Source organism: Streptomyces sp. NPDC002698 (genome assembly GCF_042888945.1).
GTDB lineage: Bacteria > Actinomycetota > Actinomycetes > Streptomycetales > Streptomycetaceae > Streptomyces.
Genome location: NZ_JBIAQM010000030.1, coordinates 57,672 through 98,257 on the forward strand (window position 1 = coordinate 57,672; position 40,586 = coordinate 98,257).

At 71.9% G+C, this 40,586-nt stretch carries 35 protein-coding genes, 5 tRNA genes and 1 other RNA gene; 25 read left to right on the plus strand and 16 right to left on the minus strand.

The genetic code is table 11. The features are described 5' to 3' along the window. Positions 1 to 75: 75 nt before the first annotated feature. Genes purL through purS form a run of 3 tightly spaced genes read right to left on the minus strand, consistent with a single transcriptional unit; the run spans position 76 to position 3,289 of the window. Positions 76 to 2,352, minus strand: coding sequence for a phosphoribosylformylglycinamidine synthase subunit PurL (gene purL / locus ACFYW9_RS31115; protein ID WP_389157326.1), 2,277 nt, complete (start codon positions 2,350 to 2,352; stop codon positions 76 to 78). Continuing rightward, entirely contained in the window at positions 2,349 to 3,029 is a 681-nt protein-coding gene (gene purQ / locus ACFYW9_RS31120; protein ID WP_389157328.1) for a phosphoribosylformylglycinamidine synthase subunit PurQ, read from the minus strand. The genes purL and purQ overlap by 4 nt, the downstream gene beginning before the upstream one ends. Next, complete coding sequence (gene purS, locus ACFYW9_RS31125; protein ID WP_005482678.1) at positions 3,026 to 3,289, minus strand: phosphoribosylformylglycinamidine synthase subunit PurS; 264 nt, start codon at positions 3,287 to 3,289, stop codon at positions 3,026 to 3,028. The genes purQ and purS overlap by 4 nt, the downstream gene beginning before the upstream one ends. A gap of 361 nt (positions 3,290 to 3,650) precedes the next feature. Between purS and ACFYW9_RS31130 the strand changes: the two genes are divergently transcribed. The 8 genes from ACFYW9_RS31130 (at position 3,651) to ACFYW9_RS31165 (ending at position 8,420) form a co-directional block, all read left to right on the plus strand. Continuing rightward, entirely contained in the window at positions 3,651 to 3,968 is a 318-nt protein-coding gene (locus ACFYW9_RS31130) for an Lsr2 family protein (RefSeq protein ID WP_351872720.1), read from the plus strand. Positions 3,969 to 4,129: 161 nt separating this feature from the next. Further along, positions 4,130 to 4,201 (plus strand) — tRNA-Gly (locus tag ACFYW9_RS31135). Positions 4,202 to 4,278: 77 nt separating this feature from the next. Further along, positions 4,279 to 4,351: transfer RNA gene (locus tag ACFYW9_RS31140), tRNA-Gly, on the plus strand. A 161-nt stretch (positions 4,352 to 4,512) separates the two neighbouring features. After that, positions 4,513 to 5,517: an ABC transporter ATP-binding protein gene (locus ACFYW9_RS31145; protein WP_389157333.1), complete on the plus strand. Its 1,005-nt coding sequence runs from the start codon at positions 4,513 to 4,515 to the stop codon at positions 5,515 to 5,517. Next, a complete protein-coding gene (locus tag ACFYW9_RS31150; RefSeq protein ID WP_389157337.1) occupies positions 5,514 to 6,317 on the plus strand; it encodes an ABC transporter permease in 804 nt (267 codons plus the stop codon). The genes ACFYW9_RS31145 and ACFYW9_RS31150 overlap by 4 nt, the downstream gene beginning before the upstream one ends. 20 nt (positions 6,318 to 6,337) lie before the next feature. After that, positions 6,338 to 7,684 (plus strand): sensor histidine kinase, encoded by a 1,347-nt coding sequence (locus ACFYW9_RS31155; RefSeq protein ID WP_389157386.1) that lies wholly within the window; start codon positions 6,338 to 6,340, stop codon positions 7,682 to 7,684. Beyond that, entirely contained in the window at positions 7,681 to 8,325 is a 645-nt protein-coding gene (locus ACFYW9_RS31160) for a response regulator (protein ID WP_389157340.1), read from the plus strand. Before ACFYW9_RS31155 ends, ACFYW9_RS31160 begins: the two co-directional genes overlap by 4 nt. 22 nt (positions 8,326 to 8,347) lie before the next feature. Beyond that, positions 8,348 to 8,420, plus strand: a tRNA-Gly gene (locus ACFYW9_RS31165). Positions 8,421 to 8,616: 196 nt separating this feature from the next. Here ACFYW9_RS31165 and ACFYW9_RS31170 read toward each other — a convergent pair. From ACFYW9_RS31170 to ffs, 6 genes are all read right to left on the minus strand, one after another. Next, positions 8,617 to 9,516 (minus strand): phosphoribosylaminoimidazolesuccinocarboxamide synthase, encoded by a 900-nt coding sequence (locus tag ACFYW9_RS31170; protein WP_326786878.1) that lies wholly within the window; start codon positions 9,514 to 9,516, stop codon positions 8,617 to 8,619. 133 nt (positions 9,517 to 9,649) lie between these two features. Beyond that, complete coding sequence (locus tag ACFYW9_RS31175; protein ID WP_389157343.1) at positions 9,650 to 11,176, minus strand: N,N-dimethylformamidase beta subunit family domain-containing protein; 1,527 nt, start codon at positions 11,174 to 11,176, stop codon at positions 9,650 to 9,652. 221 nt (positions 11,177 to 11,397) lie between these two features. Further along, positions 11,398 to 13,236 carry a hypothetical protein gene (locus ACFYW9_RS31180; RefSeq protein ID WP_389157389.1) on the minus strand — a complete coding sequence of 613 codons (1,839 nt, stop codon included), beginning with the start codon at positions 13,234 to 13,236 and terminating at the stop codon, positions 11,398 to 11,400. A gap of 366 nt (positions 13,237 to 13,602) precedes the next feature. Beyond that, positions 13,603 to 14,856: a phosphoribosylamine--glycine ligase gene (purD, locus tag ACFYW9_RS31185; RefSeq protein ID WP_389157347.1), complete on the minus strand. Its 1,254-nt coding sequence runs from the start codon at positions 14,854 to 14,856 to the stop codon at positions 13,603 to 13,605. Between the two features lie 491 nt (positions 14,857 to 15,347). Then, on the minus strand, positions 15,348 to 17,624 hold the full coding sequence (locus ACFYW9_RS31190; protein ID WP_389157350.1) for a DNA polymerase III subunit gamma and tau: 2,277 nt from the start codon (positions 17,622 to 17,624) through the stop codon (positions 15,348 to 15,350). A 129-nt stretch (positions 17,625 to 17,753) separates the two neighbouring features. Beyond that, an RNA gene (ffs, locus tag ACFYW9_RS31195) (signal recognition particle sRNA small type) lies at positions 17,754 to 17,852 on the minus strand. Positions 17,853 to 17,924: 72 nt separating this feature from the next. Here ffs and ACFYW9_RS31200 point away from each other — a divergent pair. After that, positions 17,925 to 18,012: transfer RNA gene (locus ACFYW9_RS31200), tRNA-Ser, on the plus strand. A gap of 93 nt (positions 18,013 to 18,105) precedes the next feature. Here the strand turns inward: ACFYW9_RS31200 and ACFYW9_RS31205 are convergent. The 4 genes from ACFYW9_RS31205 to ACFYW9_RS31220 all read right to left on the minus strand — a co-directional run bounded on the left by ACFYW9_RS31205 (position 18,106) and on the right by ACFYW9_RS31220 (position 24,809). Beyond that, complete coding sequence (locus ACFYW9_RS31205; RefSeq protein ID WP_389157353.1) at positions 18,106 to 20,022, minus strand: copper resistance protein CopC; 1,917 nt, start codon at positions 20,020 to 20,022, stop codon at positions 18,106 to 18,108. Positions 20,023 to 20,085: 63 nt separating this feature from the next. Further along, positions 20,086 to 20,718, minus strand: a complete 633-nt coding sequence (locus ACFYW9_RS31210) for a GNAT family N-acetyltransferase (protein WP_389157357.1) — start codon at positions 20,716 to 20,718, stop codon at positions 20,086 to 20,088. Next, a complete protein-coding gene (locus ACFYW9_RS31215; protein WP_389157360.1) occupies positions 20,708 to 22,783 on the minus strand; it encodes a penicillin acylase family protein in 2,076 nt (691 codons plus the stop codon). The genes ACFYW9_RS31210 and ACFYW9_RS31215 overlap by 11 nt, the downstream gene beginning before the upstream one ends. Before the next feature lie 385 nt (positions 22,784 to 23,168). Continuing rightward, complete coding sequence (locus ACFYW9_RS31220) at positions 23,169 to 24,809, minus strand: helicase HerA-like domain-containing protein (protein WP_389157363.1); 1,641 nt, start codon at positions 24,807 to 24,809, stop codon at positions 23,169 to 23,171. Between the two features lie 105 nt (positions 24,810 to 24,914). On the opposite strand from ACFYW9_RS31220, the gene ACFYW9_RS31225 reads away from it, so the two are divergent. Then, positions 24,915 to 25,211: a type II toxin-antitoxin system VapB family antitoxin gene (locus tag ACFYW9_RS31225; RefSeq protein ID WP_003999914.1), complete on the plus strand. Its 297-nt coding sequence runs from the start codon at positions 24,915 to 24,917 to the stop codon at positions 25,209 to 25,211. Positions 25,212 to 25,325: 114 nt separating this feature from the next. After that, a complete protein-coding gene (locus ACFYW9_RS31230; RefSeq protein ID WP_389157392.1) occupies positions 25,326 to 25,952 on the plus strand; it encodes a LytR C-terminal domain-containing protein in 627 nt (208 codons plus the stop codon). Between the two features lie 155 nt (positions 25,953 to 26,107). On the opposite strand, the gene upp is transcribed toward ACFYW9_RS31230, so the two are convergent. Continuing rightward, positions 26,108 to 26,743, minus strand: coding sequence for a uracil phosphoribosyltransferase (gene upp / locus ACFYW9_RS31235; RefSeq protein WP_389157366.1), 636 nt, complete (start codon positions 26,741 to 26,743; stop codon positions 26,108 to 26,110). A 138-nt stretch (positions 26,744 to 26,881) separates the two neighbouring features. On the opposite strand from upp, the gene ACFYW9_RS31240 reads away from it, so the two are divergent. The 10 genes from ACFYW9_RS31240 (at position 26,882) to ACFYW9_RS31285 (ending at position 34,340) form a co-directional block, all read left to right on the plus strand. Next, positions 26,882 to 27,064: a hypothetical protein gene (locus ACFYW9_RS31240; RefSeq protein WP_326786866.1), complete on the plus strand. Its 183-nt coding sequence runs from the start codon at positions 26,882 to 26,884 to the stop codon at positions 27,062 to 27,064. 756 nt (positions 27,065 to 27,820) lie between these two features. Then, positions 27,821 to 28,357, plus strand: coding sequence for a hypothetical protein (locus ACFYW9_RS31245; RefSeq protein WP_351875559.1), 537 nt, complete (start codon positions 27,821 to 27,823; stop codon positions 28,355 to 28,357). 279 nt (positions 28,358 to 28,636) lie between these two features. Continuing rightward, a complete protein-coding gene (gene tadA / locus ACFYW9_RS31250; protein ID WP_389157395.1) occupies positions 28,637 to 29,068 on the plus strand; it encodes a tRNA adenosine(34) deaminase TadA in 432 nt (143 codons plus the stop codon). 56 nt (positions 29,069 to 29,124) lie between these two features. Beyond that, positions 29,125 to 29,209, plus strand: a tRNA-Ser gene (locus ACFYW9_RS31255). 221 nt (positions 29,210 to 29,430) lie between these two features. Then, entirely contained in the window at positions 29,431 to 29,910 is a 480-nt protein-coding gene (locus ACFYW9_RS31260) for a hypothetical protein (RefSeq protein ID WP_351875528.1), read from the plus strand. A gap of 613 nt (positions 29,911 to 30,523) precedes the next feature. Next, positions 30,524 to 30,703: a hypothetical protein gene (locus ACFYW9_RS31265; RefSeq protein ID WP_103554760.1), complete on the plus strand. Its 180-nt coding sequence runs from the start codon at positions 30,524 to 30,526 to the stop codon at positions 30,701 to 30,703. Positions 30,704 to 30,830: 127 nt separating this feature from the next. Continuing rightward, positions 30,831 to 31,124: a Dabb family protein gene (locus ACFYW9_RS31270; protein WP_351875534.1), complete on the plus strand. Its 294-nt coding sequence runs from the start codon at positions 30,831 to 30,833 to the stop codon at positions 31,122 to 31,124. 210 nt (positions 31,125 to 31,334) lie between these two features. Further along, positions 31,335 to 32,282, plus strand: coding sequence for a SigB/SigF/SigG family RNA polymerase sigma factor (locus tag ACFYW9_RS31275; protein ID WP_389157398.1), 948 nt, complete (start codon positions 31,335 to 31,337; stop codon positions 32,280 to 32,282). Between the two features lie 244 nt (positions 32,283 to 32,526). Beyond that, a complete protein-coding gene (locus ACFYW9_RS31280; protein WP_351875540.1) occupies positions 32,527 to 33,423 on the plus strand; it encodes an RNA polymerase sigma factor SigF in 897 nt (298 codons plus the stop codon). A 626-nt stretch (positions 33,424 to 34,049) separates the two neighbouring features. Continuing rightward, on the plus strand, positions 34,050 to 34,340 hold the full coding sequence (locus tag ACFYW9_RS31285) for a hypothetical protein (protein ID WP_351875543.1): 291 nt from the start codon (positions 34,050 to 34,052) through the stop codon (positions 34,338 to 34,340). 166 nt (positions 34,341 to 34,506) lie between these two features. On the opposite strand, the gene ACFYW9_RS31290 is transcribed toward ACFYW9_RS31285, so the two are convergent. Further along, positions 34,507 to 34,704, minus strand: coding sequence for a hypothetical protein (locus ACFYW9_RS31290; RefSeq protein ID WP_037615166.1), 198 nt, complete (start codon positions 34,702 to 34,704; stop codon positions 34,507 to 34,509). A gap of 341 nt (positions 34,705 to 35,045) precedes the next feature. On the opposite strand from ACFYW9_RS31290, the gene ACFYW9_RS31295 reads away from it, so the two are divergent. From ACFYW9_RS31295 to ACFYW9_RS31305, 3 genes are all read left to right on the plus strand, one after another. Then, positions 35,046 to 35,552 (plus strand): MarR family winged helix-turn-helix transcriptional regulator, encoded by a 507-nt coding sequence (locus ACFYW9_RS31295; RefSeq protein ID WP_389157374.1) that lies wholly within the window; start codon positions 35,046 to 35,048, stop codon positions 35,550 to 35,552. A 21-nt stretch (positions 35,553 to 35,573) separates the two neighbouring features. Continuing rightward, complete coding sequence (locus ACFYW9_RS31300; protein ID WP_389157377.1) at positions 35,574 to 38,108, plus strand: MFS transporter; 2,535 nt, start codon at positions 35,574 to 35,576, stop codon at positions 38,106 to 38,108. A 94-nt stretch (positions 38,109 to 38,202) separates the two neighbouring features. Next, positions 38,203 to 39,024: a YceI family protein gene (locus tag ACFYW9_RS31305; RefSeq protein WP_389157380.1), complete on the plus strand. Its 822-nt coding sequence runs from the start codon at positions 38,203 to 38,205 to the stop codon at positions 39,022 to 39,024. A 7-nt stretch (positions 39,025 to 39,031) separates the two neighbouring features. Here ACFYW9_RS31305 and ACFYW9_RS31310 read toward each other — a convergent pair whose 3' ends face one another. After that, positions 39,032 to 39,754, minus strand: a complete 723-nt coding sequence (locus ACFYW9_RS31310; protein ID WP_389157401.1) for an ANTAR domain-containing protein — start codon at positions 39,752 to 39,754, stop codon at positions 39,032 to 39,034. 154 nt (positions 39,755 to 39,908) lie between these two features. Between ACFYW9_RS31310 and ACFYW9_RS31315 the strand changes: the two genes are divergently transcribed. Next, on the plus strand, positions 39,909 to 40,379 hold the full coding sequence (locus ACFYW9_RS31315; protein ID WP_389157383.1) for a PPOX class F420-dependent oxidoreductase: 471 nt from the start codon (positions 39,909 to 39,911) through the stop codon (positions 40,377 to 40,379). Positions 40,380 to 40,586 lie beyond the last annotated feature (207 nt).

Here is a 40,586-nt window from a genome sequence, read left to right on the forward strand (position 1 = left end):
CCGATCCGGTCCCGGTGTGACGAAGGCCCCGCCCGTCGGAACGGGCGGGGCCTTCGCGGCTCGGCGGGCGGGGTGTTACGCCAGCAGCGCCGGGATCGTCCCCTCGTGGGCCGTGCGCAGCTCGGCCAGGGAGAGCGTGAACTCGCCCTGGACCTCGACGACGGCCGTCGCGTCGGACTCGTCGCCGTCGACGACACCGATGCGGGTGACGGGCAGACCCCGGGCACCGCACATGTCGTTGAAGCGGAGCTCCTCCGAGCGCGGGACGGCGACGACCGCGCGGCCGGCCGACTCCGAGAACAGGAAGGTGAACGCGTCGAGACCGTCGGGCACGATCAGCCGCGCGCCCTTGCCGCCCTGCAGCGCCGACTCGACCACGGCCTGGATCAGACCGCCGTCGGACAGGTCGTGCGCGGAGTCCACCATGCCGTCGCGGGAGGCCGAGATGAGGATCTCGGCGAGCAGCCGCTCGCGCTCCAGGTCGACCTTCGGCGGCAGACCGCCCAGGTGGTCGTGGACGACCTGCGACCAGGCCGAACCGCCGAACTCCTCGTGGGTGTCCCCGAGCAGGTAGAGGAGCTGGCCCTCTTCCCGGAAGGCGACCGGCGTGCGGCGGGCGACGTCGTCGATGACGCCCAGCACGGCCACGACCGGGGTCGGGTGGATGGCCACCTCGCCGGTCTGGTTGTAGAGCGAGACGTTGCCGCCGGTCACCGGGGTGCCGAGCTGCTGGCAGGCGTCGGCCAGACCGCGGATCGCCTCGGCGAACTGCCACATGACGGCCGGGTCCTCGGGCGAGCCGAAGTTCAGGCAGTCGGACACGGCGAGCGGCTTGGCGCCGGTCGTCGCGACGTTGCGGTAGGCCTCGGCGAGCGCCAGCTGCGCGCCCGTGTACGGGTCGAGCTTGGCGTAGCGGCCGTTGCCGTCGGTCGCGATGGCGACGCCGAGCCCGGTCTCCTCGTCGATGCGGATCATGCCCGAGTCCTCGGGCTGCGCCAGCACCGTGTTGCCCTGCACGAAGTGGTCGTACTGGGAGGTGATCCAGGACTTGGAGGCCTGGTTCGGGGAGGAGACCAGCCTCAGGACCTGGTCCTTCAGCTCGTCGCCGTTCTCCGGGCGGGGCAGCTTGCCCGCGTCGTCGGCCTGGAGCGCGTCCTGCCACGACGGGCGGGCGTAGGGGCGCTCGTAGACCGGGCCGTCGTGGGCGACCGTGCGCGGGTCGACGTCGACGATCTTGCCGCCGTGCCAGAAGATCTCCAGCCGGTCGCCGTCGGTGACCTCACCGATGACGGTGGCGATGACGTCCCACTTGTCGCAGATCTCCAGGAACCGGTCGACCTTCTCCGGCTCGACGACCGCGCACATGCGTTCCTGCGACTCGCTCATGAGGATTTCCTCGGGAGACAGAGTCGAGTCGCGCAGGGGTACGTCGTCCAGCGTCACGCGCATACCGCCGGAGCCGTTGGACGCCAGCTCGCTGGTGGCGCAGGACAGTCCGGCCGCGCCGAGGTCCTGGATGCCGACGACCAGCTTCTCGGCGAAGGCCTCCAGGGTGCACTCGATGAGGAGCTTCTCCTGGAAGGGGTCGCCGACCTGGACGGCCGGACGCTTCGACGGCTTGGCGTCGTCGAAGGTCTCCGAGGCGAGGATCGACGCGCCGCCGATGCCGTCGCCGCCCGTGCGGGCCCCGTACAGGATGACCTTGTTGCCCGTGCCGGACGCCTTCGCGAGGTGGATGTCCTCGTGCCGCATGACGCCGATGGCACCGGCGTTGACCAGCGGGTTGCCCTGGTAGCAGGCGTCGAAGACGACCTCGCCGCCGATGTTCGGCAGACCCAGGCAGTTGCCGTAGCCGCCGATGCCCGCGACGACGCCCGGCAGGACGCGCTTGGTGTCGGGGTGGTCGGCCGCGCCGAAGCGCAGCGGGTCCACGACCGCGACCGGGCGGGCGCCCATGGCGATGATGTCGCGCACGATGCCGCCGACGCCGGTGGCCGCGCCCTGGTAGGGCTCGACGTACGACGGGTGGTTGTGCGACTCGACCTTGAAGGTGACCGCGTAGCCCTGGCCGACGTCGACGACACCGGCGTTCTCGCCGATGCCGACGAGCAGCGCGTCGGACTGCGGGGCCTTCTCGCCGAACTGGCGGAGGTGGACCTTCGAGGACTTGTAGGAGCAGTGCTCGGACCACATGACGGAGTACATGGCGAGCTCGGCGCCGGTCGGGCGGCGGCCGAGGATCTCGACGACGCGCTCGTACTCGTCCTTCTTCAGGCCCAGTTCGGCCCAGGGCAGCTCGACGTCGGGGGTCGCGGCCGCGTGCTCGACCGTGTCCAGAGGCGTGCGGCTCATGCGTTGACCAGCTTCTTGAGGATCGAGGTGAAGAAGGGGAGGCCGTCGGTGCGGCCGGAGCCGACGAGGGGCTCGACGGCGTGCTCCGGGTGCGGCATCAGACCGACGACGTTGCCCGCCGCGTTCGTGATGCCGGCGATGTCGCGCAGCGATCCGTTCGGGTTGACGTCCATGTAGCGGAACGCGACCCGGCCTTCGGCCTCCAGCATGTCGAGCGTGTGCTCGTCGGCGACGTACCGCCCGTCCATGTTCTTCAGCGGGATGTGGATCTCCTGGCCGGCCTCGTAGTCGGCGGTCCAGGCGGTCCCCGCGTTCTCCACCCGCAGCTTCTGGTCGCGGCAGATGAAGTGGAGGTGGTTGTTGCCGAGCATCGCGCCGGGAAGAAGGTGCGCCTCGGTGAGGACCTGGAAGCCGTTGCAGATGCCGAGAACCGGCATTCCGGACTTCGCCTGCTCGATGACGGTCTCCATCACCGGCGAGAAGCGCGAGATGGCGCCCGCCCGCAGATAGTCGCCGTACGAGAAACCGCCGGGCAGCACGACGGCGTCGACCTGCTTGAGGTCCTTGTCCTTGTGCCAGAGGGCTACGGGCTCGGCGCCGGCCAGCCTGATCGCGCGCTGCGTGTCGCGGTCGTCGAGGCTGCCCGGAAAGGTGACGACTCCAATACGAGCGGTCACTTTCCGGCCTCCGCGACTTCCTCGACCTTGACGGTGAAGTCCTCGATCACGGTGTTGGCGAGGAAGGATTCCGCCAGTTCATGGATGCGTGCGAGCGCGGCGTCGTCCACCGGCCCGTCCACTTCGAGTTCGAATCGCTTTCCCTGACGGACGTCGGAGACACCTTCGAAACCGAGGCGCGGCAGTGCACGCTGCACCGCCTGGCCCTGGGGGTCGAGGATCTCCGGCTTGAGCATGACGTCGACTACGACGCGTGCCACTGGCACTCCCGGTGTGTGGTGCTGAGCAGGTCCCTTCAGACTACCCGTACAAAATTTCTACTCGCGTAGATTCGTAGAATCCTACGTGACCCCGATCACGATCACGCATCAGCCCGGGGGCATGCACGGAAAATCCTGGGAAAAACCGCAGAAGAACGGCAGGGGCCCATTGCCATCGGACACGCGGAGGGATTTAGTCGGGCTTCACAATGCAATGCCGGGCACTGTACAAATGAATTGGCAATAGCCGATACTTTGCTCGATAACAGCCGGACAGCCGACATCTCCCCGACAACTCCGTGACGTCAGCGCACGTCATGACCGTTGATCGCGAAGGTGTCGCACGAAGGGACCGATATTCGTGGCGCAGCGTGTCGTGGTCACTCTCTTTGACGACATCGACGGCTCGGAAGCGGCGGAGACGATCGCCTTCGGACTCGACGGCAAGTCGTACGAGATCGACCTCAATCCAGCCAACGCCGAGGAACTGCGCAAGGCTCTCGAGCCGTACGTCGAGGCCGGCCGCAAGCGGTCGAAGTCCGGGAAGGCGTACACGCACACCGCGTTGACGCCCGACCCCGCGGCGGTCCGCGCCTGGGCCCGTTCCAACAAGATGGACGTGCCGCCGCGCGGCCGGATCCCCAAGAAGGTCTACGAGGCGTTCGCCGAGTCGCACTGAGCCGGCACCCGGCCGCGGACCGGGCCGGGCACCCCGCCGGGGTGCCCCCGGACCCCTCCGCCGGACCCCCGGGGAACCGACTTGCGCTGACCCCCGCCCGATCGGCTAGAGTCTGGAACACGCCGAGGGGCAAGGCCGAAAAGCCGGAACCCGAAGGTCGTGCGGGTGTAGTTCAGTAGCAGAACATCCCCCTTCCAGGGGGAAGGCGCAGTGTGCAATTCCTGTCACCCGCTCTGCATCGTTCACTGATCGCTTGTCGATCAGGTAGGGTGGTGCTCGCGCCGATCGGTGAAAGCCGGTCGGAGGCAATGCGGACGTAGCTCAGTTGGTAGAGCGCAACCTTGCCAAGGTTGAGGTCGCCAGTTCGAACCTGGTCGTCCGCTCGTCGCAGCAAAGGCCCCGGTCATCGACCGGGGCCTTTCTCGTATCCCCGTGCGTACCGGCGCCCTCGCGACGGAATGCCGTCCGGCCGTCTGACATTTGTCATGCCGAGTGATGACAACGCGCACTGCTGCCGGGCCCCGTCCGCGCCGACGCTGATTCCATGAACACGAGCGAACACGACGACGTGATCGAGGTCACTGATCTGCGGCGTGTGTACGGGGACGGCACAGGAGATTTCGAGGCGGTGCGCGGAGTCACCTTCTCCGTGGGCCGCGGTGAGATCTTCGCGCTCCTCGGCACCAACGGCGCTGGCAAGACCTCCACCGTCGAACTGATCGAGGGCCTGGCTCCCCCGGCCGCCGGGCGCGTGCGCGTCCTCGGGCACGATCCGTACGCGGACCGGGCTGCCGTACGGCCCCGTATCGGCGTGATGCTTCAGGAAGGGGGCTTCCCGTCGGAGCTGACGGCCGCCGAGACCGCACGGATGTGGGCGGCGTGCACCAGCGGCGCCCGGCCCGCCGAAGAGGCCCTGGACAGGGTCGGACTCGGGCACCGCTCGGACGTCCGTGTGAAGCAGTTGTCCGGCGGCGAGAAGCGGCGGCTGGACCTGGCGCTCGCGCTCCTCGGCGACCCCGAGGTCCTCTTCCTCGACGAGCCCACGACCGGGCTCGACGTGGAAGGCCGCCGGAACACCTGGGAATTGGTCCGCGAACTGCGCGACGACGGGACCACGGTCCTGCTGACCACCCACTATCTGGAAGAGGCGGAGGCACTCGCCGACCGGCTGGCGATCCTGCACGAAGGACGCGTCGCGGCCGTCGGCACCCCGGCCGAGGTGACCGCCTCCCAGCCGTCGCACGTCTCCTTCGAGTTGCCCGACGGCTACCTCCCCGGCGACCTGCCCCCGCTGCCGGAACTCGGGGTGAGCGGCCACGAGGCGGCGGGCCGGACGATCCGGCTGCGGACCGGCGAACTCCAGCGGACGGCCACGGCCCTGCTGGTGTGGGCCGAGCGGGCCCGCGTCGAGCTGCGGGGGCTCGACGTGCGCTCGGCCTCCCTGGAGGAGGCGTTCCTGCGGATCTCGCGGGAGGCGGCGCACGGCGTGGACGGGACGAGGACGACCGCGGACACGCGGAAGGCGCGCGGGAAGGGAACGGCGGCATGAGCGGAACAGCGGTCACCACCGGCGCCGGCACGGCCGGGACCACGGCCGCCGGCCGGATCGGAGCACTGGCACGCGCCGAACTGACGCTGCTGGGCCGCACCAGGGCGACCCTCGCCGCGGCGCTGTTCGTCCCTCTGGTCATGCCGTTCACGCTCCGCTCGACCCTGGACACGATGCGTCTGAAGGACGCCGGACTCACGGTCGGCTCGGTCCTGCTCCCCTCCTCCATCGGCTTCGTGCTCCTGTTCGCCGTCTACGGCTCCCTGGCGAGCGTGTACACGGCACGCCGGGAGGAACTCGTCCTCAAGCGGCTGCGCACCGGGGAACTGCGGGACCTGGAGATCCTCGCGGGCGCCGCGCTGCCCTCGGTCGCGATCGGTATCGCCCAGTGCCTCGTCCTGACCGTCGCCTGCCGGGCGGCACTCGGCATCGGGATGCCCGAGAAACCCCAACTCGTCCTGCTCGGGCTGCTGTCCGCGTTCGTCACCTGGCCGGCGCTCGCGGCCGTCACCGCGAGCCTCAGCAGGAGCGTGGAGGGCGCCCAGGTCGCGGCCACCCCCCTGACCCTGCTGTCACTGGCCGGCTCGGGGACCTTCGTCCCCCTCGAACTGCTGCCGGACGGCATGGCCCGGTTCTGCGAACTGCTGCCTCTCACCCCGGTGATCACCCTGATCCGCGGCGGCTGGACCGGGCACCTCTCCGCCCACGACACCCTCGGCGCCCTCGCCACGGCGGTGGCCTGGACCCTGATCGCGGTGTTTGCTGTACGACGGTGGTTCCGCTGGGAGCCGCGGCGGTGACCACGGACACGGGGGTGGGCATGGGCAGGCCGTCCGGCTGGTGGCGGGGCAAGAGCACACCGGCGAAGGTCGAGACGTACACCCGGTGGTCGTTCCACTTCTTCGCCCTGCTCGAAGCGATCTCGATCGGACTGCCCGTCTTCGGGAACATGCCCGCGGCCCGGTCCTGGGCGGTGTTCCTGCTGGTGTGCGGGCACTCGGTGTGCTGCGCGGTGACCGCCTCGCGGGCACTGGACTGGACGCGCGGCACCCGGGAACAGCCCCGCGGGACCCTGCTCGCACTGACCGCGAGCACCTGTGTGACGGCCGTCGTGGGAGCCGTCCTCTCGGGCACCCCCTGGCGCCCGGCGAGCGACGGCGAGTTCCTCGTCGCCTCCTCGCTGCTCGTCGGCGTCACGGCGTTCGGCACGGGCACGGTCGCGCTCGGGACCCGCGACAGACGCCGGATGACGTACGTCGTGCTCGGCGCGGCCGCGGGCGCCGGCGCGCTCTCCCTGCCCCTCGGCTTCCCCGGCCCCGCCGCGCCGGTCACCGCCCTCCTCGTCCTGCTGACCGCCGGTTTCCTCACCTTCACCGCGGCGTTCTCCGTCTGGCTGCTCAACGCCGTCTACGAACTCGACGCGGCCCGCGAGACCCGCGCCCGGCTCGCCGTCGCCGAGGAACGGCTGCGCTTCGGCCGCGATCTGCACGACGTGATGGGCCGCAACCTCGCGGTGATCGCCCTCAAGAGCGAACTCGCCGTGCAGCTGGCCCGGCGCGGGCGGTCCGAGGCCATGGACCAGATGACCGAGGTGCAGCGGATCGCGCGGGAGTCCCAGCGGGAGGTGCGCGAGGTGGTACGCGGCTATCGCGACGCCGATCTCGCCAACGAACTGGCGGGCTCGCAGGGCGTGTTGACGGCCGCCGGCATCGACTGCGCCATCACCGGCACGGCCGCGGAACTGCCGGCGCAGATCCAGTCGGCGCTCGGCTGGGTCGTACGGGAGGCGACCACCAATGTGCTGCGGCACGGGAACGCCAGGAAGTGCGCGCTGTCCCTGCGGGTGACGCGGGAGCGGGTGACGCTCACCGTCGAGAACGACGGGGTGCCGCAGGAGGCGGGACCGGGACCCGGGCCGGACGGCGGATCCGGGCCGGGGAGAGGCAGCGGGCTCGTGGGACTGCGGGAGCGGCTGGAGGAGGTGGACGGGGTGCTGCGGGCAGGCGCGAGCAAAGGAGTGTTCCGGCTGACGGCGGAAGTACCGCTGCGGCCCTCCCCGGACACCCGCGCGGACACTCCCGGGAAACCGGCCCCGGGAAGCGACGGGGCGCCACGGGAGTCGTCGGTCCCGCCGGTTCCGCACCCGATGAGAGAGGCCACCCCATGATCCCCGTGCCGCCCGGCGCGTCGGCGCCCGGTGCTCCCGTACGGCTGCTGCTCGCCGACGACGAACACCTGATCCGGGGAGCGCTGGCCGCGCTGCTCGGGCTGGAGGACGACCTGGTCGTGGTGGCCGAGGCGGCGACCGGACCGGAGGCACTGGCGATGGCGCGGGCGCACGGGCCCGATGTCGCCGTCCTGGACCTCCAGATGCCGGGAGCCGACGGTGTGAGCGTGGCCACATCCCTGCGGGCCGAACTGCCCGGCTGCCAGGTGCTGATCGTGACGAGTCACGGACGGCCGGGGCATCTGAAGCGGGCGCTCGCGGCGGGTGTGCGCGGGTTCGTCCCGAAGACGGTCAGCGCGCGGCGGCTCGCGGAGATCATCCGTACCGTTCACGCGGGAAACCGTTATGTGGACCCGGAGTTGGCCGCCGACGCGATCTCCGCGGGGGACTCGCCGCTGACCGCGCGCGAGGCCGAGGTGCTCGAATTCGCCGCCGACGGGGCGCCCGTGGCGGAGATCGCGGAGCGGGCCGCGCTGTCCCAGGGGACGGTGCGGAACTATCTGTCGTCGGCCGTGTCCAAACTGGGCGCGGAGAACCGACATGCTGCGGTGCGTCTCGCACGGGAGCGAGGTTGGGTATAGTGGCTGTCGCACCACGGCGCACGCGGACGTAGCTCAGTTGGTAGAGCGCAACCTTGCCAAGGTTGAGGTCGCCAGTTCGAACCTGGTCGTCCGCTCAAGAAAGAAGCCCCCGACTTCGGTCGGGGGCTTCTTCGTGTGCGCGGGCCCTTTTCGCGTGCGGGTCTCTTCGCGTGCGGGCCTCTTCGTGTGCGCGGGGGTTTCTTCGGGTCCGCCGCCCTGGGCGGGAGGGCCACGCGCCGTCCGGCCCGGGTGGCCGACGGGCCCGGCCGGCGGCCGGGCCCGTGGACGGGGTCAGGACCAGCTGACGCCCGTCAGACGCTCGTACGCCTCGATGTACTTGGCGCGGGTGGCCTCCACGACGTGCTCGGGCAGAGCGGGCGGCGGCTGCTCGCTCCTGCGGTCCCAGCCCGACTCCGCGGAGGTCAGCCAGTCGCGGACGTACTGCTTGTCGAAGGACGGCTGCGCGTGGCCCGGCTCCCACGCGTCGGCGGGCCAGAAGCGCGAGGAGTCCGGGGTCAGCACCTCGTCGGCGAGGACGAGCGTCTCGCCCTCGTAGCCGAACTCGAACTTGGTGTCCGCGAGGATGATGCCCCGGTCGCGGGCGATGTCGCGGGCGCGGCCGTAGATGGCGAGGGTCGCCTGGCGCAGCTCGGCGGCGGTGTCGGCGCCGACCTGACGCGCGACCTCCTCGTACGAGACGTTCTCGTCGTGCTCGCCGACCGCGGCCTTGGTGGCCGGGGTGAAGATCGGCGCGGGGAGCTCCGAGCCGTCGACGAGGCCCTCGGGGAGCGCGAGACCGCAGACCGTGCGGGTCTCGTTGTACTCGACGAGGCCCGAGCCGGTCAGATAGCCGCGGGCCACGCATTCGACCGGAGCCATCCGCAGGGACTTGCAGATCAGGGTGCGGCCGGCCCAGTCGGCCGGGGCGCCCGGCGGGAGTTCGGTGCTCAGCACGTGGTTGGGCGCCAGTTCGGAGAGCTGGTCGAACCACCACAGGGAGAGCCGGGTGAGGGTGCGTCCCTTGTCGGGGATCTCGGTGGGCAGCACCCAGTCGTAGGCGGAGATGCGGTCGCTGGCGACCATCACGAGGTCGCCCGCCTCGTTCTGGTACAGATCGCGCACCTTGCCGGTGTGCAGATGTACCAGACCCGGCACCTGAAGGGGCTCGGGCTTTTCGACGAATCCGGACACGGTTCCTCCCCGTGGTTCTGTACAAGTGACTCGATTCTCCCGTACGGGACGAGCGGCCGCGGACGGGGGGCGGGCCGGGCGGGTGCGGGCGCCCGTGGCAGGGGGTGCGTCACGGCCGCCCCGCGGGGCTTTCTCAGTCGTGTTTGCAGATGCGGTCGAGGAGATTGGCGGTCGCCCGCTGGATACGGGGGTCCACGTGGCCGGGGCGGTCGAGGGCCGGGGACCACGCGAACGTCCCGGACGCGAAGACCAGGGCGCCGGAGGGGGCGCGGTAGAGCGAGGTCTCCTGATGGCGCAGGACGCCCTCGCTGTCCGGGTACGGGGAGTGCGCCAGCAGGATCCGGTCCTGGTGCTCCGGCAGTGCGGTGCGCGGGAAGTAACGGTCCGCCTCGCCCGCGACCATGCCCTCCACCCCGTCGCCGTCGTGCGCCCCGGTCGCCTCCCACAGCCAGTGGTCGGCGTTGCGGACGATCAGGGGGGACGGCTCGGGGACGCGCCCCGCGTACTGGATGCCGATGAGCTGCTGCTCCGGGCGGTCGATCTCGCGCCACAGGACGGGCTTGCCGGGGCCCCGGCGTTTCCGGCAGGTCAGCAGCCGGTCGGCGACACCCGACGGGGACCGCCCCAGCTCCACCTGCCAGTACATGGTGTTGGCGGAGAGGAAGACGAGCGAGGTGCCGTGCTCGCGGGCGAGTTCCGTGGTCCGGCGCATCTGCGGCGACCAGTACTCGTCGTGGCCCGGGAAGACCAGGCCCCGGTAGCGGGTGGGGTCGACGCGGCCGGCGTGCAGGTCGCGGGCGTCGGCGTAGGCGAGGTCGTAGCCGTAGCGCTCGGCCCAGCGGATGAAGTCGTAGGCGTGGCCGACGTGGAGGGGCAGGCCCGCGCCCGCGTACGGGCGGTCGAAGGAGACGGTCGTCGCGGCGTCGGCCTCGCCGAGGAGCCGGCCGCTCTCGTCCCACGCGTGGTACAGGCTGGCGCCGGTGTGCCCGTCCTCCGGGTACAGGTTGTACGCCTGCCAGGTGATGTCCGGGAGCAGGAGGAGCAGGTCGGCCGTCTGGTGGTTGCGGACGGTGAAGGGGACGTGCGAGCGGTAGCCGTCGAGGGTGGTCAGGACGGCGACGTAGGCGCCGACGTTCCAGTAGGACGGGATCTGCAGGCGCCAGGACAGCCACCAGTGGTGGCAGGAGACCGTGCGGTCGGCGGTGAGCGGCGGCGGCTGGACGATCCCGGAGAGCCGGGGGCTCGTGGTGATCTTGCTGGCGCCGTCGCCGCCGTAGTGGCCGATGCGGTAGATGTCGACGCTGAACTCCTGCGGCGGGTCGACCGTCACGTGGAAGTCGATGGACTCGCCGGGAGCGGTGGCGCCCGTGCTGGTGAAGCCCTTGATCTGACGGTGGACGTCGTCGGCGGAGCGCGGGCCTCCGGGACCGGTGCGCGCACGGGTGCGGGAGGTGGACCGCGGCGCCGGGATCCGGGAGGCGGCCGTCTGCTGCGACGGCTGGGGCGCGTCGGTGTCCACGTACCAGGGGACGACGTGGCCGGTGTCGTCGAAATAGGTCTCGCTGCCGCGGAGCCAGGGAACGGGTCCCAGGCCGAAGGGATCCGTGACGGCGTGCGCGAGTGCTCCCGACTCCCAGCGGCGGATCTGCTCCGATCCCATGCCCGCACCCCTCCTTCGTGCCCCCGTCGTACTGGCAAGCCCTTGCGCCGTGCTCGATCGGTCCCAGCACATCACATTACGCACGCAGTCCGTCACCGTTCGTCGCGAATTGGCGTGAGTGGAACGGGCCGCTCCGGCTGGGCCGGGGCGCCTGCGAACGGTGGGGTGTGTACACGGCCGGGGACACGAACAGTGGGGGGCGGCCGCCGGAGGGGCCGTCGTCAGACCAGCCGGACCGGTTTCTCGGGACGGACGCCCAGATGGCGCAGCCAGTCCCGCAGGGGCGTGGGGTCCCCCGTCTCTATGAGGGTGAGGACGCGGGGGCCGATGTCGGCCGCCCGTTCACCGCCGACGAGCAGGGACGGGCCGTCCAGCCAGTCGAGTCCGGGAACCGCCCCGGCGGTGTCCATCGCGGCGCAGCAGACCATCGCCGTGACATGGTCGGCCAGCAGCTCGCGACCGGTCCTGGGCGGCTGGAGGGGGAACAGCGGAAGCATCCGGTCGTCCCACAGGTCGTGGTCGGAGCCCTGCTGCCCGGCGCTCCCGGCGGGCCGGTGCTTCGCCGGGGCGGACGCCTCCTCACGGGCCAGTTCGGCGGTGAGCCGGGCCGCGAGGGCCGCCGAGCGCTCGTTCCCCACGGCGAGGTCGGGGTCGTCGCTCTCGGCGATGCCCATCTCCCCGTACGCCTCCGTCCGGTGCTCGGCGAGGACGGCCGCGGGAGCCGCGTCCGGCGCGGGCGTGGCCCCCGCCGCCACGGACAGGTGGTCGAGCACGCGGGCCAGGGTCGGTCCGTCCGCCTCGGGCAGCGCGGGGTCGGCGGGGTGGCGGACACCGAGCGCGTCCAGGACCCGGTGGAGCCGGGCCGCGTCGGTGCGCCACGCGCGGTCGACGACCTCGTCCGGGTAGTCCTGCCAGTCGACCGGCGCCCAGTCGGGGCCGGCCTCGGCGGGACCGCCGTGGAAGAGCCGGGCGGCGAGCAGCGAAGCGGCCTCGTCCACCGTGCCGGGCTCTTCGAGCAGGTCGCAGGCGGGACGCTCGCCGAGACGGGAGGTGAAGCCCTCGGCGAGGCGGTCGCGGCGGGACAGCTCGGTCAGGGCCGCGACGACGCCCACGTCCAGCCGGGAGGGCCAGCGGCCCATCCGCCAGGCGGGCAGCGCGACCCGGGTCAGCAGACGGTCCCAGCCCGCGTACGCCAGGCCCACCTGTTCCTGGGCGACGATCCGCACGCCGTAGTCCACAGCCTGTGCGCGCTCGGCCGACGCGGCCGCCACGGCCCGCTCCATCTCGGCCGCGTGCCCCCGACAGCCGCGCAGCAGGAGCCGGGTGACCCAGCCGACTCCGGCCAGGACCGTGCGGGACAGCGGACCGCGGCCGGGCGCCGAGGCCACGGCCACCGCCGCGTCCAGGCCTCGGACGAAGCGGCGGGCCGCGGCTATGTCCGGGTGCGCCGAGGGGCCCGTACCGGCGACCACGGGGGCGAGGACCGCCCGCAGCTCGCCGACCCGCATCCACCACAGGAACGGGGAGCCGATGACGAGGACGGGGGCGGCGGTGACCCGGGCGGCGCGGGCCGTCAGCGTGGTCACCGGGCCGTTTCCGGCCGGGCCGCGGCGCGGGCCGTCCGGCTCGTCCCCTCCGCCCGGGAAGAACCGGCCGAGGGCCCGGTGGGTGCGGTCCTCCAGCCAGCTGTCGCAGTCCGGGGTGAGCGCTATCGCCGAGGGGGCCGGGACGTCGAGACGGTCGGCCAGGTCACGGACCATGCGGTAGAGGTCGGGGGCCGATTCCTCGGAGATCGGGACCGTGGGGCTCGTCGCGGGCCGGGCACGGGCCACGACGAGCGCGATGCCCGCCGCCGCGAGAAGGACGAGAGCGGCGAACACCGTCACGATCCCTCCCGCGATCCCCCAGGGCTTGCCGGTGATGCGGCCGGTGTATCCACCGGCCAGCAGCACGACGGCCACGGCCGCGGGCAGCAGGGCGACGGCCAGCGCCCTGCTGCGGATGCGCAGCACAGCGAGAGCCCGGGAGCGCGCTGCCTGCGCGCCCGCCTCCACACCCATACCGGTCACGACCGGACGTCACCCCCTCTTGTCCGCCGGGCCCCGGCCCTGTCGCTGCCGGTGCCGACGGATGCCCTGGCGTTGGTCACTCCCCCACTGTGGCACCCGCCGCCGACATCGCAATGCCGGTGGGCCAAGTGCCGGAATGCCTTCGCCGCACCCTAGTTGGGGCCCCGGCCCTCGTCAGCCGGATACGGCATCGGTCACCCGATGGAATGGCTCTGGGGAAAGGTGGATGACGGCAGACCCCGGACGGGCTTCCGGTTCCGTACAGAAACCCGCAGGTGGAAGGGCCTGGACGCAACAAGACAAAGCCCCGGATTCCGTACGGAGTCCGGGGCCCGGTGCTGCTATGGGGACCGTGGGCTATGCCTCGGCGGCCGCCTTGGCCGCGATGTCCGTGCGGTGCTGCGAACCGTCCAGACCGATGCGGGCGACAGCCGTGTAGGCGCGCTCGCGGGCCTCGGTGAGGCCGGATCCGATCGCTGTGACGGACAGCACACGGCCGCCCGCGCTCACCACCGCGCCGCCCTCGTGCCGGGTGCCGGCGTGCAGGACGTACGCGTGCGGGGCGTCCTCGGCGGCCACCTCGTCGAGTCCGGTGACCGGGTCGCCGGTGCGCGGGGTGTCGGGGTAGTTGTACGAGGCCACGACCACGGTGACCGCGGCCTGGTCGCTCCAGCGCAGCGGTTCCAGATCGGCGAGGGTGCCGTTCGCGGACGCCAGCAGGACACCGGCGAGCGGGGTCCGCAGCCGGGCGAGGACCACCTGGGTCTCGGGGTCGCCGAAGCGGGCGTTGAACTCGATGACCCGCACACCACGGCTGGTGATCGCCAGACCGGCGTACAGGAGTCCGGAGAACGGGGTGCCGCGGCGGCGCATCTCGTCGACGGTCGGCTGGAGGACGGTCTCCATGACCTCCTCGACGAGCTTCGGGTCCGCCCAGGGCAGCGGCGAGTACGCGCCCATGCCGCCGGTGTTCGGGCCCTCGTCGCCGTCCAGGGCGCGCTTGAAGTCCTGGGCGGGCTGGAGCGGGACGACGGTCGTGCCGTCGGTGATCGCGAAGAGGGAGACCTCGGGACCGTCGAGGAACTCCTCGATCACGACACGGTCGCAGGCGTCGGCGTGCGCCCGCGCCGCTTCGAGGTCGTCGGTCACGACGACGCCCTTGCCGGCCGCCAGTCCGTCGTCCTTCACGACGTAGGGCGCTCCGAACGCGTCGAGCGCCTCCTCGACCTCCTCGGGCGTCACGCAGACGTAGGAGCGTGCCGTGGGGACGCCGGCACCCGCCATCACGTCCTTCGCGAACGCCTTGGAGCCCTCCAGCTGCGCGGCCTCCCCGGAGGGGCCGAAGCAGGGGATGCCCGCCGCGCGCACGGCGTCGGCGACACCGGCGACGAGCGGGGCCTCCGGGCCCACGACCACCAGTTCGGCGCCGAGCCGTGTGGCCAGCGCGGCCACGGCCGCGCCGTCGAGGGCGTCGACCGCGTGCAGTTCCGCCACCTCCGCGATCCCGGCGTTCCCGGGAGCGCAGTACAGGGCGGTGACGTCGGGGTCGAGGGACAGGGAGCGGCACAGGGCGTGTTCGCGGGCGCCACCACCGATGACAAGGACCTTCACGGGGTCAGCCTATCCGCCGCACGCGGGTGCCCTTGTAGGGGCTTCCGAAGCGACGGGGGCACAGCCCTGGTGCGATCCTCCAGGAAACGGGGTCCCGACGCACCGAGGAGTGCCGTCCCGGCATGGGGCGGGGCGGGTTCTCCGGGCGGGCGCGGTGCGGCCCCGCGGCGCCGGGCGGACGACGTCCAGGGCCCGCGCGGCGACGTCTCACGGCACCGGACGAACGGCGCCCGGACCCGACCAAATAACGCCCGCCGCACCGGGCGGACCTCGTTCAGGGCCGGGCGATGGCATCCCCCGCGTCGAGCGAACGGCGCCCGGACCCGGAAACCGCCTGGTGCCGCCGCCGCACCGGGCGGACGGGACGGGCGGCGTTCAAGGCCCGGCCGGTGACGCCGGTGACGCCCCGGGCACGGGGTGGGCGGCGTCCGGGGACCGGCCGGTGGCGCACCGCGCAAAAAGCGGGCGGCGGGCGGGGCGCCGTCCGCCTCTCACTCGTTCGAGAACTCCTCGACCACCGTCGCGCCGAGTTCGCGGACGATCAGTTCGTGGCCCGAGAGGGCGGACTCGTCCAGGTCGGGGTCGTCGTCCTCGGGGGTGTCGTCCTCCGGGGCGACCGGCGGCGGCTCGTAGGCCGGGGCCGGAGCGGGCGCCGACATGCCCTGGGGCTGGGGACGGCCGGCGGACGGGCCGGACTGCGGGGCCGCGGGCCCGGGGGCCGGGGCGGACGGCTGCTGGGGCGCGGGCCGCTGGCCGGCCGGAGCTCCGCCGTACCCACCGCCACCGCCGTAGCCGCCACCACCACCGCCGAACCCGCCGCCCGCCGGTGCGGGCGGCGGTGCCGAGCCGCCCGAGGCGTCCACGATCGCCTCGACCTTCCACTGCACGTTGAACTGCTCCGCGAGAGCCTGCCGCAGCACCTCCTCGCTGCCGCTGCTCGCGAAGTTGTCCCGGGCCCCCGCGTTGACGAAGCCGATCTGCAGGGTCGTGCCGTCGAAGGCCGTGACCTGCGCGTTCTGGCTGAGCAGGATCCAGGTGAACCGGCGGCGGTTCTTCACCGCCTCCAGGATGTTCGGCCACAGCATGCGGGGGTCGAGACCGCCCGCGGCCGGAGCGGCCGCCTGGGGCGCCCCCGGCGCGGCGGAGGGCGGTCCGGCGGGTGCGGTGGAGGGCGTCGGCGCCGACTGGGCCGGAGGGCGGCCGCCGCCCGCCGGGGTCGCCGTGGGCCAGCCGCCGGGGCGCCGACCGCTGCCGGCCGCCGTGGCGGTGGGCCAGGCGCCGGGCGCGGCCCCCGTGGGGGCCGCGGCCGGGGCCGCGGGCTGCTCGGGCGCCACAGGCGCCGCCGGGGGCGCGGACGCCGGTGCCGGGGCCGTGAAGGACGCGGCGGGCGCCACAGGCACGGCGCCGGCGTTCTCCCCGCCGCCCCCTTGCCCTGCACCCTGCCCTGTGGCCGGTCCCGTCCCCCGGGCCGCGGCACGGGCCGCCGCCAGGCCTCCCCCGGGGGAGACCGGGGGAGCCGCGGGCCCGGCCGACGGGACGGGCACCGCGCCGTGCGCCTCGGGTCCGGGCACGTAGCCCATGGCGGGAGCGGCTCCGCCGCCGGAGAAGTTCACCCCGCGCTCGATACGGTCGAGGCGGGCCATGACGGACCGCTCGTCCCGGTAGGCGGCGGGGAGCAGGACGCGGGCGCAGATGAGTTCGAGCTGGAGGCGCGGCGAGGTGGCCCCGCGCATTTCCGTCAGCCCTTCGTTGACGAGGTCGGCGGCGCGGCTCAGCTCCGCGGCGCCGAAGACCCCGGCCTGCGCCTGCATGCGCTCCACCACGTCGACCGGGGCGTCGATGAGCCCCTTCTCCACCGCGTCCGGGACGGCCGCCAGGATCACCAGGTCCCGCAGCCGCTCCAGCAGGTCGGCGACGAACCGCCGCGGGTCGTTGCCGCCCTCGATGACGGTGTCCACGACTTCGAAGGCGGCGGCGCCGTCCCCGGACGCGAACGCCTCGACGACGGCGTCCAGCAGGGAGGCGTCCGTGTACCCGAGCAGCGAGGTCGCCATGGTGTACGTCACACCGTCGTCGGCGGCGCCCGCCAGCAGCTGGTCCATCACGGACATGGAGTCACGCACGGACCCCGCCCCCGCCCGTACGACGAGGGGCAGCACGCCGTCCGCGACGGGAATCCCCTCCTGGGCGCAGACCTCGCCCAGGTACTCGCGCAGGGTGCCCGGCGGCACCAGCCGGAACGGGTAGTGGTGGGTCCGCGAGCGGATCGTCCCGATGACCTTCTCGGGCTCGGTGGTGGCGAAGATGAACTTGAGGTGCTCCGGGGGCTCCTCGACGACCTTCAGCAGCGCGTTGAAGCCGGCCGGCGTGACCATGTGGGCCTCGTCGATGATGTAGATCTTGTAACGGCTGCTCGCGGGCCCGAAGAAGGCCTTTTCCCGCAGGTCACGGGCGTCGTCCACACCACCGTGCGAAGCGGCGTCGATCTCGATGACGTCGATCGAGCCCCGGCCGCTGCGGGCGAGGTCCTGACAGGACTGGCACACACCGCACGGAGTGGGGGTGGGGCCCTGCTCGCAGTTCAGACAGCGGGCCAGGATGCGCGCGCTCGTCGTCTTGCCGCACCCGCGCGGACCGCTGAACAGGTACGCGTGATTGACCCGGTTGTTCCGCAGCGCCTGCGACAACGGGTCGGTGACATGCTCCTGCCCGATGACCTCGGCGAACGACTCCGGGCGATAACGGCGGTACAGCGCGAGAGACGACACGTCTACGAGGTTATAGGCGCCCGCTGACATCAAGGACCGCCCCGAGCGCATCCCGGGCGCGACCCGGCGGCATCCGGTCCCCGGCCCGGGCGCACACGGCTCGACGGCCGTCCGGGCGACCGCCCCGGAAACGCAAGCGCCCCCCACGCACCCGCCAGAGCCGACCTACCCTTGCTGCCTTCCGGCCCTGGGGGAGTTCAGTCAGATAGCGCCACGTGAGGGGCTCCGCAAAGAGTACAGGATCCCCGGGGCGGGGAACGAGTTCGCGAGCACTCCTCAACGTCTTGTATTGTTTGCCCCGGAGGATTCGCCTAGTGGCCTAGGGCGCACGCTTGGAAAGCGTGTTGGGGGCAACCCCTCACGAGTTCGAATCTCGTATCCTCCGCCAGTGCCTCACCGGGCACTAACGTCGAAGGGCCCCGCTGCTTGCAGCGGGGCCCTTCGACGTTGTCCGGCCCCGTCGGGCCCGCGCCCGTCGGACTCAGTCGATCGTCACCTTCTTCGAGACGGTGATCTCGTCGATGTCGCTGGTGCGGACGGTGACCTTCATGGTCCAGGTGCCGGGGAGCGGGAGGGTGAGGCCGTCGGAGGTCCAGTAGCCGCCCTTGTCGGTGATCTCCGCGTCGATCGGGCCGACCTTCTGTGCTTCCTGGGTGAAGGTCAGGCGCACCTCGGGGACGGTCACGAGGCCGCCGTCGGGGCCGAAGACCACGACCTGCACGGAGTTCTCGCCGACCTGGCCGGGCGTGAGCTCGATCTGGACCTTGCCGTGGCCGCCCGGGGTGCCGACGTCGAAGGGCACCAGGGTCGTCCTGGAGGTCACCCGGCGCACGGCCGCGACCGCGTCGGCGCTCTCCGTGGCGGCGCGGCCCGGCTGGGTACCGGTCAGCATCGTCGTGATCACCAGCACCAGGATGCCGACGGTGACCTCGGCGAGCACCGAGCGGCGCAGGCCCCGGTGATACCCGGTGTTCCCGGGCCCGTCCTTCGCTCCGTCTCCCGCCGACCCGTCCGAGGCCGCTTCCCCGGCCTCGGGCACCTCCGCCGCCGGCTCGTCTCCCGTCGTGGCCTTCCGGCCGTCCGTGTCCTCCCCGTCCGCGGGCTCCTCGCGTACGTCCCCGGAGACGGCGCCCCCGGACGCCCCTGCCGCCACCGGGACCGCGACGCGGCCGGCCGGGACGGTGGCGGGGGCCCGCGTCGTCGCCAGCCGGGCCGTCCAGCGCCGTGAGAACGCGGCTCCCGCCAGGAGCAGCGCCACCAGGACGACCTTCACGACCAGGAGCCTGCCGTACGAGGTCGAGGTCAGGGCGTCCCAGGAGCCGAGGCCGCGCCAGGACTGGTAGACGCCGGTGACCGCGAGGACCGCGACCGAGGTGAGGGCGAGCCGGGAGAACCGGGTGACGACGGCCGGGGGGACCGGCTCGGCGGGACGGTGGAGCGCGGCCAGCAGGGCGGCCAGACCCCCGAGCCACACCGCCATGGCGAGCAGGTGCAGCACGGAGGAGACCATCGCCGCGGGGACCTGGATCCCGGCGGAGGCGTGCTCGGCGGCGGCCCAGGTGACCGCCAGGGCCAGGGAGAACAGCGCACCGAGCACGAGGACACCACGGCCGGCCCCCCGGCCCCGTACCGGCACCCTCGGGGGCACGAAGGCCACGGCGGCGAGCAGCGCCAGCCGCGCCACCAGCACGATGCCGGGCCGGCCCGCCAGGGTGTCACTGAGGCTCTCCGGGTCGAAGACCCCGGACGGGCCGGTGCCGCGTTCGTAGGGGCCGCGCAGCAGGAGGAGCGCCAGCGTGGAGCCGAGCAGGATCCACCAGCCGGTCACCAGGAGACGCCGTACGGACCCCGGGAAGCCGCAGACGAGCACGAACGTGACCGCGCCGATCAACAGGGCGAGTCCCGTGTACGTGGCGTGGCGGGCGATGTCGTAGAGGGCGGAGGAGGCGGGATCACCGGCGGTGGGCGGCAGCGGCGCGCGGGTCGCGGACGGCTTGCCGATGGAGAACGTGAAGGCGCCGGAGACGGGGTGGCTGTCCGCGGAGACGACCCGCCAGGCAACGGTGTACGTGCCGTTGCCGAGGCCGCGCGGCAGGGTGACGCCGGCGGTGTCGGCACGGCCGTCCGCGTGCTCCGGTTCCCCGGTGCGCACGCGCCGGTTCTCCGGGTCGAGCACGCGGAAGGAGTCGTCGAACAGGCCGATCGACTCACTGAACGTCAGCGTCACCTGGCGGGGCGCCGACTTCAGCACGCTGCCCTCCTGCGGGTCGGTGCCCGTCAGCGCCGCGTGGGCGGACGCTCCGTTCACACCGCCGAAGAGCACCAGGACCAGGACACCGCCCAGCAGGGCCAGGGCCCTGACGCCGATCCGCCGTTCTCGCTGCCGGCTCTCGTTCACACGCCGTCTCCGTATCCGCATGTCCAGAGTCTCGGTCATGTACGGATACGGGCCGCGTCCGGCTCACCTCGGTGCCGTCGGACCCTTCTCGAAGACCTCGCGCGTCAGGAAGGCGAGCCGGGCGTGCTTCTCGGGCAGACGGACCTCGGGCAGGTCGATCCCGGGGAGCACGATGTCCCCGGCGGGCACGAAGCCCTGCCGGGTCAGCCGCTCGATCGCCTTGGCGTTGCGGGCGTCGGGTTCGACCACGGCCCGCTCCCGGCCGAGGCCGGTCAGCGCGTACGCCAGGAACGCCGACAGCAGCGTGGACGACCAGCCCGGCCGCTCGCCGGCGCCGGGTGCGGGAGGCCCGATGAGCAGGTGGACCCCGATGTCGCCGGGCCGGACCTCGTAGCACTCGGAGACCCGGTCGGCCTCGGGCTCGTAGGTCTGGAACAGCGCGGCCGGTACGCCGTCCTTGACGGTGAGGAAGGCGTGGTGGGTGTCGAGCGAGTCGAGGTGCAGATAGGTCTCCAGCACCTGCTGCTTCGAGAACCCGGTCATCCCCCAGTACGCGGCCCGCTCCTCGGTGACCCAGCCGTGCAGCACGTCGAGGTCGGCGCGCGGGTCCACGGGCAGCACGCGGACCGTGCCGAAGCCCTCGACGCGCTGCTCGTGAACGGCCTCGCGGGTGCCTGCGTACGTCTCAGTCGTCATCGCTCTCCTTGGTCAGCTTGTTCCAGTCGGTGGTCACCGGGACGAGATCCCCCCTGAGCCACAAGGGGAGTTGATCGCGGTGGTGGGCCGTGCCGGGGACGCCGTCGGCTCCGAACGGAACCACCCAGAGGCTGTCGTCCCGGTCGGCGAGGTCCCAGACGTAGCGGGCGGCGGGTCCGCGGGCGCTCAGGTCGGTCAGTCCGGGGAGCGACGAGGTGGACAGGACGCAGTCGTTGTCGCCGGACAGGGCCGGTTCGTCGTACGCGGTGCCGGGGAGCGCCCGCCAGGGGGCGAGGCGATGGGTGTCGCCCCAGGTCCGGGGCGCGGGCCCGGCGACCGCTTCCTCGACGGCCGCTTCCTCGACGGCCGCCCGGATCACGGCGTCGCGGTCGATGCCGTACGGCTCCCCTGCCGTCAGCAGGTTCTCCAGGGCGAAGGCGACGCGCGGGGTGAGCGCGAGCCAGGGCAGGAAGACGGCCGGGCGGGCGGGCGGTTCGGCCAGGACGGCGAGGGCCGGGTGCGCCACGAGCCGTCGTACGACCGCGTCGCGCACCCGCGCGTACGTCGCGGCCGCGACGCTGCCGGCGTCCATGTGCCGGTTCCAGCGCAGGAGCCGGTCCCGGACGCCGGCCGCCGCGCCGGAGAGTTCCAGCGTGGCCAGCGGGTCCAGCAGGGCGGCCGCGGAGGCGAGGTGCGTGTCCATGTGGACGGCCGGCATGTCCGCCGCCGACAACGCCTCGCCCGTGTCGAGCAGCCGGCGGATGCGGTCGGCGCGGTGCGGCGGCGCGAACTCGACGCCGAGCGGGGCCGCGGGGCCGCGCTGGTTGGCCATCACGGCGAGTCCGTCCTCGACCGGGCCGTACGGCATCTCGTGCCAGCCGGTCCACTCGTGGCCGGCCTCCCACGCGGGCACCACCCGGGTGCGGTTGGCCGTGGCGCGCACCGGGACCCGGCCCGCGACACGGTGCAGCAACCCGCCCTCCGTGTCGGCGGCCTGCACGACGTTCACCGGCTCCGCCCAGGCGTCGAAGGCCCGGTCCACGTCGGCGACCCGGCGGGCCCGCAGCAGCGGCAGGAGCGCGCCGAATCCGAGGTCCGCCGTCACGCGGGGCGGGTAGCGCAGGCTGATGGACTCCTCGGCGCCGACGCCCCCGATCACCACGGGCCCGCGCGCCGTCTCGATCACCTCGACGTCGACGGGTTCGCCGCCGGCCACCTCCACCCGCTCCGTGTGCCGTGCCGCGGGCCGCCAGGCACCGTCGGGGTCGAGTGCCTCGACGGCCCCGCCGTCGACGCGTCGCAGCCGCTCCCGGTAGAGGTCCTGGTAGTCGGCCATCGCGTTGGTGATCGCCCAGGCGACGGTTCCGGTGTGGGCGAAGTGGGCGATGCCCGGGACACCGGGGACGGCGATGCCGACGACGTCGAACTCCGGGCAGGAGAGGCGGATCTGCTGGTAGACGCCGGGGTCCTCGATGAAGCGGTGCGGGTCACCGGCGATCACCGCCTGCCCGGTGGCGGTGCGCTCGCCGCTCACGAGCCATCCGTTGCTCCCCGCCGTGCCGGGCCCGTCCATGGCGAACAGGCCGACCGCGTCCGCGCCCAGCCGCCGTACGACCTCCTCGCGCCACAGCTTGGCGGGGAAACCGGCGAAGAGGATGTGGATACCGAGCCAGACGCCCAGCGGGCTCCAGGGCTCCCAGCGCCCCGGAACGAGCCCGCTCGCCGCGAACTCGGGTGCTCTCGCGGCCCCTTCGGCCAGCCCCGCGTTGACTCCGTCGACGTACGCGACGACCCACGCGGCGGTCTCGGGGTCGCGTTCCTCCAGGGACGCGAAGCAGCGTCGCGCGGTGTCGTCGAGCCGCGCCTGCCGGGCGAAACGGTCCCAGCCCGCGGACTCCTCGCCGAGGAACGCGGCCGAGGTGCCCTGGGAGCGGTGCCGGTCGACCTCGAGCTGCCAGGCGCGGTCCCGGGCGGTGACCCGGCCCTGGGCGTGGGCGAGTTCCAGGGCGCTGCCGGCGCGCAGGTGCGGGATGCCCCAGGTGTCACGGTAGATCTCGGCGTTCACGGTCCATCCCCAGTCGCGTCAGGTTAGGCTAACCTAATTTAATCTTCGGGATCGTACGTCCGGGACGAGGACCCGGTGAAGCCGGGTGGCCACGACGACCGCGCCGAAGTGACCCGCCACCGCGCGCGGGATCATCAAGTAACCCGGGTCCGGGGAACCGGCGCCCCCACCGTCCCCGGCACGGGTGCCCGCCCCCCAACCGTCTTTCGCCCTCGCCGCCCCTGCCCTCCCGCCCCTGGAGCTCCGCCCCGGACCCCGCTCCTCGAACGCCGGAGGGGCTGGAGTTCTCCCCGGCGTTCTCCCCGGCCGGGACGGGAAAGCGGATTCGCGCCCGCAGCCCGCACCCCGGACGGCCGCCCGCCGACCGAACCCCTCCTGCGCCCCTCTAGCGCCGCTTGCGCGCCGTTCCGAAGACCGACCGGGTGATCTCCCGCCCGATCTGCGTACCCACCGACCGCGCCAGAGACTTGAACAGCCCGCTTCCGACGACCTGCTCGACCACGGAGGGCTCCTCCTCGGGCCGGCTCCGGCCGCCGGAGTGCCCGGCCTCGCGCCCCGCTCCGGTCCCTCCTCGCGGCCGCGATGAGGGCGGGGGAGACGCGGGCGCCTCGGAGTCAGGCGACCCCGTCAGCTTCTCGTACGCCGACTCCCGGTCCACCGCCTGCGCGTACCGCCCGTACAGCGGCGACTCCCGCACCGCCCGGTCCAGCGCGCCCGCCTCCACCGGACCCATCAGCGAGCGCGGCGCGCGCAGCCGGGTCGCCGCGACGGGTGTCGGAGCGCCCCTCTCGCTCAGCACGGTGACCACGGCTTCACCGGTGCCCAGGCCCATGAGGACCTCTTCGAGGTCGTACGGGGAGTCGGGGAACGTCTTCACTGTGGCCTTCAGCGCCTTCTGGTCGTCCGGTGTGAAGGCGCGCAGCGCGTGCTGGACGCGGTTGCCGAGCTGGGCGAGGACATCCGCGGGGACGTCCTTCGGCGTCTGCGTCACGAAGAAGACGCCGACTCCTTTCGAGCGAATGAGCCGGACCGTCTGCGTGATCGAGTCCAGGAACGCCTTCGACGCGTCGCTGAAGAGCAGATGGGCCTCGTCGAAGAAGAAGACGAGCTTCGGCCTGTCGGCGTCGCCGACCTCCGGGAGGTCGTGGAAGAGATCGGCGAGCAGCCACATCAGGAACGTCGAGAAGAGCTGTGGCTTCTCCTGCACGGCGGGCAGTTCGAGGACCGACACCACGCCCCGGCCGTCCGGCGCCAGACGCGTCAGCTCGCTCGTGTCGAACTCCGGTTCCCCGAAGAAGGGGCTCATGCCCTGCGCCTCGAAGGCCGTGAGCGAGCGCAGGATGACACCCGCCGTGGCCGTGGAGAGACCGCCGATCGCCTTCAGTTCCCGCTTGCCCTCGTCCGAGGTCAGAAAGGCGACGACCGCGCGCAGGTCCTTGAGGTCGACCAGTTCCAGGCCCTTCTGGTCGGCGTAGTGGAAGATCAGGCCGAGCGACTGCTCCTGGGTCCGGTTGAGCTGGAGCACCTTCGACAGCAGCACCGGTCCGAAGGCGGTGACCGTGGCGCGTACGGGAATGCCGTGGCCGAGACCGCCGAGCGCGTAGAACTCCGCCGGACAGCCGCCCGGTGTCCATTCCTGGCCGACCTCCCGGGCACGCTCCCGGACCTTCGTCCCGGGTTCCCCCGGCGCCGAGATCCCGGAGACGTCACCCTTGATGTCGGCGAGGAAGACGGGGACCCCCTGCGCCGCGAGCTGCTCGGCGATGAGCTGGAGCGTCTTGGTCTTGCCGGTGCCGGTGGCGCCCGCCACCAGGCCGTGCCGGTTGAGCATCGGCAGCGGGACGCGGATCTGCGCGTCGGGCAGGCACGACCCGTCCCAGAGCAGCGCGCCGAGTTCGAGGGCGGGACCCGCGAAGGCGTAACCGGCCGCGATCTCCAGCGCCTCCCGCGGGAGCGCGGGGGCACCGGCGGCCCGCTCGGGAGCGGTCCCGGTGGCAGCCGACGACACGGTCTCGCCGTCACTCATATCAGACCCCTGTTCCCGTTTTGCAAGGATTTGCGACATCTTTTCCAGCGTCGCACTCCGCCTCCATGGCTGCGCCCGGAAGGTCTTGACCGGTAGGCTTTCCGTGTGATCTTCAAGCGCATCGGAAACGGCCGGCCGTACCCCGACCACGGCCGGGAAAGCACCCGGCAGTGGGCGGACGTCGCGCCGCGCCCGGTCCGCCTCGATCAGCTCGTGACGACGAAGGGCCAGCTGGACCTGGAGACCCTCCTCGCCGAGGACTCCACCTTCTACGGCGACCTCTTCGCCCACGTCGTCAAGTGGCAGGGCGATCTGTACCTGGAGGACGGCCTGCACCGCGCCGTCCGCGCCGCGCTCCAGCAGCGCCAGGTGCTGCACGCGCGCGTTCTCGAACTGGACTAATGGCCACGGCTTGACCCCAATGGGTTGAACTGAACGCCGGGCAATGATCATCTAGTAGGCATTGGCGCCCCGGCGCACTACGCTGCGCCCATGAGCATGCTTACTCCCCCTGGCATGGGTGGCCAGTATCGGATCACGGGGGACAAGTACCCGCGGATGCGACGCCCCCGCGGGCGTCGCAAGTTCGTGTTCGTGAGCATCACCTCCGTCACCGTTCTCGGGTTGATCGGGTGGGGGTCGCTGCAGCTCATCGACATCTACACGGGCGGCGGCAAGGCCACGGCTGCGGACACCAAGGCGGACTGCGCCTCCAAGGTCACGCCGGAGGCGAAGGCGGCCGCGGCCGTCGCGGCCTCTCTGCCGAAACCCGGCCAGATCACCGTGAACGTCCTCAACGCGACGCCCCGCAGCGGTCTCGCCAAGCAGACGGCGGACGAGCTGAAGAAGCGCGGCTTCAAGATCGGCGACGTGGGCAACGCGACGGCCGCGTACGACAAGAAGGTCACGGGCGCCGGACTGCTGCTCGGCGCCAAGGCCGCCGACCGGGCCGCGCTGCCCGTCCTCAACACCCAGCTCTCCGGTGCCCAGCTGAAGACCGACGGCCGCACCCAGGCCACGACGGTCGACCTGATCATCGGCACCGGCTTCAAGGCGCTGACGAAGAAGGAGGACGCCGACAAGGCGCTGACCGTCCTGACCCAGCCCGAGCCGGCGCCGGCCACCTCGAAGAAGCACTGCTGACTCCGGGACCGGTCCCGGAGACCGCTCTCCGGGACCAGGGCCTGAGAACAGTCACCGGCTCCGGAGCCGCGGTCGTACGAGAGCCGCCGGCTCCGTAGCCGCGGTCCGGGAAGAACCGCCGGTCACGGTGGGGCGCCGCCCCCGGCGCCGCGGAGTTACTCGGCGGCCCCGTACATCCGGTCACCCGCGTCGCCGAGGCCCGGAACGATGTAGCCGTGCTCGTTCAGGCGCTCGTCGACCGAGGCCGTGACCACGGTGACCGGGGTGCCCGCCAGCTCGCGCTCCATCAGCTCGACGCCCTCGGGGGCGGCGAGGAGGACCACGGCGGTGACGTCGTCGGCGCCGCGCTTGATCAGCTCCTGGATCGCGGCGACGAGCGTGCCGCCGGTGGCCAGCATCGGGTCCAGGACGTACACCTGCCGGGCGGAGAGGTCGTCCGGCATCCGGGTGGCGTACGTGGAGGCCTGGAGCGTCTCCTCGTCGCGCACCATGCCCAGGAAGCCCACCTCGGCGGTCGGCAGCAGCCGGACCATGCCGTTGAGCATGCCGAGGCCCGCGCGCAGGATCGGCACGACGAGCGGGCGCGGGTAGGAGAGCTTGACGCCCGTGGTCGGGGAGACCGGCGTCACGATGTCGACCTGCTCCGTGCGCACGTCGCGGGTGGCCTCGTAGGCGAGCAGGGTGACCAGCTCGTCGGCCAGCCGCCGGAAGGTCGCGGAGTCGGTGCGCTGGTCGCGCAGGGTGGTGAGCTTATGGGCGACCAGGGGGTGGTCGACGACGTGAAGACGCATGTCCACAACAGTAGCGGGGCCGACGGCGCCCGCCACTGACCCGCCCGGCAAGGCCCGCCTCCCGGCATCACCCGTCCGCTGGCATCAAACCATCCATCGGAGGGAAGGTGGGAGGGACGGACCTGGGGTGGTGTGCCAATGCGGAACCAGCAAGAGGAGTCGTCCGAACGGCTGGAGACCGACGCCGAACGCAGGAGGCGGCGGGCCCAGTTCCTGCGGGACCTGGCCGAGGCGCGCGAGCTGCGCGACCGGGTCCAGCCCCGCCGCGCCAAGACCGCCCGCCTGCGCCACGCGATGCGTATGCGCACCTTCCGCTGGTGACGGACGCCCGCCGACTCACACGCCCGGCTTCGGACGGCCGGCCCCGGCCCGCGCCACACGGCCGGACGGCCCCCGTCCCCCGGCCCCTGCGTCAACCTGCCGCCCCGTCCCTCCCTTCGCACGCCACATCCGTCCGGACGCCCCCGGCCCGTCGCACGCCACACCCGCCGGAGGGTCCCGCCCCCTGCGCCACACCGCCGGACGGCAGCCTCCAGGTCCGCCGGAGCGCCCCCCGCCACAGCTCTCGCCGTGCCGAACCGGCGCCGCGTCCGCAGGGGCCGGCCGGCCCACCCCTGGAGAGGTCCGAACCGGGCCCGCCGCGGCCCCGGCCGACACGCCCACGAAGGAATGCGGCGGCGCGCCACCACACGACAGCCGCCACCACGCCCTCGGGAAAGCCGCACCGCCGCCGGTGGCACGCCCGCCGCGACAAGGGAACGCGCCCGCACGACGGCGGGGGCGCGCCGGGGCGGAACCGTCCGCCCGGCCGCCCGGAAGCCGGGCCGCACCCGTGTGACGGGGGGCCGTGTGGCCGACGTGTCGGGCAGGGAGGTGCCTACAGGGTGCGGGCAGCCGCGTACGATCCGCTGTTAGCGATCAAAAGAGGCGGACACAGCAGGCCGAAGATGTCCCCTGAACGCTGTCTTTCTGCCACGATTCCGAGTGGGCGGGACTCGGAGCAGCAGCACTCCTCGCCCACAGCCTCCGCCGGGGGGAACCCCAACCGGCACACCTATGACCAGTGGGAGAGTCACGGTGTACTTCGCCGCACTGCTCGCGCGCACCGAAGACGGGTGGGAAGCGAGCGATACAGAGCTCGACGATGTGGAAACCCTGTCGGATCTGACCGATCTGGCCCGTGAAGTCTCGGACGAGGACACGGTGCTCGTGCTCATCGAGCAGGAGGACGCGTGGTTCGGCGTCGTCCGCGTGGACGGCGAGGAGGATCCGCGTATCTACGTCTCGGACGCCGCCGCGGCCGCCCGCAGTTCGTACGGCGAGATCCTGCTCACGGACGAACTACTAGGACGGGATCCGGGCGACGACGCCGACCTGGACTCCCTCGATCTGGACGGCACGGAGGACGGTGAACCAGGGGACTCCGAGGACGACGAGGAGGACCAGGGGAGCGTGTCCGGCGATGCCGTCTCGCACAGCCCCGTCGGGGACCGCTACATCCTCGCGGACCTCGGGGTGAGCGAGAAGGAACTGCTGGCCCTGGACGAAGGCGACGCGCTCGGCACGATCGCCGAGGCCCTGGGAGCGGCAGAGGTCCTGGAGACCGTCCGCTAGGACGTGTCCCGGGACCTCCGGAAACGGTGGGCCCGTCCCCCGCGCCCGCGATCCCGTCCCCCGCACCGGCGAACCGGCCCGATCCACCGGGCCGGTTCTTCGCCTGCCGTCCGCCCCTCACCGTCTCCGCGGCGGTGGGACGGCGGGACCGCGGGGCGGCGCCCCGGCCCCCGGCCCCTTCCGCCGGACCCGGCGGGATTCCGCTAGGTTCCCCGGGTGAGCACCCCGCGTCAGGTACCCCCGCCGCCCGATCCCGTACGTGACCGGTGGCGGGCCCCGATGCGGCTCGCTCTGGACGAGGCACGGCTGGCCGTTCGGGGCGGGGACGTTCCCGTGGGTGCCGTCGTGCTGTCCCCGGACGGTACGACCGTGCTGGCGACCGGGCACAACGAACGCGAGGCGACCGGCGACCCGACGGCGCACGCCGAGGTCCTCGCGCTGCGCCGGGCCGCGGCGAGGCTCGGCGAGTGGCGGCTGTCCGGGTGCACGCTCGTCGTCACCCTGGAGCCCTGCACGATGTGCGCGGGCGCGCTCGTCCAGTCCCGTGTCGAACGGGTGGTGTACGGCGCCCGCGACGAGAAGGCGGGCGCGACCGGCTCCGTCTGGGACGTCGTCCGCGACCGGCGGCTCAACCACCGGCCCGAGGTGATCGAGGGCGTACTCGCCGACGCCTGCGCCGCACTGCTGACCGACTTCTTCCGCGACCGCTGACCGGGCCGCCGAAACGGATTTCAGACCACGGCCCACCTTGGGGTAGGGTCTCCCTCGGTAGCGTGTCCGAGCGGCCGAAGGAGCTCGCCTCGAAAGCGAGTGTGGCGCAAGTCACCGAGGGTTCAAATCCCTCCGCTACCGCAGATCGAAGGGTCCGGCTCAATGAGCCGGGCCCTTCGTGCGTCCCCTCCGTCTCCGTTGCCGTCCCAGTCCTTCGACGGTGACCCGGCAGTCGTGATCGCGGCACTGGAAGCGTCTGGCTTTTGGCACTGAGATGCCAGGCGTGAGATGCCTCGAAGCAGGGTGACGCGCCATGCAGTCGGGTAAGGCGCTTTCCAGGACGGCACACCTTGGGGGGCGCGATGAGTGCGGAATCGGTGACCGCTGCGGCAGCTACCTTGATCGCGTTGGGGTCGCTCTACGTGTCCATGGTCCAGTCGAGACTGAACGTGATCCACAACAAGCACTCGGTGCGTCCCCTTCTCCAGCAGCGACAGATCAAGGACGGCGTGGCTCGCCAATCGGGGATCGAACTGATCAATGCCGGACTTGGACCGGCCATCGTCACCCGCACGCAGGTCTACCTCGATGGCGAGCACATCGGAACGTGGACCCGGTCGGTCTTCGACCGCGTCCTGGGTCAGACGCGAGACGGTGTGCAGAAGTACGGACTGCCCGGCGGAACCGTGATCCTGGCGGGGCAGAGCGTTTTCCTGCTGCGGCTCGCCCCCTTCGACCGCGACCAGGACTCCGACTTCGGCGATCTGGTTCTGCAACGCCTCCGGATCGAGATCCACTACGAGTCTCTCTACGGCGGCGAAGACTACGTCGTGCACTCCTAGCCGTGGAGGCGGGATGCGGAGACGAGCCACACGTCCGACCGTTTGATTCGAGGCCTGCCCCGTCTCGGTTTCCGTCTCGGTTTCCGTCTCGGTTTCCGTCTCGTTCAGCCCCGTCCAGCGCCGTCCACAGCGGTCCGCGCGATGGGCGAGTGCACGAATGCGAACCTGGCCGCTGAGGGGCCTCGTCGAAAGACGGGGCCCTTCGCGCGTTCCGGGGCCGGGGCTCCGTACGGGCCGCGACGCCAAGGAGCCCCAGCGCCGCTCGGCCGCCGGGGCTTCCCTGTACCCGGAAGGGTTCTCCGCTCCCACGAAGGAGGGGGAAGGGGCGCAATCGGGGGCGCCCTCTTCCCCCACGGAAGGACCCGCAAGTCCACGCCGCCGTCTTGGGGGAAAGTCGGGCGGCGAGAACCCCGCAGTGGGGTCCCTCCGGGCCCCGTGGACTCCTGACGGTTCCTGCCGGGGCTCCCTTCCATCCTGGACCGCGGGAGCGCCGCTCAGGCCCAGCAAAGGACCTCTACCAGCGGGCCGTTGGTCCTTAAGCGCGGCGTGAAGGTTACACTCACCGCCGGCAGCAGGGGGCCGACGGGCGCAGGAAGTCACAGGGGAGGCCGCCATGGCGGTGAATTCGAAGAAGATCGCCATCTATGTGCTCGTGGTCTTCGTGCTCTACGTGATCATCACGGATCCGGCCAAGGCCGCCGACTACGTACAGATAGCGTTCGAGGGCATATCGAACGCCGCTGGGGCGATAGGCGACTTCATGACCTGGATCGCCGACGGAGCGAAGAACTGACGTCGGGCGGCGACGCCGGCGCGGCGGACGTTCCGCGCGCCCGGCACCGGGCAGGCATGACGGAGCGACGCGCGTCCCGGCAGGGGCGCGGCCGAGCGAAGAACCATCTCATCACCAGGGAGTGCCCGTGATCCGCCATCTGGTCCTCTTCAAGCTCAACGACGGTGTCCGGCGCGACGAACCCCGCGTCGTCGAGGGCGTCGCCGCCTTCCGCGCACTCGGCGAGCTCGTCCCCGAGCTGCGGTTCTGGGAGTGCGAGTGGAACATCAGCGACCGGCCCGTCGCGTACGACTTCGCGATCAACTCCGCCGTCGAGGACGCCGACGCCCTCAAGCGTTACCTGGAGCACCCGGCCCACGTGGCCGGTGTCGCACTCTGGCGGGAGTTCGCCACCTGGGTGATCGCCGACTACCCGTTCTGACCCTTTTTGATCGCACACTCTTGCCGAGCCCTTGACCGCAACCGGTCAGGGGTTTTCGACGTCTTGAAACCCAACTCACCTGCAAATCACCTCCAACACGGCGTTATGCGGTGCTTGCACACAGTGCACATGTCTTGTGATGCTATGACCGCTTTTGACGGATGAGTTGACGGATACGTCGACGGATCGTTGACGAACGAAGAGGTGGCGTTGACCGTGTCGGCCAGTACTGCGCCGCCCCAGGAGGAAGCCCCGGCCACGGCCCGGGCGACGGCCCTCGCCTCCACCCCGCCGTCACCCCCGGGACCGGCCACGGCGCAGACCACGGCACCCGACGCCGCAGCGAGCCTCACACCCGGCCCCCCGCCCGTCCAGGAGGTCACCCAGGAGCGGCGCCGCGGTGCCGACACCCGGGCCCTCACGCAGGTGCTCTTCGGCGAACTCAAGGTGCTGGAGCCGGGCACCTCCGAGCACAACCGGGTCCGCGGCGCCCTGATCGAGGCGAACCTGCCGCTCGTCCGGTACGCGGCGGCCCGCTTCCGCTCCCGCAACGAGCCGATGGAGGACGTGGTCCAGGTCGGCACCATCGGCCTGATCAACGCCATCGACCGCTTCGACCCGGACCGGGGCGTGCAGTTCCCGACCTTCGCGATGCCGACGGTCGTCGGCGAGATCAAGCGGTACTTCCGTGACAACGTTCGCACGGTCCACGTACCGCGCCGGCTGCACGAGCTGTGGGTGCAGGTGAACAGCGCGACCGAGGACCTGACGACCGCCTTCGGGCGCTCGCCCACCACCGCGGAGATCGCCGAACGGCTGCGCATCACCGAGGAGGAGGTGCTCTCCTGCATCGAGGCCGGACGGTCGTACCACGCGACCTCCCTCGAAGCGGCCCAGGAGGGCGACGGACTGCCGGGGCTGCTCGACCGGCTCGGGTACGAGGACCCCGCGCTCGACGGAGTCGAACACCGTGACCTCGTGAGGCATCTGCTCGTACAACTGCCCGAACGCGAGCAGCGGATCCTGCTCCTCCGCTACTACAGCAACCTCACCCAGTCACAGATCAGCGCCGAGCTGGGTGTTTCCCAGATGCACGTGTCAAGGCTCCTCGCCCGCAGCTTCGCGCGACTTCGGTCCGCAAACAGGATCGAGGCGTAACCGAAAAGAGCTAATCGCTCAAGACCGGTTTTTATGTCAGTTCAGCGCTGAATCACCGTCAGACCCCCTTTTTCCAGGGCTGATCCACCTTCTACATGTCGACAAGTCTCTACAGCGTGTTGCCGACATGTGACATTCTTCCGGGAGCGCGTTTGCCGCGGCCTCGCCTCCGGTATTCAGGTGGAGGCTGCGTTCCTCCGACGGGAGCGACTGCCGCGACCGTCCGCGACCCAAAGGGGGTGGCATGTCCGCAGATCAGGGCAGCTCGAAGGTGCTCACGCTCACGAAGAGCGACGCAGTGCCCGAGGCGCACGCCGCGCTTCACGATGTCCCTGCCGCCGAGGCCCCGGAAGCCGTTCTGGTCCCCGAATCCTCGGGCGCCATCGACACCCGGACCCTGTCCCGCTCCCTCTTCCTGCGGCTCGCCGCACTCGCCGAGAACAGCCCGGAGCGCGGTTACGTCCGGGACACCCTCATCGAGCTCAACCTGCCGCTCGTCCGGTACGCGGCGGCCCGCTTCCGCTCCCGCAACGAGCCGATGGAGGACATCGTCCAGGTCGGCACCATCGGCCTGATCAAGGCGATCGACCGCTTCGACTGCGAGCGCGGTGTCGAGTTCCCGACCTTCGCGATGCCGACCGTCGTGGGCGAGATCAAGCGGTTCTTCCGCGACACCTCCTGGTCGGTCCGCGTCCCGCGCCGCCTCCAGGAACTGCGGCTCGCCCTCACCAAGACCAGCGACGAGCTCTCGCAGAAGCTCGACCGCTCTCCGACGGTCGCCGAACTCGCCACCGCCCTCGGGGTGTCCGAGGAGGACGTGGTCGACGGCCTCGCCGTCGGCAACGCGTACACGGCGTCGTCGCTCGACTCGCCCGCTCCCGAGGACGACGGCGGCGAGGGCTCCCTCGCGGACCGCCTCGGCTACGAGGACACCGCGCTGGAGGGCGTGGAGTACCGCGAGTCGCTCAAGCCGCTGCTCGCCAAGCTGCCGCCCCGCGAGCGCCGCATCATCATGCTGCGCTTCTTCGCCAACATGACCCAGTCGCAGATCGGCGAGGAGGTCGGCATCTCGCAGATGCACGTCTCCCGTCTGCTCACCCGCACGCTGGCCCAGCTGCGCGAAGGCCTCATCTCCGACTGACCGCCCCACGCGGGGTTCATAATTGACGGATCGTCAGCCACACTGGCGCGATGCGTCACGAGCCGATGCGTCACGGGTCGACAAGCGGTCGCCGAGGTGTCCTGGTGTGCACTTCGGCGGCCGTGCTGTGTCTGGGCGGGGTACTGGCCGCGTGCGGGAACGGCGGGAGTGACGGCGGGTACGCCGCCGTCGGGGCCGCGGACGGCTCCTCACGGGCGTCGGGGGCGGTGGTGGCGCCTTCGGGCGAGGTCTCCCTGGTACCCCTGGACGGTTCGGCCGAAGGCGGCTCCGACGCCGCCGGGAGCAAGGGGGGTTCCGGATCCGGGAGCGGGACGTCGGCCACCGGTCCGGGCGGCGTCTCGTCCGAGAGCACGGGTGACCCCGGCGGCCCGGACGGTTCGGCGGCCGTCCCTGCCGGTTCGGGAGGCCCGGGGGCCGGCGACGGCGGTTCCGGGACCGGGACGGGCGGTGCGGGAGGTACGGGAACCGGCACCGGTGGCGGATCCTCTTCGCCCTCAGGTTCGCCGTCCGGCGGCGACTCCGGCCGTACGAGCGGGAGTTCGGGCAGTTCGCCGACGCCGCCCGCGCCCGGCCCGACAGCGAGCTCCGGGCCCGCCGTTCTCACCGTGAGCGATCCCTCGCGCGCGGCCACCGATCGGCGGTGGTGCGAGAAGGTGACCGTCTCCTTCGGCAACACCGGTGGTACGGCGGTGCGTTCGGGCACGGTGACCTTCGGGACGCACATCATCGGGGCGCTCGGGATCGACTGGGCGACGATCCGGTCGGCCGAGACCCTTCCGGCGCCGATCGCGGCCGGCGCGAAGAAGAGCGGGACCTGGACGGTGTGCGTCGACTCCTGGCGGGTGCCGCTGGGCATGCACATCGAGACACAGGACGTGTCCGTCCGGTGGGAGTAGACGTGTCCGTCCGGTGGGAGTAGGGGGTGTGGCCCTGCCGGGTCACGCCGCCCCGCTCACTCGCCGGTCACGCCCGGCCGTACGGTTCCGCTCGGCTGCCGGTCGCGTCCGGGTCGTACGGTCCCGCCCGATCACCGGTCCCGCCCGGCCGTACGGTCCCGCGGGATCACATGAAGGCGAGCCAGGCCACCGCGGCGACGACCGCGACGGCGAGGACGACGCCGACGATCAGACCCACGCGGGGACCCGCGGGAGCGGCCGCCTGCTGCTGCCGGCCCTGGGGGGCCTCGTCGACGAACGCACGGAACATCTGAGTGCTGCCCGCGGGGTCGTAGTTGCCCTCGGGGCCCTGGGTGTTTGCCATAGGCCGGACCCTAGCGAATGCGCGCGGGCTGCCCAAGTGCCGGGTTGCCGTTCACACCGATCGTGACGCGTCCCCTTCACCGTCCACGACCGGGACGCACACCGCCCCGGCCGGGACGCACACCGGCGCGCGCCACCTCTTCACCCGGCGTCCGTCCCCGGCGACCACCCCGCCCGAAGAACCCCACCCCACCCCATCCCATCCGTCCGTCACTCCCACCTGCGCGTTTCCGTTCGCCAACACTTGCCTTTGCCAACTTTTTAGCCCTGAAGCTCCGAACTCGTTTGCCTGCGGCAACCAACTTCTTTATGGTTGCCCTAAGCAACGAATAGGGAGGTGCGATGGCCGGGCAGGCGCAGTACGAGGAACTGGCTCGTCAGCTCAGCGCCATCGGTGCCGTGAAACGGGGGATGGGACGGATCCTGCCGCCCGACTGCCCCGCGGGCTCCGCCGCCGTGCTCACGCTGCTCGGCCGGTACGGCGAGATGCGGATGAGCCGGCTCGCGGAGCTGCTGTCCGTGGACATGTCGGTGACCAGCCGCCATGTCGCGCACGTCGCCGACCGGGGCTGGATCGAACGGTCCCCCGACCCGGCGGACAAGCGCTCACGCATCCTGCGCCTCACCACGGCCGGCCACGCCCAGCTCGACGAGCTGTCCCTGCGCACGTCGCGACTGCTCTCCGACCGGCTGAGCCACTGGTCCGACGACGAGGTCGGACTGCTCATCGAGCTGATGGGCCGGCTGCGCGAGAGCTTCGGCGACTGCCGCTCCCCGCAGTGGTCCCACGCGCACCCTCCCCCGTACGCGACAGACGTATCAGAACCGACCACCCGTACACCCGCGTAAATACGTAAGAAAAGGAAGCCCATGGCAACGACCACACCATCCGGTGTGCGGGGCTCTCACGCCAAGCACGGAAGCGCCGACGGCGCTCCGATGACGCACCGGCAGATCATGGAGGCGCTCTCCGGGCTGCTGCTCGGCATGTTCGTCGCGATCCTGTCGTCGACGATCGTCACCAACGCGCTCCCCGAGATCATCGGCGACCTGGGCGGCGGCCAGTCCGCCTACACCTGGGTCGTCACGGCCTCGCTGCTGGCCATGACCGCGACCACCCCCCTGTGGGGCAAGCTCTCCGACCTGTACAGCAAGAAGGCGCTCGTCCAGATAGCGCTGATCATCTACGTACTGGGATCGGCCGCCGCCGGCCTGTCCCAGAACCCCGGCATGCTCATCGCCTGCCGCGTGGTCCAGGGCATCGGCGTCGGCGGTCTGTCCGCCCTGGCGCAGATCGTGATGGCCGCGATGATCTCCCCGCGTGAGCGCGGCCGCTACTCCGGCTACCTGGGCGCGACGTTCGCCGTCGCAACCGTCGGCGGTCCGCTGCTCGGCGGTGTCATCACCGACACCAGCTGGCTCGGCTGGCGCTGGTGCTTCTACGTCGGTGTGCCGTTCGCGGTCATCGCGCTGATCGTGCTCCAGAAGACCCTGCACCTGCCCGTCGTGAAGCGGGACGTGAAGGTCGACTGGGCCGGCGCGTTCTTCATCTCCGCCGCGGTCTCCCTGCTGCTGCTCTGGGTCACCTTCGCGGGTGACAAGTACGACTGGGTCTCGTGGCAGACGTACACGATGGTCGCCGGCGCGATCGTCCTCGGCGCGCTGTTCGTGCTGGTCGAGTCCAGGGCGAGCGAGCCGATCATCCCGCTGCGGCTGTTCCGCAACCGCACCATCACCCTCTCCTCCCTCGCGTCGCTGTTCGTCGGTGTCGCGATGTTCACCGGAACCGTGTTCTTCAGCCAGTACTTCCAGCTGGCGCGGGACAAGTCCCCGACGATGTCGGGTGTCATGACGATCCCGATGATCGGCGGTCTGTTCGTCTCGTCCACGGTCTCCGGCCAGATCATCACCAAGACCGGCCGGTGGAAGTACTGGCTCGTCTCCGGCGGCTTCCTGGTCACCGCGGGCCTCGGCCTGCTCGGCACGATCCGCTACGACACGGCCTACTGGCACATCGCGATCTTCATGGCGCTGCTGGGCCTCGGTGTCGGCATGATGATGCAGAACCTGGTGCTCTCCACGCAGAACCAGGTGGCCCCGTCGGACCTGGGCGCGGCGAGCTCCACGGTGACGTTCTTCCGTTCCCTCGGCGGTGCGATCGGCGTCTCCGCGCTCGGCGCGGTCATGGCCAACCGGATCACCGACTACGTGAAGGACGGGCTGACCGACCTCGGCCCCAAGTACGCGGCCCTGGGCTCGGGTTCGGACTCCAGCTCCAGCATCCCGGACATGGACAAGCTGCCCGCGCCGCTGCGCACCGTGATGGAGAGCGCGTACGGCCACGGCATCGCGGACGTCTTCCTGATCGCGGCCGGCATGGCGCTGATCGCCTTCCTCATCGTGCTGTTCATCAAGGAGGTCCCGCTGCGGACGTCCGGCGCGCTGGCGCAGGCCGCCGCGGAGAAGTCCGGGGAACCGGTCACCGAGGCTCCCGTCGCCGAGGCCGTCGAGGCAGCGGCCGCCGCGGCTCTCGCCCCGGCCGTCGACACCACCGAAGCCGCCTTCGGGACCGCACCCGAAGGCACACAGCGGCTCGCCGCCGTCGCCACCGCGACGAGGGAGAGCGCCCCGCAGCCCGCGTCCGGCGGCATCAGGGTGCACGGCCAGGTCCGCGGCGCCGAGAGCGCGCCCGTGCCGCAGGCCGCGGTCACGCTGATCTCACCGGCGGGACGCCAGCTCGGCCGCTCGGTCGCGCAGGCGGACGGCTCGTACGCCCTCGACGCGCCCGGTGTGGGCTCGTACGTCCTGATCGCCTCCGCCGACGGCTTCCAGCCGCAGGCCTCGACGATCGTCGTGAACGACGAGCCGCTCGCGTACGACATCCTGCTGAGCGGCACCAGCGGGCTGAGCGGTGTCGTCCGGGCCTGCGAGGGCGCGTCCCCGGTCAGGGACGCGATGGTCGTCGTGACCGACGTCCGCGGAGATGTGCTGGCCACCGGAACCACCGGTGAGCAGGGCGAGTTCGCCTTCGCCGAGCTGGTGCCCGGTGTCGTGACGGTCGCGGTGAACGCCGCCGGCCACCGGCCGCGGGCCCTGCCCGTCGAGGTCGGCGGCACCGGGGTCACCCGGGTCGAGGTCGACCTCGACCCGGGAGCCCAGCTCCAGGGTGTCGTACGGGCGCCGCACGGCCCGCTGTCGGACGCCCGCGTGACGCTGGTGGACGCGGCCGGAAACGTGGTCGGCACGGCCAGGACCGGCGGCGACGGCGCGTACGCCTTCACCGATCTGGACGGCGGCGAGTACACCGTCATCGCGGCGGGCTACCCGCCGGTGGCGACCGCGCTGACCGTCGGCGGCCGTGGAATGGACGACCACGACATCGAACTCGCCCACCCCGGCGAGTAGTCCGAGCCCCGGCCCGTGGGGATGCGCGCACTCTGAGCGGAGGTGCGCCCCCCACGGGCCGGTTTTCATTGGTTCATCGCAAGGAGTTACTGCCATGGGACTGACCGCGAAGATCCGTACCCGGGACGGGTGGGCCGTCTCGCACGCGGTCGTCACGGTGACCGACTCGACCGGCACCCAGGTGCTGCGGGCCGAGGCGGACACCGACGGAACCGTGCACGACACCACGAGCCTCGCGCCGGGCGCCTACACGGTGATCGTGACCGCGCTCGGGTACGCGCCCGCCGCCTCGGGCGCCATCGTCACGGCGGCCGGCCGTGCCGAGGTCGGCCAGGTGACACTGGCCCGCCGGGGCGGCACCGAACTGCCCCCGCCGGGACCGTGGACCATCGACCCGGCGCACTCCTCCGTCGGCGTGGTCGCCCAGCACCTGGGCATCTCCAGCGTGCACGGCCGCTTCACGGACTTCGCGGGCCGCGTCGAGATCGCCCCCGGCGACGTGACCGCCTCCCGCGTCGAGGCGACGATCACGGCCGCCTCCATCGACACCGGCAACGGCACCCGCGACGGGCATCTGAGGTCGCCGGACTTCCTGGACACAGAGAAGCACCCGCTGATCACCTACCGCTCGACGGGCCTGACACCGGCCGGTTCCGACCGCTGGACCGTGCACGGCGAGCTCACCCTGCACGGTGTCGTCCGTCCCGTCGACCTCGACCTCTCCTACCTCGGCACCGGCGCCGACCCCTGGGGCGGCACCCGCGCCGCGTTCCGCGCGAGGGCCGAGCTCCACCGAGAGGACTTCGCGCTCCACTACAACCAGATCGTCCAGGCGGGCATCTCCGCCATCGGCACGACCCTGAGGGTGGAACTCGACATCCAGGCCGTGCAGGGCGAGTCGCTGCCGGCCGCCTGAGGCCCGCTCACCCGCCCTCGCCCACGTCGACGATCCGCCGGGCCAGGTCACGGAGCTTGACGTTCTCCCGCTGGGAGGTGCGCACGAGGCTGGCGAACGCCTCGGACGCGTCGATGTCGAGCCGCTCCATGAGGATGCCCGTGGCCTGGCCGATCAGATCCCGGGTGCGCATCGCCTCGGTGAGCTGCTCGCGCAGGGTGGCCGAGTCCAGCGCGATGCCGACGTGCGCGGTGAACAGCCGCCCTATGCGGGTGGCCGACTCGTCGAAGGCGCGGGGCGCCCGCGCGTAGGCCGTCAGAACGGTCAGCCGGCGCCGGTCGGCACGCAGCCGCAGCGACAGCACCGACCGCAGCCCGAGGCCCGACAGCGCGAGATCCCCGTCCTCCGCGGCACTGTCCTCGATCCGGGCCACCGGCGCCGTCCACAGCCGGTTCAGGTACGGGTGATGCTCACGGCCCGCGCTCAGGGCGTCGGCGGAACGGACGACCTCGTCCGTCCAGGCCAGCGTCTGCCGGTGGGCCTTGGGCTCGATGACGGAGATCCCGGCGTACTCGACACCTGGCAGGATGCGCACGGCCAGCCGGACGGCGGTACGCAGGGTGGCATGGGGACTCGAGGTCTCGTGCAACTGCTGAGCGGCGGCCGTGAGGCCTTCGGCCAGCTCGAAACCCGTATCAGAACGAGACAATTCGGAAAAATCAGACGCAGCCACCACGAACCTCTTCGGCATGCACGGCCACACGGCCATGCGCAGGAGAGCTCCGCAGCACATTCCCGACTGCGAGCACAGGACGAAGAGCACTTTAGCCGCTTCGATGAGGTCCGGTACCGCCCGCCGGCCGAGCCCGCGGGCGATCGCGGGGCACGCGGCCTACGCTGATCGCATGGCAGCCGACATCGCGACGAACACCTCTGTCTCCCTCGACGAGTTGCTGGACTTCGTACGCCCCCGCCACCGGGCCGTCCTGCTCACCCGCCGCGCCGACGGCGGCCCCCAGGGCTCCCCGCTGACCTGTGGCGTCGACGACTCGGGCCGCATCGTCCTCTCGACGTACCCCGAGCGTGCCAAGACCCGCAACGCCAAGCGGGACGAACGGGTCAGCCTGATCGTCCTCAGCGACGAGTGGAACGGGCCCTGGGTCCAGATCGACGGCACCGCCGAGGTGATCGACTCCCCGGACTCCGTCGAGCCCCTCGTCGAGTACTACCGGAACATCGCCGGTGAGCACCCCGACTGGGACGAGTACCGCGAGGCCATGCGCAGGCAGGCCAAGTCGATCATCCGCATCACCCCCACCCGCTGGGGCCCGGTGGCCACCGGCGGCTTCCCGCCCCACCTGGCCCCCCGGGACTGACCTGCCCAGCCGGGCGGACACCCCTTTTTTCGCCCCCTCCGCCCCTACCCGTCCCACCCCTGGGGCTCCGCCCCGGACCCCGCTCCTCAAACGCCGGAGGGGCTGAACTCTCGCCACCGCACACCCGCAGCCGGGATCCGGCGCGAGGGGACGTGCCGGTACATCGATGCCCGTCGCCACCGACGCCCACCCCTCACCCGACGGCGA

Coding starts and splice junctions, on each gene's coding strand:
- ACFYW9_RS31305 (WP_389157380.1), top strand. CDS start 38,203: ATGGGACTGACCGCGAAGATCCGTACCCGGGACGGGTGGGCCGTCTCG.
- ACFYW9_RS31300 (WP_389157377.1), top strand. CDS start 35,574: ATGGCAACGACCACACCATCCGGTGTGCGGGGCTCTCACGCCAAGCAC.
- ACFYW9_RS31210 (WP_389157357.1), bottom strand. CDS start 20,718: ATGACGACTGAGACGTACGCAGGCACCCGCGAGGCCGTTCACGAGCAG.
- ACFYW9_RS31315 (WP_389157383.1), top strand. CDS start 39,909: ATGGCAGCCGACATCGCGACGAACACCTCTGTCTCCCTCGACGAGTTG.
- ACFYW9_RS31265 (WP_103554760.1), top strand. CDS start 30,524: ATGGCGGTGAATTCGAAGAAGATCGCCATCTATGTGCTCGTGGTCTTC.
- ACFYW9_RS31230 (WP_389157392.1), top strand. CDS start 25,326: ATGGGTGGCCAGTATCGGATCACGGGGGACAAGTACCCGCGGATGCGA.
- ACFYW9_RS31240 (WP_326786866.1), top strand. CDS start 26,882: ATGCGGAACCAGCAAGAGGAGTCGTCCGAACGGCTGGAGACCGACGCC.
- ACFYW9_RS31290 (WP_037615166.1), bottom strand. CDS start 34,704: ATGGCAAACACCCAGGGCCCCGAGGGCAACTACGACCCCGCGGGCAGC.
- ACFYW9_RS31280 (WP_351875540.1), top strand. CDS start 32,527: ATGTCCGCAGATCAGGGCAGCTCGAAGGTGCTCACGCTCACGAAGAGC.
- ACFYW9_RS31150 (WP_389157337.1), top strand. CDS start 5,514: ATGAGCGGAACAGCGGTCACCACCGGCGCCGGCACGGCCGGGACCACG.
- purL (WP_389157326.1), bottom strand. CDS start 2,352: ATGAGCCGCACGCCTCTGGACACGGTCGAGCACGCGGCCGCGACCCCC.
- ACFYW9_RS31160 (WP_389157340.1), top strand. CDS start 7,681: ATGATCCCCGTGCCGCCCGGCGCGTCGGCGCCCGGTGCTCCCGTACGG.
- tadA (WP_389157395.1), top strand. CDS start 28,637: ATGCGGCTCGCTCTGGACGAGGCACGGCTGGCCGTTCGGGGCGGGGAC.
- ACFYW9_RS31175 (WP_389157343.1), bottom strand. CDS start 11,176: ATGGGATCGGAGCAGATCCGCCGCTGGGAGTCGGGAGCACTCGCGCAC.
- ACFYW9_RS31220 (WP_389157363.1), bottom strand. CDS start 24,809: ATGAGTGACGGCGAGACCGTGTCGTCGGCTGCCACCGGGACCGCTCCC.
- ACFYW9_RS31295 (WP_389157374.1), top strand. CDS start 35,046: ATGGCCGGGCAGGCGCAGTACGAGGAACTGGCTCGTCAGCTCAGCGCC.
- upp (WP_389157366.1), bottom strand. CDS start 26,743: ATGCGTCTTCACGTCGTCGACCACCCCCTGGTCGCCCATAAGCTCACC.
- ACFYW9_RS31260 (WP_351875528.1), top strand. CDS start 29,431: ATGAGTGCGGAATCGGTGACCGCTGCGGCAGCTACCTTGATCGCGTTG.
- ACFYW9_RS31155 (WP_389157386.1), top strand. CDS start 6,338: ATGGGCAGGCCGTCCGGCTGGTGGCGGGGCAAGAGCACACCGGCGAAG.
- ACFYW9_RS31180 (WP_389157389.1), bottom strand. CDS start 13,236: ATGGGTGTGGAGGCGGGCGCGCAGGCAGCGCGCTCCCGGGCTCTCGCT.
- ACFYW9_RS31310 (WP_389157401.1), bottom strand. CDS start 39,754: ATGCCGAAGAGGTTCGTGGTGGCTGCGTCTGATTTTTCCGAATTGTCT.
- ACFYW9_RS31145 (WP_389157333.1), top strand. CDS start 4,513: ATGAACACGAGCGAACACGACGACGTGATCGAGGTCACTGATCTGCGG.